Below are 56,691 nucleotides of genomic sequence, written 5' to 3' on the forward strand. Positions count from 1 at the left end.
CGCGGCGACCTCGGCGAGACGCTTGCGCCCGTGGCCGGCGTTGACCACGAACAGGCCGGAGAGGCCGTCGATGTACCGCTTGCCCTTCGAGTCCCAGATGTGGTGCCCCTCGCCGCGCACGATGATCGGCGCGCCGTGCTCCTCGAGCACCGACTGACGCGAGAAGTGCATCCAGAGGTGGTCCTTCGCCTTCTGCTGGAGGGCGGAGTCGTCGGTGACTCCGATCGGCTGCTCGGTGATCGTCATGCGACCACGATATCAATCGTCGGAGCACGCAGGTAGGGCGGAATCCGTTGATTCACCGCCTGATCGCGGCGGTGATCGGCTGTGGCGCCGATGGCCCTCCTTCGAGGGGCAGGCCGCGCCTACACCTGATCGGGCGTCGCGCGCAAGACCCCCCGTGCCGCGGATTCGCCGACCTAGCGTCGAGGACATGAACCTGGTGGTGAGCATGACCACGGCGGTCGTCGCCGCGGTGGCGGCGGTGGCGGCGGCGGTCGTCCTGCTCTCAGGGGTGCTGCTGTGAGTCTCGCGACCCAGCCGCCCCGGCTTCATGGCGCCCGCGCAGCCCGTCGCACGGCTCCGGAGCTGCTCTCGTTGACCACCCTGCGTCCCGATCTCGTCGAGGTGAGCAGCGCCCAGCGCGTTCTCGGCTTCGTCGAGGTCGTCGACCACGTCTTCGTGTCCCTCGCCGGGTCGCGCTACGACATCGCGGTCGAGGTCACCCAGCAGATCGACTTCACCCGCGCCCTGACCGCCCTCCAGGAAGGAAACTCCGATGACGATCGCTAAGACCCACGCTCCGACGCTGCTGTCCCGTATCAGCACGCCCTATCTCCGGGCGCTCGGAGAGCTGCAGGTGTGCGAGCTCCGGCTCCGTCACGTCGCGCGCGCCGGGGGCATGGGGCCGGCCTGGCAGGAGGCGACCGACTTCCTCCTGCAGCAGTCCGAGGCGTTGCAGGAGCGGCTCGCCGAGGGCCCGCTCGTCGAGCACGCGCTGCACGTGCAGGCGCCGGACGGCTCCCTCGTGCCCGCGGACATCGTGTTCGTCCAGCGCCTCGTGCGCCGCATGAGCTACCAGCTGGGTCTCGCGACCGCCGATGCCTCGCTGGCGACCGGCTCGATGCCCACCGCCCCCGTGTCGACCATCCGCCAGACGGCGGACGCGCTCGCCTCCTAGGACGGCGGGGACGGCTCCGGCAGCAACTGGAGACCACCCGGTGAGTTCGCCGACTTCGTCAGGACCTCGATCCATGCCGGATTCAGCGCAGGAGTCTTGGATCCGAAGAAGTCGAAGGCGAGGGAGACGTGCGGAGTGACCCAGATGGAGGTGCGGCCGAAACCGTTGCGCTCGGGATCGTTCCAAGTGAACGCGAACGTCTCGCCCCGGCGCAGCTTCGCCCAGATCACGACCTGCAGGTGCGCGAGCGCGCGATCGTCGATGGTCGCCACGACCTTCGAGTCGTACGTCATCGTCCCCACGGTCGAAGGATAACCGGCCCCGAGATGTCAGTATGTGGATTGCCATGAGGTCGGATGCGATGAGCGAGAACGACCTGCGGACCGCGGTGGGCGCCGACGAGATCTTCGCCCTGTACCAGCCTCAGGTCGACGTCGTCTCGCGTCGCGTGGTCGCCGGCGAGGTGCTGGCGCGCTGGAGGCATCCCGAGCGCGGCGTCGTGTCGCCGCTCGACTTCATCCCGCTCGCCGAACGCACGGCGCTCATCGACGAGATCGGCCTCCGGATGCTGCAGCTCGGCTGGCAGGCGGCGCAGCGCTGGAACACCGCCGACTTCCACGTCGGTGTCGCGGTGAACGTCTCGCCAGTGCAGCTTACGAGTGAGCGGCTCGACGCGGCCGTCGGGTTCCTCGTCGAGCACAGCGACCTGCCCCCGGAGACGCTGACCCTCGAGATCACCGAGTCGCACCGGATCCTCGACGTCCCCGGCGTCGCGGCGCGGCTCGCCCGCCTGCGCGACCTCGGCGTCGGCGTCTCGATCGACGACTTCGGCGTCGGCTACTCCTCCATGGAGCGCGTCGAGGAGCTGCCGATCTCGGAGATCAAGATCGACATCTCGATGGTGCAGGACGCGACCGACGGCGGCTATGCCGCGTTCATGGAGATCGCGGAGTACGCCCACGCGCACTCGTTGCGGCTGGTGGCCGAAGGGGTCGAGACCGAGGATCAGCTCGAGCGGGTCGAGAACCTCCGCTGCGACCGGGCCCAGGGGTGGCTGTTCGGTCAGCCGCTGGACGACGCCGCGTTCGAGCGCGCGGTCCGCCCGGGCCCGCGGCGCGGACTCCCGGCGGAGCACTGAGTCAGAGGTCGGCGTAGCCCGACTCGGACTGCTCGGGCGACGTGTCCGCGACATCGATCTGCGACCAGGTCACCGGCATCCCCGGCGAGAACAGGATCTCGATGCCCGGTCCGCCGCGCAGCGGCGGGATGGTGACGTACCCGCCGCCGGCCCGGATCGCCTCGAGGATCTGCTGCTTGAGCTCGTCGACCGGATCCGGGAGGAAGTAGTCCCGGCCATCGACGGTCACGCGGTGGATGAGGGCCATCGCCCTAGTATGACAACCACGATGGGCCATCTCCGCTACGGGTCGCCGGCGCAGACCTTCGATGTCGACGACCGCACGCTCGCGCACGTCGAGATCGTCACGCTCGCGAAGCTGCGTCGCGGCGAGCCCTTCGCCCTGACCATCCCGAGCCCGGCGGGAGGTCGCAGCACCCTCTGGATCAACGCCGCGAGCATGCTGGTCTTCGACCTCAACGGCGATCCCGGTCCGATCGACCGCGCGTGGCTCGAGACGCTGATCGACGCGGCGAACACGGGCCCGGGGCTTCGGCTGCCGAGCGCCTGACCGCGGTGCCGCGCCCGCGCGGACCGTTAGCATTCTGGCCATGCCTCCCGCGACCGAGCACGGGGCTCGCGGATTCTGGTACGCGGCACGGCCGTCGACGCCGCCCACGCCCGTCGATGTGCTCGACGCGCTCCGCGGGTATCGCGCGGCGGAACGGGCGATGCGCCGTCGCGCCCGCGGATCGATGGGCGTCGGCGAGACCGATCTGCTCGCCATCCGCCAGCTCCTCGAGGCGCAGCAGCTGGGCCGCACCGTCACGGCCAAGGACCTCGCGCGGCGCCTCGGGATCTCCTCGGCCTCGACGACGGTGCTCGTGGATCGGCTCGTGCGCTCGGGCCACGCCCGTCGTGAGACCCATCCGACGGACCGACGCGCCGTGGTCGTCGTGGCGACACCCCAGGCCGGTGCCGACGTGCGGAAGCACCTCGGCCGGATGCACGAGCAGATGCTCAAGGTGACCGAGTCGCTCGACCCGGAGGCGCGGCGCTCCGTGCACGCCTACCTCGAGGCGATGCGGGCGGTCATGGAGGACGCCGAGCCGGGATGAGGCGCGGGGATCAGGCGCTCAGCCAGCTGCGCCAGTCGTCCGGAAGGTTCGCGATCGTCTCGCCCGGCTGGTCGGAGCCGGCGGCGTAGAGCTGCACGAGCGGCCAGCGCTGCCCGTGCTCGTCGTGATAGTCCAGGCGCGACAGCAGATCCGCGCCGGCCGCGAGCTGGCGCTCGAGCCGATGCAGCAGGCGGCCCAGGTACTCCTCATCGGCCGGGAACACGGTCCCGTCGGCGGATTCGGTCGCGATCGTGTCGCCGCGCGAGCCGGAGAAGTGGGCGGTGCCGCTCGCGTCGAACATGCGGTCCCGGGTGTCGAGGAGGCGGGCGACGCTGCCGGCCCACCCGGCCACGTCCTTGGCCGAGGAGCCGCTCCACGGGGGCAGATGCAGCTTCTCGTGCTGCAGGCGGTGAAGTGTGCGATCCGTCGGGTTGCGCAGCTTGACCCTGTGCGCCACCTCCGTCGCCAGATGCTGCAGGCGGGAGGTGTCGACGGCTACCTGGCCGAGGTGCTTGAGAACCACCTCGTTGGCATGTCCGCTTCCGGTCAGCGGCCCGATCGTGTCGATGGTCATGCGTCTCAGCCTGGCACCGCCTGTGGGCCGGCGACAGTCCGTTGCCCCCCGTTCGGGGGCCGCGTACCATACGCTCGCGCAGTCGTAGCCGGTGGACGAATCCACCGGCCACGACCGTTCCCAGAGCCGGTTACACCCGGCTTCCGCGTCCGCTGATGAAACGGACCAGCCACACGATGATGGCGATGACCGCCAGCACGATGCCGATCCACAGCAGGAACTGCAGCGAGGACACGAAGCCACCCGTGAACAGCAGGATGACCGCGATGATCGCGATGATGAGCGCGAGGATGTTCATCTTCTTCACTCTCCCTCTCACGTCCGGGGGCCAGACCGTATCGGGCCGCCTCGCGTGGTCGGATTCCATCGTCCCGAAGCGCCCGCCGCGGTCGATGCTCTCCCAGTCAACGACCAGGGCGCTCCCGCACGCCGCCGCCGGCCGCGCGTAGGCTCGCAGCGCGGAGGTGCTCATGGCCGAGGACGACCAGAAACGCGTCGACCCCCGATACGACCCGGCGTTCCAGCGCGGGTATGCGGGCGAGGTCCGGATGGGACAGCGCGGCGAGAGCGCCCTGCGCCGCGCCGCCGTCGTGTCGGCGGGGCCTGCCCGGGTGGTCGCGACCCCGTCGACCGCGGCCGCCGAGCCCGCATCGCCCGTGGCCGGGTCCCCCGCCGCGGAGGTCATCCCGACCGGGCCGTCGGACTCCCGAGCGGACGCCTCGAATGAGTCGATCCTCATCTCCGAGCCGGTCTCGGCCCGGGACGTCACCCGCAATCCGTTCTATCTCGCGGCGGCCGCGCTCGCGGTGGTGCTCATCGTGGGCGGGGCGGTGTGGCTGAACCAGGGGTTCGCCGCGATCGCCGACGACCGCACCTCGACCACGGTCGGCTATTACGCGGCGATGGCGATGAGTTTCGGCGCACCGCTCACCATCGGCATCGGCGTCGCGATCATCGCCGGGCTGCTGTTCGTGCTCGCTCGCGGCTGGCGAGCGCGCGACGAGGAGGGCTGAGCCGGTTCAGCCGTTCGGGTCGTCGTCGTCCTGCATCAGGCGGCGCGGGGCCGGCGGCACCGGCGGGACGCCGGGATCCCCCGGCTGATGAGGAGCCGACGGGGCCGCGACCTGCCCGGAGGCCGCCCCGGGACGGGTCACGCGGAACGCGGAGCGCAGCAGTGTGAAGCAGCCGAGTGCGCCGAACGCAGCCGCGAGCAGCAGCGAGATCAGCGCCGGGCCGGTGGTCATGGCCTGCACGACGATGCCCCAGAACCGCCCGTCGACGAGCGACTCCGGGATGCTCGTGCCCGCCGCCTTCGAGAACGGTGCAACCAGCGCGACCGCGTAGCCGGAGACGAACGCGAGCACGAGGGTGGCGATGGTCACGACGGCGACCGCGATCGCCCCGCTGCGTCCGAAGACGCCGTTGGAGCCGATCCGGTACAGGCGCAGCGCACCCCAGGCGACGCCGAAGGCGACGATCGATGCGACGAAGCCGATGTTCCAGAGCAGATCCCACGCGACGATGCCGAGCGGCACCACGATGAGTGCGAACGCGACGCCGCGCTGGACGTTCTCGGGCGGCGCGTCGAGGCCGGTGAGCGGGCCCGGCTGCGCCGGTTGGGCGGGGGGCACGGGCTCGGTCATGGCATCCACCCTAACCAGCACTGTGCCGTCGGACTCAGCGTTGGCAGACCGGGCACCACGTGACGACGCGCTCCTCGCCCTCGCGGCGCCCGAGCTCGCCGCCGAGCAGCGTGCTGCCGCAGCGCCGGCACGGCTCACCCGTGCGTCCGTAGACCCAGGTGCGGCGGCCGGGGCGCAGGTCGCCCGTCGTCGATCGGGCGCCGCGATCGCGGTTGGCCCACAGCATCCGGCGCGCGAGGTCGACGAGCGCCGGGATGTCGCCGACCTCGCCGATCCGACGCGTCGGCAGCAGCCCGCGCACGAAGCACAGCTCGTTGGCGTAGACGTTGCCGATCCCGGCGAGGTTGCGCTGATCCAGGAGCGCGCCGAACACGGTCTGCAGAGGATCGGCCGACAGGCGGCGCACGGCCTCGGCCGCGTCCCAGGCGTGCGGTGCGGGATGCCGTGCCGCGTCCGGCGCCAGCAGATCGGGACCGAGGTGCCCGACCACCGACTCCTCATCGACGGACGGCAGGAGCTCGGTGGTGCCGAGCTCGAACCCGATGGAGACGACCTCGGCCGTGGTGAGCACGGCGCGCGCCTGGAACGCGGGGCGCGGCCAGCGCTGTGCCGGAGCCACCGTGCGCCACGACCCCTCCATCTTGAGATGGGTGTGCAGGCTCAGCTCATCGAACCGGTGGAAGAGGTGCTTGCCGACACTCGCCACCTCGCGCACGGTCTGACCCGACAGGTCGACGGTCGCGAATTCCGGCACCCGGATGTCGAAACCGGTGAGCACCCGGCCCGAGAGCGCCGCGTGCTGTCGCCGTGCCGTCATCCGGATCGTGTCGCCCTCGGGCATGCCGCGCCTCAGCCGCGCAGCCGCAGGCCCTGCGGCGTGGTCGCGAAGCCGGCGGCGACGAGCGCGTCGCCGAGCGGGGTGCCGACGGCGAACGCCCCGTCGACCTTCTCGACGCGCAGCCGGCCTCCCGTGGCCCGCACGGTGGCGGCGAGCGAGGCGGCGGCGGCGGCGCGCGCGGCCACGGTGCGGTCGGCGTCGTCGTGGGGCAGCAGGTCGAGCACGGTCTTGCCGCCGCGCTCGACGTAGAGGGCGAGGCCGCCGTCGACGAGCACCACGAGGGCGCCGGCCTTGCGTCCCGGGCGGTGGCCCGACCCCGCGTCGGCCGGCGGAGCGGGCCAGCCGATCGCCGCACCGTACGGGTTGGCGGGATCGGTTGCGGCGAGCGTCAGGGCGACGAGATCATCGTGCTCCTCGGGCTCCGGCGCGAACGCGCGCACCCGGTCGACCGTCGCCGGCGTCGCGAACTGCGCGGCCCCGAGCCCCTCGACGAAGTAGCCGCGTCGCGTGCGGCCGGTCTCCTCGAGCCCGGCGAGCACCTTGTAGGCGAGGGCGAAGCCGCCGGCCACACCCTCGCTCTGCACCGCGCCGCGGGTGACGATGCCGTGCCGGTCGAGCAGCTGCTCGGCCAGAGCCGCGGCACGCACCGTGGTCGCCGTCTCGGGCTGGGGCAGCAGGCTCCACCTCCCGGCGACGGTCGGGGGCGCGCTGGAGCGGGAGGCGGAGGTCATGTCCGGCCTCCGTAGCGACGCCGGCGCCGATGGCCGTCCCGGCCGTCGCGTCGGCTTGCGCGGGCGGTACGTCGTGGCGCCGAGGCGCGCGCGGAGCGGGGCGAGCGTGTCGTTCGTGACGAGGCCGGCCCACACGAGATCCCACAGCGCACGGGCGAGGTCGGTGTCGTCGGCCGGCCCGGTCGCGGCGAGCGTCTGCTGCAGCTGCCGGAAGAAGAAGGCGCCGCCACCCGTGAGCGCGAGCAGGATGCGATCGTGCAGCTCGGTCGCGTCGGCGAGCGCGGGCTCGTCGAGCGCCGGCGCGGGCAGCGTGAGCGGTGCGGATTCGGCGAGGTGCAGCGCGAGCCAGCCGTCGCCGCCGGGCAGCTCCCCGCGACCCGACCACAGGACCTCGCCCGTCGTCGTGAGCTCGTCGAGCATCATCGGCAGGAAGTCGCGCACCCGGCTCGGCAGGATCAGGGCCTCCCATGCGGACGCCGGCAGCGCGACGCCGCCGAGCTGCTCGATCGCGGCGACGACGCCGTCGACCCCGCGCAGAGCAGGTCGGGGAGCCGTGACCCGAGGCCCGAGACGGGCCTCGGCGCTGGCGTCGCGGGAGAGGCCAGAAATGGCCTCTCCTTTCAGCTCCAGCGCGCCGACGTGGTGCCAATCCGGGAGGAAGCGTCCGAGTGCGCGCTGCGGCACCGGCTCGACCTCGGAGCGCAACGCCGCGAGCGACCGGGCGCGCAGGCGCCGCAGGACCTCGGCATCCACCCATTCGCTGCCGGTCGCTCCCGGCCGGAACTCGCCCTCGACCGCGCGCCGGTCGGCCGCGAGCCGGCGCAGGGCGTCGAGGACGACGGCGACTCCGAGCCCGAGCCGTGCGGCCGCGTCGGCGGCGGTGAACGGGCCGTGGGTGCGCACGTAGCGGCTGACGAGATCGCCCACCGGGTCGGCGACCGGGTCGAGGAACGCGCTCGGCACGCCGATGGGCAGCGGGACCCCGAGGGCGTCGCGCAGGCGGGAGGCGTCTTCGATGACGGCCCACCGCTCCTCGCCCGCGACGGTCGCCCGCAGCACCCGGTTCGCCCGCGCCAGCTCCCCCAGCGCCCTTGAAAGATCCCAATTGGGGTCACCAATTGGTTCGGTGACCCCAATTGGGCTCAATGAAGAGCGGGCGTGGATCTCGGCGAGGGTGAGGGGGCCGAGGACGCGGAGGAGGTCGACGACGCCCTCCGCGTCGCGCGCGCGGCGGTCGGGGGCGAGGCGCTGCAGCTCGAGCTCCGTCTGCTCGATGACCTCCGGGTCGAGCAGTTCGCGCAGCTCGGCTCGGCCGAGCAGTTCGGCGAGCAGCGTCGGGTCGAGCGAGAGCGCCGCGGCCCGGCGCTCGGCGAGCGGGGAGTCCCCTTCATAGAGGAACGCCGCGACGTAACCGAAGAGCAGGGAGCGCGCGAACGGCGACGGCACGTCGGTCTCGACCTCGACCATCCGGACCCGGTTCGCCTGCAGGTCGGTCGCGAGCGTGTGCAGCGACGGCAGGTCGTAGACGTCCTGCAGCACCTCGCGCACGGTCTCCAGGATGATCGGGAAGCTCGGATACTTGCGCGCCACCTCGAGCAGCTGGGCGCTGCGCTGCCGCTGCTGCCAGAGCGGGGATCGCCGGGTCGGGTTCATGCGCGGCAGCAGCAGCGCACGCGCGGCCGACTCCCGGAACCGGGAGGCGAACAGCGCCGAACCGCCGACCTCGAGCGTCACGAGCTCGTCGAGCTCCTGCGGCTCGAAGCGGAACAGGTCGGCCCCCGGGGCCTCGGCATCGGTCTCGGGCAGCCGCACGACGATCCCGTCGTCGCCCGCCATCGCCGAGCCCTCGACCCCGAGCCGCTCCCGGATGCGCGCGGCGACCGCGAGCGCCCACGGCGAGTGCACGGGCATGCCGTAGGGGGAGTGCAGCACGAGGCGCCAGTCGCCGAGCTCGTCGCGGAACCGCTCGACCACGAGGGTCGTGTCGGTCGGCACCGCGCCGGTCGCCTCCTTCTGCTCGTGCACGAAGCGCTGCAGGTTGCCGACGGCGTACTCGTCGAGTCCGGCGGCGCGCAGGCGCTCCGCAACCGCCTCGCCCTTCCGGCCTCCGGCCAGGAGCTCGGCCGTGAACCCGCCGATCGCCTTGCCGAGCTCGGCAGGACGGCCGAGGCCGTCTCCCTTCCAGAACGGCACCCGACCCGGCTGGCCGAACGCGGGAGAGACGAGCACGCGGTCGGAGGTGATCTCCTCGATGCGCCAGCTCGTCGCGCCGAGGGCGAAGACGTCGCCCACCCGCGATTCGTACACCATCTCCTCGTCGAGCTCGCCAACGCGGCGCGCACCGTCCTCGGTGCCGACGATGAAGACGCCGAACATGCCGCGGTCGGGGATCGTCCCGCCGGATGTCACGGCCAGGCGCTGCGATCCGGGGCGACCGGCGATCGTGCCGGCCACGCGATCCCACACGATCCGCGGACGCAATTCGGCGAACTCGTCGCTGGGGTAGCGTCCGGCGAGCAGGTCGAGCGTCGCGTCGAACGCCGACCGGGGCAGGGTGGCGAACGGCGCCGAGCGGCGCACCGTGTCGAACCACTCCTCCACGTCGAGGCTGTCGAGCGCCGTCGCCGCGACGGTCTGCTGGGCCAGGATGTCGAGCGGGTTCTGCGGGATCGCGATCGCCTCGATCAGCCCGGCCGTCATCCGCTCGCTCACGACCGTCGTGTGCAGCAGGTCGGCGCGGTGCTTCGGGAACAGCACGCCCTTCGAGATCTCGCCGACCTGGTGGCCCGCGCGACCGACGCGCTGCAGGCCGGACGCCACCGACGGCGGTGACTCGACCTGGATGACGAGGTCGACCGCCCCCATGTCGATGCCCAGCTCGAGAGAGCTCGTGGCGACGACGCAGCGCAGCCGGCCGGACTTCAGGTCGTCCTCGATGAGCGCCCGCTGCTCCTTCGAGACGGAGCCGTGGTGCGCGCGCGCCAATACGGGACCCCCGGTGACCGCGGTCGCGAGCTTCGCGGCCCCCGTGATGCCGGAGCCGCCGACCGCCTGCGCCGGGAAGCGTTCCGGCGCCGAGCCGGTGACCTGCTCCTCGTACAGCTCGTTCAACGAGGCCGTGAGCCGCTCGGCGAGCCGGCGGGAGTTCGCGAAGACGATCGTCGAACGGTGCCGCAGGATCTCGTCGAGGATCGCCCGGTCGACGTGCGGCCAGATCGACCCGGCACTCTGCAGCGCCGTCTCGTCGTCCTCGAGCGTCTCGGCGGTCTGGCGCGCCCCGAGCTCCGTCATGTCCTCGACGGGCACGACCACGCGCAGGTCGAACGTCTTCTGGATCGGCGGCTTGACGATCTCGACGCTCGCGCGCCCGCCGAGGAACCGCGCGACCTCCTCGACCGGCCGCACGGTCGCCGAGAGGCCGATCCGCTGGGCGGGCGTCTCGAGCATCGCGTCGAGTCGCTCGAGCGACACCGCGAGGTGCGCCCCGCGCTTCGTCGCGGCGACCGCGTGGATCTCGTCGACGATGACGGTCTCCACGCCGGTGAGCGTCTCGCGCGCCGCCGAGGTCAGCATCAGGTAGAGCGACTCGGGCGTCGTGATCAGGATGTCCGGCGGCTCCCGCAGCAGCATCCGGCGGTCGGCGGCGGGTGTGTCGCCCGACCGCACCCCCACCGAGATCGGCGGCACGTCGAGCCCCAGCCGCCGCGCGGTCTGGGTGATGCCCACCAGCGGGGCGCGCAGGTTGCGCTCCACGTCGACGCCGAGCGCCTTGAGCGGCGAGATGTAGAGGACCCGGGTGCGCTGCTTCGGATTGGCGGGGCGCACCTCGGCGGCGAGCCGGTCGAGCGACCAGAGGAACGCCGACAGCGTCTTGCCGGAGCCGGTGGGCGCGACGACGAGCGCGTGCCGCCCGGAGGAGATCGCCTCCCACGCGCCGGCCTGGGCGGGGGTGGGGCCGGCGAACGCGCCCTCGAACCACGCCCGCGTGGCGGGGGAGAACGGCTCGAGGGCGGATGCCATCCCCTCATCCTCCACGCGACCGCCGTCAGATGCCCTGTGTACGCTGTCCACATTCGCGACCGACTCCGACCGACGAGGACGTCATGACCGACATCGCCGCCCCCGTTGCGGTGCCCGAGCGCTGGCGCTCGAACGCGGCGATCTTCCTCAGCGGGCAGACCGTCTCGCTGTTCGGCTCGATGATCGTGCAGTACGCGGTCATGTGGTATGTCACGCTCGAGACCAAGTCGGGCTGGGCGGTGGCGCTCTACGCGCTCGCCGCTTTCGCTCCGCAGGGTCTCGTCTCGATCTTCGGCGGCACGCTCGCCGACCGGGTGAACCGGCGCATCCTGGCGATGACCTCCGACGGCGTCATCGCGCTGACGACGCTGGCCCTCGCACTCGTCATGATGTCGGGGATCACCGACCTGTGGATCATCCTGCTCGCCGTGGGCGTGCGCTCGATCGGGGCCGGAGTCCAGCAGCCCGCCGTCCAGGCGCTCATCCCCCAGATCACACCGCCCGATCAGCTGATGCGCGTCAACGGCCTCTACGGCACGGTGCAGTCCGCGATGTCGCTCGTCGCCCCCGCGGCGGCCGGGCTCGTCTTCGGGCTGGTCGGCATCGTGCCGACCTTCTTCATCGACGTCGTCACCGCCGTCATCGGCATCGGCCTGATGGCGCTCGTGCGGGTGCCCTCGCTGCAGCGCATGACCCAGGCCACCACCGGCTACTTCGCCGACCTCGCCGACGGGTTGCGCTACATCGCGGGACACGGTGTCGTGCGCTGGCTCCTGCTCGTCTTCACGATCATCTTCGTGCTGACGGTCGCGCCGTCGTTCCTCACCCCGCTCATGGTGGCGCGCTCGTTCGGCGACGAGCCGTGGATGCTGGCGGGCCTCGAGGTCGCATTCGGCATCGGCATGACGCTCGGCGGCGTCGCCGTCTCGACCGTGCTCGCCAAGCGGAGCCGGCTGGGGCTCATCCTGTTCTCGACGTTCGGCTTCGCACTGCTGAACGTCGCCCTCGGGTTCAGCCCGAACCTGTGGGTCTTCTACGGCGTCATGTTCGTGTTCGGGCTCATCGTGCCCGCCTTCTCGGCGCCGTTCATGACGCTCATCCAGGAGACCGTCGAGCCGGAGAAGCACGGTCGCGTGTTCAGCTACGTCGGCATCGTGATGGCGCTGGCGACTCCGATCGGCATGGTCGCGTTCGGCCCGCTCGCCGACGTCTGGACGGTACAGGTGCTCCTCGTGCTCGGCGGTGCGGCGACCGCGCTCGTCATGCTCGTCGCCATCGTGGTGCCGTCGGGGCGGTCGGCGATCCGCGCGGCGCGCGGCCCGGCGCCCGAGCGGCGCGAGGCGACCGCGGAGGCCTAGCGCCCGAGCCGTTCCTGCAGGAACGCGCCGGCATCCGCCGCCTCGCGCCTGCTCACGGTGTGGCGCAGCCGCGGGTAGAAGTGCGCCGTGACGGTCGCGTGCCGATCGAGCCACGCGGTCGTGCGGTCGATCGCGACCGGCCCGATCACGTGATCGAGCCCTCCCCGGCCCCAGAAGACCGGGGGTCTGCGCTCACGCAGTTCGGCATCCCGTGCCCGCTCGCCGCGCACCGCGTACCCGCCCAGGTTGACGGCGAAGCGCACGCGGTCCGGATCGTGGCGCAGCAGCTCCAGCGCCATCGCGCCGCCCTGCGAGAATCCGAGCGCCCCGACGAGCGGCGCCGGAGGGAGCGTCTCGAGCCACGACAGCACCGCCGCCGCGGAGGCCGACGCATCCTCCGGTCGCGGATCGCCGCGCTCGTTGTCGGGGGCGAACCACGACCATGTGCCCTCCTCGGCCCGCGTCCCGCGCAGGTGCGCGATCACGAAGTCCTCGGGGAACGAGGCCGACGCCGTCACGAGCCGCTGCTCGCCGCTGACCCGCCCGTGCATCGCGAGGAGCAGGGGGCGCCCGGGTCGCGCCTCGGGCGACGCGCTCCAGAGGATCGCGTCGGAGTCGAGAGCGGGCGCCGTCACGGCAGGTGCGCGCGGATGAAGGCGGACGCGTCCGCGATCTCCTCCTCGGAGACCGCGTGCGTCAACCCCGGGTAGAAGTGCGTCGCGACCTCGGTGAGCGGCGTCGCCCAGTCGACGAGCATGTCGGTCCAGGCCCGCGGCACGACGTCGTCGGCGAGCCCGTAGCCGATGAACAGCGGCGTGCGGCGCTCGCCGAGGGCGGTGTCGTCGGCGACGCCGGGCAGGAACCCGGCGAGGCTGACGGCGTAGTCGGCCAGCTCCGGTGCGCGGCGCAACGTGTGCACCGCGATCGCGCCGCCCTGTGAGAAGCCCAGGATGCCGACCGACGGGTGACCGGACTGCGTCGCGACCCAGCGCACCAGGGCATCCGTCGACTCGTCCATCTCGCGGGCGAGCGCGTCGGACTGCTGCGGCTGGAACCAGGCGGCGCCGGGCGCGAAGTCGATCGGCGCGCGCACCGAGGCGATCGCCAGGTCGTCCGGCAGCATCGGGAAGATCGGCACGAAGTCGCGCTCGCTCGCCCCGAGGCCGTGCAGGATCACGAGCAGCGGACGGCCCGCACGGTCGTCGCGGTTCCAGATGACGGCCGACGGGTCGAGCTCCATGTTCCCGAGGCTAGCCCGCGTGACGAAATGCAGGACCGGACGTGAGGGATGCCGCGTCGGGATCATCACCCGCCAGGCCGGCATCGTCCGTTCCTGCATTTCGCGACGAGTCGGCGCGGCGAGCGACGACAATGAGGGCATGAGCCCCGTCGGCACCCCAGATCCGCCCCCGGAGGAACCGAACTCCGCCTGGCTCACCGACGAGGAGCTCGCCGACGTGCGCCGTCGCATCCCGCTCCTCTACGTCGAGGCCGTGCCCGTACGGGTCGACGGGCTCGGCGTCGTCACGAGCGTCGGCCTGCTGCTGCGCGCCAACGCGCAGGGCGACATCACGCGCACGCTCGTGAGTGGCCGCGTGATGTTCGGCGAGACGCTGCGCGACGCGCTGTTCCGGCACCTCGAGAAGGATCTCGGGCCGATGGCGTTCCCGCAGCTGCCGGCGAGCCCGGTGCCCTTCCACGTCGCCGAGTACTTCCCGATCCCGGGTCTCAGCGCCTACCTCGACGAGCGCCAGCACGCGGTCGCGCTCGCCTACGTCGTGCCGGTCACCGGCACGATCGAGCCGCGACAGGATGCGCTGGAGGTCACCTGGATGACGCCGGCGGAGGCATCCAGTGCCTCGATCCACGCCGAGCTCGAAGGCGGTCGGGGGACACTTCTGCGTGCCGCGCTCGCTTCCGTGGGGGTTCTCGGCTGACGCCTGCCGCGAACCGGGGGACACGCCTCGTCACCCCTTCGGGGAGCCCCTTCGTTGGGGTCTTCCGGCTCCCGGCGTCCCCCGCTTAGCCTGCCCGAGGCGGACCGACCGTGAGGGGATCTCGCGGACCGCCTTCGGGGGGCTTCACGATCATGCGTCATCTCGCGCGCTCGGGACGGCGTACGGCCGTCTTCACCGCGGCGGTCGCCGCGCTGCTGGCACTGCTCGCAACGGTGGCGCTCGCTGCTCCGGCGCAGGCAGCCGACACGGCCGTGCTCGACATCGCCGTGTCGGTCGACAAGAGCGCCGTCGCGCCCGGCCAGACCTTCACCTACACGATCAGCCCGAGCTGTTCGAGCGCCGGATGCCGCAACGCCGTCGTCACCGACGTGCTGCCTCCGGAGTTCGACGCCCTCACCCTCAACCCCAACGTCGTCGTCACCGGGGCCACCGCCACCACGAGCTGGGGCGGCGCCGGTGGCCGCACCCTGACGGTGCAGTTCACGGCTGCGCTCGAGGAGGGCGGCATCGGTCTGCCGGACGGCAGCGCCCCCTCCATCCAGGTCTCCCTCAGTGCGCCCGCGACGCTCAGCCCCGACTGGGCCTCGAACGGCACGCCGATCACCGACACCGCGACGGCCACGGCCGACAACGCGGCCACACGCACCTCGTCGGCGACCACCACCGTGACGATCCCGTACACGCCCGCCACCGCCGCCACCGCGGCGTGGGCGCCGACCGCGACGCAGTACAAGGTGGGCGAGGCCTCGAACCTGACCGTCGGCATCCGCAACACGTCCAACGGCGGCGCACAGAGCCTGGTGCTCGCGGTGCCGGCCGACCCCGCGGCCCCGGGCGACCTGTTCGACACGGTCGACCTGAGCGGTCTGGGAGCGGTGACCTTCCCGGCCGGCGCCGACCGGATCCAGGTGGACGCCGACACCGACCACTGGGTGACCGGCGTCCCGCTGGCGACGGCGGCTCTGCCCGACGGCGTCGTCGCCGCGGACGTCGCGGGCCTGCGCATCACCTTCACCTCGACCTCGGGTGCGACCGGCATCACCGCCAAGGGGGCGGCGGGCTCGGTCGTGCTCCAGCTCGCGCAGCGCACGCAGACCCGATCGGCACACACCCCGCTCGTCACCGGCGGCGCGGCGACGGCGACCGTGCTCGGCACCGTCTCGCTCGGCAACCACGGCGCGGCGTCGAGCAGCGCGACCGCGAGCTACACGATCGGCGGCCTGACCGCGACCGTGTCGGGCTCGACCGCGTTCGCCGGCCCCCGGATCCCGGCGGGCACGACCACGACCGTGACCCTCACGGGCGTCAACACCTCCAACGGCCCGCTGTCGACGTTCACGCTGACCCAGCCGGTCGGCGGAACACTGCTCGGGCCGAAGGTGACCTTCGCGGGTTTCGCCTCCGGTGCCGCCTGGCCGACCGGGGCGACCTCGGCGACGTTGAGCTGGAGCGTCAGCGGCGGCGCCGTCCCGGATGACGTGGTGCTGCACCAGGGCGACGCCCTTCCCGGCTCCCCGGCCCTCGATGCGGGGCAGACGGTCACGGGCTTCACGGTCGTGTACCGCGGCGCGATCGCGCCGAGCGCCACCGCGTCGCTGCCGGTGCGCATCCAGGTCGCGAAGGACATCGCCGCCTCGAGCGCCGCGCCGGCGACGGTGGTCGAGACGGGGTGGGTCGACGGGCACAACGACGCGGGCGACGCCGCGCGCGCCGTGCCGACCGCGTCGCTCGGCGTGCTCTATCCGCAGGTGAAGGTCGCGCTGACGAAGACCATCACGCCGTCCGCGGCCAAGCCGATCCCGGCCGGCGGCCGCTCGATCGCGCAGCTGAAGGCGACGACCGACTCCGACTCGGGCTTCGTGCATCCGACGACGGTCATCATCCAGGACCTCGCCACGGGCGCGGCCGGCGACTACTGGGGCGCGTTCGACATCGTCGCCGTCGCGCCGACGCAGGTACCGGCGGGGGCCGCGCTGACCGTCGCCACCACGACCGACCGCACGACGTGGGACGTCGTGGCCTCGGTGCCCGCGTCGGCCGGCGCCGCCTACTACCAGGCCGCGCTCCCCGGCGCGTCGAACCTCCAGGGCGTGCGACTGACGTTCACCAACGTCGACGGCTTCGCCCAGGCCTCGACCCTGCAGGCGAATCTCGCCTTCGTGGCGCGCGCGACCGTGCGCGATTCGGGGGAGAGCACGGCCGGCTCCGGGTCGAACGTGACCTACACGAACGCGGCCACCGCGACCGCGATCGGCGACGTCGTGATCGACGGCGAGGGGCCGGTGACCGCCACGACCGGCTCCAGCAGCACCGCCGTCATCAAGCAGCTCGCGGGCGGGTCCGGCGGGATGATCGCCCCGAGCAAGAGCTGGAACGTCGCCACCGTCAACGCCCAGTCCGGCGACGCCGCCAACGCCACCGTCCGGTGGGGCACCGAGATCTCGGGCTACACGACCGCGACGGTGACCGAGCCCGCCGATCCGTCGGCAGCCGTCTCGAGCACCGTGTTCCAGGCGTTCAACCTCACCAGGATCAACGCGATCACGACCGCCACCGACCCGCTCATCGCCTACGACCGCGTCACCAAGGTGGAGCTGTTCGCCTCCGGCGCCGCGCAGCCAACCGACATCACGAGCAAGGTCTGCACTTCGGCGGCGGTCTGTCAGGGCAAGATGCCCGCGTACTCGCTGAGCACTGCGGAGCAGGCATCCACCGTGGGGGTGCGGATCACGTTCGCCGAGTGGGCCGGCGGCCGCACGACCGACCCGCTTGCCCCGCCGGTCGGGTCGGGCGTCGCCAGCGGGCCGGACAGTCGAGCCGTCACCTTCGTCTTCCAGCTGCGCAACACGCTGCGGGATGCCTCGGGCGACCCGGCCCACCCGTGGGTCACCGGGTCGCGCACCTACAACGACGCCGACGCCGGCGTCGTCACCAACACCGCGGGCGTGGCGCTCGATGCGCAGACCGGCACGGCGAGCGCCGACCTCCTCGTGCTCGACACCACCCCGGGCGTCGCCCTCACCAAGACCGTCGCCCCGACCGCGGTCGCCATCCCGGTCGCGGGCGACATCCCGGATGCCGCGTATCCGAGCACCGACTTCACCCTCACCGCCAACAACACGGCGCCGGCGAAGGCGTGGGCTCTGCGGGTCACCGACCAGGCGCCCTGCGCTGCCTTGACGCCGTCGGACTGCGCGCACCCCAGCGCCGACGGCGTCTCCGGCTGGACCGTCGACCCGTACGCCGGCGCGACGTGGAATCCGGCCACCAGTCCGTTCGACGCCTTCACCATCACGAAGATCGTGCCGAGCGGCTACACGGGCAGCACCGGCATCGACGCCACGGCATCCGGCATCGAGCTCTGGTACGCCGACGGGCACACCGCCACGGTGGGGCTCACGAGCTCGACGCTCACGAGCGCGAGCGCGCTGCGCGACGTCGTCGGCGTGAGCGTGCTGTGGATCGGCTCGAGCCAGGCCGACGGCGGCACGATCGTCTCCACCGCGAAGCCCAGGCTGACCATCACGGCGCAGCTGCGCCCCACCCTGCGCAGCTCCCCCGCGACGCCCGTCACCCCGCGGACGATCACGAACACCGCGTTCGCCGAGTCATGGGACGGCGTGCTCGACGCCTCCGCCGCGTACATCACGCGATCGGTCGACCTCACCCTCAGCGACGCGGCTCTCGCGGTGACCACCGCGAAGTCCTTCAGCCCGAGTGCGCTCCTCGAGAAGGACCGCGCGAATCCCGTGACGGTCACCCTCACCGCCGGCTCCAACGGCGCGACCGCATCGCCGGATCGGCTGGTCGTGCAGGACACCCGCCCGGAGTTCTGGAACGCCGTCCGGCTCGGCGCGCTCGGCGCCGTCGCGCTCCCGACCGGCGCGAACCGCGTCGAGGTCGACGTGCAGCTGAACGGGTCGAGCACCTGGACCACGGGCACCGCGGCCGCGAGCGCCGCCCTGCCCGACGGTGTCGATACGAACGCCGTCACCGGCATCCGGTTCGTCTTCACCAACGACACCACCGACCCCAGCAACCCGAACGACCTGTTCTCGATCACGGGCCCGGCCGCCGCGTGGACCGCGAGCGCGGCGTTCACCGTCACGCTGCGACCGGCGACCCGCGACACCGGCGCCGTGCTGGCGTTCCCGTCGACCCTGCCGGACGACGTCACCGCGACCGTCGGCAACCCGCACCTCGCGGACCGCTCGGCGACGAACACGGCGACGCTGAGCCTGAACCCGGGCACGTTCACGGTCGACATCTCCACGACCCCGGATGTCGCCACCTCGCCGGCGGGCCAGACCATCAACTGGACCCTGGTGATGACCAACACCGGCACGGGCTACCTCACCAACCCGGTCGTCACCGATCAGCTGCCCGCCGACGGCGCCCTCGTCTTCGACCCCACGAGCGAGATCACCTCCGCGACGTCGACCGGCGGCCTGCTGCCGACCTCCGGGCAGAGCGTCGCGTTCGACGCGACGAGCAAGCGCATCACCGTGACCTGGCCGGCCGGATCGCGCATGGCGCCGGGCGAGAAGGTCACGCTCGTGATCCCGATCGCCATCCAGCCGGGGCTGCAGGCCAGCCACGGCGCGATCCCGAACCAGTTCCGGTTCTCGAGCGATCGCGCGCTGAGCGCCTGCACGAACAGCGCATCTGGCAACGGCCAGCCCGTGACCTTCACCGCCGGCGGCACGAGCTGCCTCACGCAGAACTCCGTCAGCACGATCTCGGCCTCGGCGATCAGCTCGTTCAAGGGCGTCAAGGGCGATGTCGACGGTGCGGGCGAGTCGACCCGCGGCGCGGTCAACGTGAACAACGCGGCCACGCCCTGCGTCGCCGACCCCCAGGGCTACTACCGCCAGCCGTGCGCGGCGAACACCGTCGTCGGCGCCACCGATCAGTGGAAGCTGCAGATCGTCAACGGCGGCAACGTGCCGGCGACGGCGGCGACCGTCGTCGACGTGCTGCCGAAGCCGGGCGACAGCTACCTCCGCTCGGGCGCGAGCCGCGGCACGACCTTCCGCCCGGTCTTCGCCGGCGGCGTCACGCTCGCCACCGACGACCTGTCGGCCGGTGCGGCCATGAGCTGGCAGGGCACGACGTCCGCCGACCCGTGCCCCTCCTACGACACCGACTCCAGCTGCTCGACCGCGACGTGGGTCGATGGCGCGACGATGTCGGCGACCCAGCTCGCCCGGGTGACGGCGATCCGCATCGTCTTCGACTTCACCTCGGTGGTCGGCGCCTCCCCGTCCGGCACCCTGCCCCCGGCTGCCACCGTCGCGGTCACCTACCGCACGGTGAACCAGCCGTCGACGACCGCGTCCGACAAGCTCGCCCCCACGACCGTGCCGCTCGGCACCGCGCAGGCGTGGAACAGCTTCGGGGTGTGGGCGAAGTTCGGCGCCGGCTACGCGGACCGCCGCGTCGAGCCGGCCCGCGCGGGCGTGCAGCTGCTCACCGGACCGCTGCAGGTGACCAAGGCGATCATCGGCGCCGGCGCGGCCTACGCCCCGGTCTCGTACGCCGCGACCGCCACCTGCACCGTGGCGGGTGCCCCCGTGACGCTGCCCTCCGGCGGCGCCCTGACGCTCGCGTCGGCGACCGGCTACACCGCACGGATCGACGGGATCCCGGTGGGCGCCGACTGCGGGATCGTGGAGAGCCCCAGCGGAGCGAGCTCGACCTCGTACAGCCCGGCGGCGGCATCCGGAACCGGAGCCGGGATCGCCGTGACGACCGCCGCGGGCTCCGCGGATGCCGTTCCCCCCACCCAGCGCGCGACGATCACCAACGCCTACGGCACCACCTCGCTCGTGGTGACCAAGCACGTGTCGACGACCGCGACGGTGGGCGAGGTCGGGCCGTTCTCGTTCGCGCTGTCGTGCACCGCCGCGACCGGGGCCGGCACGCTCGCGGTGCCGCTCGCCGCCGCCGACGTCGCCTTCACGCTCGCTGACGGTGCCAGCCGCACGATCGCGGATCTCCCCGTGACCGCCGTCTGCGCGCTCACCGAGACCGACAGCGATCACGCCGACCGCATCCAGGTGAACGTCGACGGCGGCTCGGCCGTGCCCGCGACCGAGGGCGGCCCAACCGCCATCGTGCTCGGCACCCACGCCGGGTACGACGCCGTCGTGACCAACGTCTACGACGGCGGACGCCTCGCGATCAGCAAGCTCGTGACGGGCGCGGGCGCCACCGACTACGGCACCGGCTCGTACACCGTCGGCGTCGACTGCAGCTACCGGGGCCAGCACGTCCAGACCACGACCGTGATCCTGCAGGCGGGCGAGACCCGCACGCTCGACCCGGTCATGCCCGCGGGCACGCAGTGCGCCCTGAGCGAGACGGACGCCGGCGGCGCGACGACGAACGCCGCGGACGCCTCGGTCGCGATCGCGGGCCCGAGCGGCCCGCAGACCGTGGGGCTGACGACCGCGGTGCTGACCAACCGCTTCGACACGGGCTCCGTCGAGCTCGACAAGACGATCACCGGCGCGGGCGCGTCCGCCTGGGGCACCGGGCCGTTCGAGGCGCAGCTGAGCTGCACCTGGCAGCGCAACGGCGAGCTCCTCACCATCCCGCTGCCGGACGCGGGCATCGTGACCCTCGACGCCGCGCACGACTACCGCGCGACGGTCTCCGGTCTCATCGGCGGCGCGAGCTGCCAGGCGCTCGAGACCGCGACCGGCGGATCGACGAGCTCGAGCGTCGGCGCGATGTCGCCGTCGACGGTGCCCGCGAACGGCACCGCGACGATCGGCATCACCAACACCTTCGACGTGCAGGACCTCGTGGTCACCAAGCAGCAGGAGGGCGACGGCGTCGACACCTACGGCAACGGCACCTACATGGCCTCGCTGCTCTGCACCCTCGACCACGACGGTGCGAGCGTTGCGCTCGACCTCGGCGATCGCGCCACCCTCACGCTGTCGCCCGGCCACTACACCCGCACGGTGAGCGGCCTCCCGGTCGGGGCGATCTGCACCGTCGACGAGACCGACCAGGGCGACGCCGTCACCCACGCGCTGTCGCCCGCGGACGGCACCGTGACTCTGGCCGCCGGATCGCCGTCCGAGGTCACGATCGTCAACACCTTCCTGCTCGGATCGCTCTCGATCGACAAGGAGGCGACCGCGACGATCGTGCAGGGCGCCACCGACTTCGACTACACGATGGATGTCGCCAACACCGGCGAGGTCGCCGCGGCCGGCGTGCACGTCGCCGACCCGCTCGACGACGACCTCCGGGTGACCGGCATCGACGCGGCCGGTTGGAGCTGCGCGGTGACCGGCGCGGACGGCGACGGCTACGGCGGCACCCTCGCCTGCGACCTCGGCGCCGAGCCCGGCATCCTGCTCGGGGTGGGTGCCACCGCGCCGCGCATCACGGCGCACGTGAGCGTGCGCCCGCAGATCGCGCAGGACGACCTCGACAACACGGCCGCCGTCACGTCGACGACGCGCGTGGTGACCGGTGACGACGACACCGTCTCGCTCCCGGTCAAGTGGCTTGATGCGACGGTCACGCCGCAGTGCGTGAAGGACGCGCCGTGGCTGCAGTACTCCGTCGATGCGCGCAACGTCGACCTGTCGGGCAAGACCATGACCGTCGAGTGGCTCGACGGCGCCGGCACCGTCGTGCACACCGACACCGTTCCGCTCGAGGGCGGCGACCCGGATGCCGGTCCGATCACGGGCACGCTGCTCTGGCCGGGTGCCGCGGTCGACCCGTCGACGCAGCAGGGCATCCTGTGGCCGGGGTGGCGCGCCGCCGAGCCGGGGGAGACGCCGCAGTGGGAGAACCTCGTGCAGGACAGCACCCTGCCGGAGTACGGGCTGCGCGCGGACGGGTCGGTGCGGATCAGCATCAACCCGACCACGACGCTCGCGCTGACCTACCCGGCGGCGACCGCGAGCTGCGCCGACGCGCACGGCGACCCGGCGGCCTCGCTGTGGTTCACCAAGGACGTCTCCTCGACCAACGTGCCGGTCGGCACCACCGTCGACTACGTCATGAGGAGCGGCAACAGCGGCCTCGGCGCGGCCGACCAGGTCCAACTGGTCGACCCCATCCCGGCGACCCTCAAGGTGCTGTCGGTCGACCCGGCGCCGGCCGACGCGGGTCAGCCGTCCTGGCAGAGCTGCGAGGTGACGGGGCGAAACGGTTCCGGCTACGGCGGCACGCTGGTCTGCACGCTCGATCGTCCGCTCGGGGCGCTGCAGTCCGCACCCGCGGTCACGCTGACGACCCTGCTGAGCCCCCACGCCGGCTTCGGGCCGATCACCAACACCGCGCACGTGACGGGCACCGACATCAGCGTCGACCTGCCGACGCTCGCCGACCCGGAGGACTCCGCGACGATCTGGACCGCGGGTGCGGCGCTCGCGTCGACGGGCGTCGACCCGCGGGCGCTCATCGCAGCCGCCGCGCTGCTCATGATGATGGGCTTCGGCGCGCTGATCGCCGTGCGCCTGCGTCGCCGGACGCGGCGCGAGGCCCGCTAGCCGTCCGGATGCCGCACGAGACTCCGCAGCGCCGCGACGAGGTCGCGTGCCGCGGATTCGTCGAGCCGTGACAGGAAGGCGGATTCGGCCGCAGCACGGGTTCGCTCGGCCCGCATGACGCGCGCGCGACCGGATCCCGTGAGGACCAGGGCGTTGCGCCGTCGATCGCGCGGGTCCCGGCGGCGTTCCACGAGGCCGCTGCCCTCCAGCTCGTCGAGCATCGCGACGATCGTCGTGCGATCGACGCCGAGCCGCTCGCCGAGGGCGATCTGCGAGAGCGCGTCGTCCGCCGCGATCACGGAGAGCACGGCGAGCTGCCGGGCGGTGAGCCCGAGCGGGGCGAGGGCGGCATCCACCCGCTGGGCCAGCTGGGCGTATGCGGTCTTCAGCAGGAAGCCGAGCCGGTCGTCAAGCGGTGTCACGTCGGTCGCCACACGGTGAATCCTATCGGCTCACTGATCATCAGTGGTACTGACGGTATCCTCGCTCCATGACGACCTTCGGAATCAAGACCGCACCCATGCACGTGAGCTACGACGACATCGTGCGCGTCTGGCGGGAGGCGGATGAGCTCCCGGAGATCGCGGACGCGTGGCTGTGGGACCACCTGCTCCCGCTGGCCCCGCCCGCGGATGGTCCGATCTTCGAGGGCTGGACGCTGCTGAGCGCGCTGGCGGCGCAGACCGAACGACTCGGGCTCGGGCTGCTCGTCACGAGCAACCGACTGCGCTCGCCCGCGCACCTCGGCAAGATCGCCAGCACGGTCGACGCGATCTCGCACGGCCGTCTCACGATGGGCCTCGGCGTCGGCGGGACCGTCCAGCCCGCGGGGGTGGCGGGCTTCGCGACGAACCCCGCGGCCGCCGAGTACGCCGCCTACGGCGTCGACCTCGTGCCCGCCGCCGAGGGCGTGCGCCGGCTCATCGAGACGCTCGACGTGCTCGACCGGATGTGGACGGGCGGCCCGTTCGACTTCGACGGACCGTTCAGCACGCTGCGCGGCACGGTCAACCGGCCCGCTCCGTCGCACCGTCCCCCGCTGCTCATCGGCGCGTGGGGCGACCGGATGCTGCGGCTCGTGGCCGAGCGCGCGGACGTGTGGAACATCCCCGGCCCGCCGCACACCACGGTCGATGCGTTCGCCGAGCGCTCGCGGCGTCTCGACGCGCTGTGCGCCGAGCTCGGCCGCGATCCGTCCGGGCTCGGGCGCTCGGTTCAGCTCACCGTCGCCTACGACGACCTGCCGGCGACCCGCTCGGTCGCGCGGCAGCTCATCGAGTCGGGGGCGAGCCACGTCGTCCTCAACCTCCCCCGCGGGTATCCGCAGGGAATCGTGCGTCGGATCGTGGGGGAGGTCGTCGGACCGCTCAGCTGATCGTGCGGCTAGCTGCCGGCGGGACGGCCGGAGCGCCGACCCGAGCGGCGCGGGTTGCCGGTCGGCGCCGCGGGACGCTGAGCACCGCCGCCCGAGGACCACACGGTCGTGCTGCCGCTGCGGGTGCTCGCGGCACCCGAGCGCTGGGGCGCGCCCGCCGCGGGGCGGCCGGAACGGTCGCGGCGGCTGCGGCCGCCGCCGTTCGGCGTCGCACCGGTGCCTGGCTGGGAGGAGCGCAGCGCGCGTTTGCGCTGCGCGTTCGCGCCGGTCGACCGACCGCCACCGCCGCCCTGCTGCTTCGGCGCCTGCGGAGCCGGCTTCACGTACGCGGCGACCTCGCCGACGAGCGCGGTCACGGCATCCGAGGTCGCGGTCACGCGCTGGGTCGGCACCTTGATGCCGGCCTTGCGCAGCAGCTGCCCCAGGTCGCCCTCCTGCACGGGCAGGACGACCGTCACGACATCGCCGGCGGACCCGGCGCGCGCCGTGCGACCGCTGCGGTGCAGGTAGGCCTTGTGCTCGGTCGGCGGGTCGACGTGCACGACGAGCTCGATGTCATCCACGTGCACACCGCGGGCGGCGACGTCGGTCGCCACGAGCACGCGGATCTCGCCCGCGCCGAACGCCGCGAGGTTGCGCTCGCGGTTCGCCTGCGACAGGTTGCCCTGCAGGTCGGCCGCCGGGATGCCGGACTCGGTCAGCGAACGCGCCAGCTTCTTGGCCTGGTGCTTGGTGCGCATGAACAGGATGCGCCGTCCGGTGCCCGAGGCGAGCGCGCGCACGAGCTCGTTCTTGGCGGTGAGGTCGGCGACCCCGAACACGTGGTGCGTCATGTCGACGACGGGCGAGTTCTCCTCGTCGACCTCGTGCAGCATCGGGGAGTGCAGGAACCGGTTCACGAGCTTGTCGACGCCGCGGTCGAGCGTGGCGCTGAACAGCATCCGCTGCCCCTCGGCGGGGGTCGCGGCCATGATCCGGGTCACGCCGGGCAGGAAGCCGAGGTCGGCCATGTGGTCGGCCTCGTCGAGCACCGTGATCTCGATCGCGTCGAGGTGGGCCTGCTTCTGCTGCATCAGGTCCTCGAGCCGGCCGGGGCAGGCAACGACGATGTCGACGCCGGCCTTCAGGGCCGCGATCTGGCGGTTCGGCGAGACGCCGCCGAAGATCGTCGTCGTCGTGAGCCCGTAGGCCGCCGCGAGCGGGGCGATGACCGCCTCGATCTGCGTGGCGAGCTCACGGGTCGGGGCGAGCACGAGGCCGAGCGGGTGGCCGCCGCGGCGTGATCCGCCGGCGAGGCGGGTGCCGAGGCGGGCGACCATGGGGAGGGCGAACGCGAGCGTCTTGCCGGAGCCGGTGCGCCCGCGACCGAGCACGTCGCGTCCCGCGAGGGAGTCGGGCAGCGTGTCGGCCTGGATCGGGAAGGGGGTGGTCTTGCCGTCGGCGCTGAGCACCTCGAGCAGGGGATACGGCACGCCGAGCGCGCCGAACGAGTTGTCGGACATAGAGGTCTTTCGGGTGATGATGGGCGACCGTGCCGATGGGCACAGAAGTTCGCCGCAGAGAAGATGTCAGCCGGGCCCGGCTCTCAACGAGACCGCCGGGCGGCGAGGGAAGCGTTCCACGACGCGGGCCGCACGATCGCGCGGCCGAACGCAACCGTATCAGTACTTCCCGTCGTACGTCTCCCCGACGGGGATGTCGACCGTCACCGTGTCGCCGGCCGGCGCGAGCGGGCACGCCCATGCGGGGTCGTACGCGCACGACGGGTTGTAGGCGAAGTTGAAGTCGAGCACGAGGGTGTTCGCGGCGGGGTCGGAGCCGAGGTCGGCGCCCTTGATCGTGTCGATGAGATAGCGGCCGCCGCCGTAGGTGCCGCCGGGCTTGCCGTGCAGGCCGTCCTTGACGGGGATGAACAGGCCGCCCCCGTAGCTGGTGAGGCGCCAGACGTCGAAGGAGCCGACATCCGGGATCCGCACCACGCCCGCGCGGTCGAAGACGACCGTGCCGTCGGTGCCGGTCTCGTACTCGAACGCGCCCGGCTCGGCGGGCTCCAGCTCGACCTGGAACCGCCAGGCCGGGTCGTAGTCCGCGACCGGGAGGCCCGTGAAGCCCGCGCGGTCCTCCGGCAGCAGCGCGGTCGCCGGGTGATGGGCGAACAGCTCGTCGCGGCCGTCGCGCCAGATGCGGTGCGCGGTCGCCGGGTCGTCCTCGTCGCGCACGGCCTGGTAGAGCGCGAACACGGAACGCCGCCAGTCGACGACATCGAGCGGGGTCATCGTCCGAACCTCCTTGCGAACGTCGGGGCGAGCTTCTTCAGCCGGCCGCCCCGGTACTGCCACAGTTCCCACAGCACCGGCCAGAGCGGCACGGATGTCGGCCCCCGGACGTCGAGGCGGTCGCGGTACAGCGTCGCGGTGCGCTGTCCCGGGCCCGTCGAAGGAGCGTCGATCGCCGACACCGCCATCCGGTGCCGCCAGAGCGTGAGTGCTGCGAGCGGACCGGTCACCGCGTGGCCGCGATCCTCGAGGATCCGCACGCCGTCGCGCTCGGCGCGCGCGAGGTCCATGACCTGCTCGCCCAAGGGCACGAGCCCGGAGATCGACGTGACCCGCAGCAGCGTGGGGCCGTCGGGCCACCGCTCGGGGAAGGTCGGCGGATCGATCGGCTCGACGTTGGCGAGCGGGTGGTAGACCTCGCGGAACACGTCCGGCGAGCGGATCGCCTCCCAGGCCGCGTCCGGCGGGCAGTCGAGCACGAGCTTGAGCTGGACGCGCATGTCCCCAGACTCGCACGTGTCGGGGGTCGGGGCCATGCTCCGGGCATGCGGTATTGGCTCGGGGTCGTGCAGCGGGCGCACGTGCTCGTCGGCGTCGAGCTCGGCATCGCGCAGACGAACCACGGCGCCAAGGCCGGGATCGCGCGCATGGGGCCGGGCGACGGATTCGTCTTCTACTCGCCGAAGACCTCCTACCCCGACGGAGACCCGCTCCAGGAGTTCACCGCGATCGGCCGGGTCGCGCCGGGGGAGCCCTGGCAGGCCGAGGATGGCGAGTGGCGCCCGTGGCGGCGCAAGGTCGACTACGACGGCGCCGCGCATCCGGTGCCGATCGCCCCCCTGCTCGACGTGCTCGACCTCACCCGCGGCAACCGCAACTGGGGCTTCGCGATGCGTCGCGGTCACCTCGAGATGACGGAGCATGACTTCGCGGTCATCGTCCGCGAGATGGGCGCGGTTAGCCTGCTGGCGTGAATGCGGCCTCCCAGTCCTCGTATCAGGTGCGGTTCGACTGGGGCGCGGCCGGTCGCGACGCGATCGCGGTGGATGCCGAGGCCGTCGTGTGGGTCGACCAGCTCGGCGGCGACCCGGGCGCGCGCACCCTCGAGCAGGCCGACGAGGTCGCCGCGTGGGCGCTCGCCGAGCAGGAGCGGCTCGGCGGGCGGTTCCGGATCGCCGTGGTCGCGGCCGGCGCGGCGCGCGACGACGGCACCCTCCGCTTCGCGGTCGAGGACCTGCTCGCGGCCGGTGCGATCATCGACGCGATCGCGGGCGTGGGCATCGACCACCAGTCGCCGGAGGCCGCGGCGGCGGCCGCCGCGCACCGGGGGCTGAGGAACGCGACGCGGCACCTCGTGAATGCGTCGGTCAGCGCCCGGGAGTCCCGCGAGCTCGCCTGATCCGTCGCGCTGCTCGAGCGCCGACGTCGGAACGCGAACGGGGGCCGGCGCCGCGTCGAACGCGCCGCCGGCCCCCGAGATCCCGATCAGCGCACGACGATGCCCTCGGCCCCCACGCCGTTCGGCACGGTCACGGAGCCGACCTCGGTCAGCGATCCATCGCCGGCGACGGAGAACTCGTCGACGATCCCGGCCGCACCGGTCTGGACGTAGAGGAAGGAGCCGTCGGGCGACACGGCCGCGTCGACCGTGCCCGCATCCGTCGGCGTCGTGGCCCCGCCGGCGATCCGGCCGTCACTCGAGTCGGTGTAGCGCGAGAGCGTGCCGCTGCCCGCGTTGCTGGTCCAGAACCGGTCGCCCGAGCCGACGATCCAGCAGGTTCCCTTCTGGCCGGTGGCCGACTCCGCGAGACGCGTGACCGTGCCGCTCGGCTGGATGGCGAACGTCGCGATCGTGTTCGTCCCGCTCTCGGTGGCGACGAGGTGGCCGCCGCGATCGAAGACGAAGCCGAACGGCGCCGCGCCCGCGAAGGTGCTGACCACGGGCCGCGCGCTCAGGCCGAGCAGCCCGTACGAGCGGAAGACGTCGAAGCCGCTGCCGCTGCCCTTGGTCGAGACGACCAGCTTCGACCCGTCCGGCGTGAAGGCGACCTCCGCGGCGGTGCTGACGAACTCGGGTGTGCTGTCCGGGAGCCCGAGCCGACGGTTCCCGCCGGGCAGCGGCGCGAGGTAGCCGCCCAGGTCGACGTACCCCTGCACGGACGCGCCGTGACGGGCGTTGAGCACGTACACCTCGTTGCCGTGCGACGTGACGCTCACCGGGAACTCGCCGCCCGAGGAGATCGTCTGCCGGCGAACGAGACGGTCCCCGACGATCCGGAAGGTCGTGATCGTGTTGCTGCCCGCGTTGACGGTGATCAGGGTGTCGCCGACGATGGCGACGGCGCCCTGGCTGGCCGTGTGGTCGACGACCGAGCCGTCCAGCGCGCCGCCGGGGCCGCCGGTGGCGTAGACGCCGGCCTGGCTCAGCGTGCCGTTCGCCGCGCGGTCGTAGGCGACGATCTGGTTGCCGGATGCGTCATCCGTCTGGACGAAGACCGTGCCGGCGGTCGGCGCCGGCCGCCCGTGCGTCGGGGCGGCGTCGGCGGCTCCGGCCGTGCCGGCCACCAGCGCGGCGGTGGCCGCTGCCAGGAGGCCCCAGCGGGTTGCGGTTCTCATGATTCTTCCTTCCGTCGTGCTCCGAGAGGCTCGGAGGGCCCGTGCCGTCGAGCGGCCGGGCACACCCCCACGCTCGCTCATCCGGGCGCCGCCCGGACCGCGAAACCATTACGGTCACGTGACATGTCCGTGGCGGGGCGTCGGGAATCGAACGAGCCCTCCGCGGGTTCATACCGACATGGCTACTGCAACGCTGAACGGAACCGTCATCGCCGAGGCTCCGGCCGAGGACATCATCCACATCGAGGGCAACGCCTACTTCCCGCCGTCGAGCGTGAAGGCGGAGTTCCTCGAGAACAGCCCCACCCCCTACACCTGCCCGTGGAAGGGCGAGTGCCAGTACTTCTCGGTGAAGGACCCGGCCTCGGGCGAGCTGCTGCAGGATCGCGCCTGGAGCTATCCGACGCCGTACCCGACCGCGTTCGACCGCGTCGGCAAGGACTTCTCGAACTACGTCGCGTTCTGGAAGGACGTGCAGGTCACCGAGTGAGGTGACCCTCGCTAGGTGCTCTGAGCGGAGCGCGTGCGGGCACGGAAGGCCGCGACCTTCGCGCGGTTGCCGCAGGTGAGCATCGAGCACCAGCGCCGGTTGCCGGTGCGCGAGTCGTCGTGGAAGACGCGTCCGCATCCCGCGCAGCGCCGGATCCGGCCGTCGGCCGCGGCGAGGATCGCGACCGCATCCCGGGCGATCGAGGACAGTGCCTGCGACACGCGCACCGTGGCGGCGCCGGCGCGGCGATGTCCGCCCTCGAGTGCCGGCGGAACGTCGGGCGTCGCGGCGAACAGATTGACGGTGTCGACATCGTCGGCGTGCCGGGTCGTCTCGTCGGCCGTGGCGACCACGAGACGCTCGATCGCGGCGGACAGCGCCTCGGCATCCGCGGCGTCGCGCCCGGTCGCCGGTGCGAGACGGTCGAAGCGCCCGGCCAGCCACACGCCGACCCCGGATGCCCGGTCGATGAAGTCGATCGACAACGTCACGTAACCGATGCTAGGGGTTACGCCGCTCCCACTCGATGCGGAACGCCGGGTCGAAGCGGCGCGAGCACCGGCCGCAGCTGAGCGGACGGGTCGGCCGGCGGTACCGGAAGTGCTGGTGGCCGGCGGGACACCGCCCGACCCAGGGCGCGAGCTCGGTCGCGACCGCGCCGTCGTGCAGCCGCTTGCCCTCGTAGCCGAGGTCGGCGGCGATGCGCTTCCACCCCGGACCATGCCCCGCGCGGGGGCCGGCCATCGCGTGCGCCACCTCATGCAGCAGCACCTGGTGGATCTCGTCGTCCTCGTAGCGGGCCGCCAGCAGCCGCGAGACCGAGATGCGCTTGCGGTCGTAGTTGCAGAGCCCCGCCCGGGTGCGGGCGTTGTCGAAGCCGAAGGTCCACGCATCATCGAGGTGCAGCCGGATGAGCGCCTCGGCCCAGTGCCGCACCCGTTCGAGCTCGGCCATCAGCCCGACACCCCCGGCGGCACGTGCAGCAGCCGGTCGTCGCCGTCGCGCGGTGAGCCGCGGCCGTCGGTGTTGTCGGTGAGCACGAGCAGGCCGCCGTCGGGTGCGGGGGCGACGTCGCGCAGGCGACCGTAGCCGGCATCCCCGGTGAAGAACGCGTCGGTGCTCGCGCGGCCGTCGGCGGAGACCGTGATGCGCCAGAGGCGCTGCCCGCCGAGCCCCGCCATCCAGAACGCGCCGTCGACGTAGGCGAGGCCGCTTGGGCTCGCGTCGTCGGTGGACCACTGCGCCACCGGATCGACGAAGCGCGGGTCGTGCGCGACGCCCTCGACGATCGGCCAGCCGTAGTCCTTGCCCGGCTCGATGCGGTTGAGCTCGTCCCAGGTGTCCTGTCCGAACTCGGATGCCCAGAGCTGTCCGTGGTCGTCCCAGGCCAGACCCTGCGGATTGCGGTGGCCGTAGCTGTAGACGTACGAGCCGGCGAAGGGGTTGTCGTCGGGGACCGCGCCATCCGGCGTCATCCGCAGGATCTTGCCGTTCAGCTTCTTCAGGTTCTGCGCGTTCCCGGTGTCGGACGCGTCGCCGACGGTGACGTAGAGCATCCCGTCGGGACCGAACGCCAGCCGCCCGCCGTCGTGGTTGGGCGCCTTCTCCAGACCGTCGAGCAGCACCTGCGGGGAGCCGAGCGAGAGATCATCGCCCAGCCGCATCCGGATCACGCGGTTGTCGGTCGCGGTCGTCGTGTAGGCGTAGAGCCAGCCGTCTCGGTACGCGAGGCCGAGCAGCCCGCCCTCGCCCTCGTGCACGACGCCCGGCACCGTGCCGATCGGCTGCGCCTCGCCGCGGTCGACGCGCACGATGTGCCCCGAGTCGCGCTCGCTCACGAGGATGCGCCCGTCGCCGACCTGCAGGATCGACCACGGACTCGCGAGCCCGGTCACGACGTCGACCGGTGCGCCGTCGGACGACGACGGCAGCGGCCTCGGCGGCGCCGTCGCCGCGGGGTCGCGCACCGTCTGCGTGCAGCCGGTCAGCAGCGTGCCGGCGAGCGCGGCCGCGGCGAGCGCCGCCGTCGCCGTGCGCGCGCCGCGGGGGATCATCCGCCCAGCCGCCTCTGGAAGATGCTGCGGTTGGGATCGGGCGAGCCTTGCGCGTTCGCGTCGGTCGTGACGGGCGCGCCGGCGGTCCAGTCGCGCAGGTCGTCGCCGGTGAGCAGCCCGGCCGGATGCGGACCTCCCGCGAGCAGCCGTGGCATCCACTCGAGGGGCAGCGGAGCCGCCGAACCGACGAGCACGAAGTTGCCGAACCGGCGGCTGCGCACCACCTGCGGCTCCGCGAGGATCGCGACCCGGTCGGGCGAGCCGAACACGTCGACGAGCGTGGCGCCCTGCGAGCGGGCGAAGGCGGCGCCGGGGGAGCCGGAGAGCCCGCCGTCGGCGATGTTGACGAGCATGACGCCGTCGGGCGCGAGGAACGCCGCGCCGGCGGCGTAGAACTCGCGACTCGTGACCTGCGGCGGCGTCGTCGCGCCGCCGAACACGTCGACCACGAGCAGGTCGACCGCGCCGCGCAGCCCGTCCGGCAGCTTGTCGAGGGTCGAGCGCGCGTCGCCGTAGCGCACGCGGATGGATGCCCCGCGCGCCAGCGGCAGCGCCGACCGCACGAGCTCGACGAGCTTCGGCTCGAGCTCGATGACCTGCTGCCGCGACCCCGGCCGCGTCGCGTGGATGTACCGCGGCAGCGTCAGCCCGCCGGCGCCGAGATGCAGCGCGGTGATCGGCTCGCCCGGCTGCTTCAGCTGGTCGATGACGTGACCCATCCGCACGATGTACTCGAAGAACAGCTCGGACGGGTCGTCGAGGTTGACGTGCGACTGCGGCGTGCCGTCGACCACGAGCTCGAACGCGCCAGGCATCCAGCGATCGGGGCGGATGAGCGCCCGGAGCCCGCTGTCCAGCGTGACGGAGGGCTCGGCATCCACCCGTCCATCCTCGCGCACCCCACCGCATTCCACCCGGACTCCACCCCCGGGTGGTGGGAAGGGCGGCCACCGCCGCGCACAGTGGAGGACATGAGCATCGTGAACATCGGAGAGGCGCTTCTCGGCGTCGCGCTCCTCGTGTGGATCGTCTACCGCCAGATGACGTGGACCGCGGTCGACGTCGGCCGCATGTGGCGCATGCCGGCGATCCTCGGCCTCGTCGGTGTCGTCACGCTCGTCAGCTCGGGCAGCACGAAGGCGCTGACCGCCGTCGATCTCGGACTCCTCGCGCTCGAGCTCGCCGTCGCGGTGGTGACGGGGGCGCTCATGGGGTTCGTCGCGACCTTCCGTCCGATCACCGAGAAGGGGCTCGCCGCGTGGCGTGCCCGTCGCCGGCCCGGCGACGCCGCCGAGCCGACCACGGAGTCGCGCACCGGCTGGATCGGCCTCGTGCTCTGGATCGTCATGGTCGCCGTTCGCGTGGGGCTCGGCTTCTGGGGCCACTCGCTCGGCTCGGCTCTCGCGGAGTCGTCCGGCGTGATCCTGCTGGTGCTGGCGGTGAACCGCGGGCTCCGCACGCTGGTCTTCAGCCTCCGTCACGATCGTCACCTGAGCCTCGCGGCGCGATGATGGTCGCGTGAGCTCGGCGACGGACGACCCCCGGCCCGACTCCGCCCCCCGGCCCGAGCCCGCCCGCGTCCGGGATCTCGGCGGGGATCGGCGGCCGTTCGCGCGGGTGTTCACCGGCCTCGCCGCCGCCGGCGTGACGGTCTTCATCGTCCAGGAGCTGATCACCGGCAGCACCCCGACCTGGGTCGCGGTCGTGACCCTCGGGGGCACGGCCGCCTGGGTCGCCGGAGTCCTCCTCCCCTCGCGCTGGGACCGCGCGCGGGCCGTCCTCTTCGTCACGGCCGCCGTCTGCGGATCGCTCGTCGCCTGCGGCACGCAGGTGCTCGGCTTCATCCCCGCCATCGGCGCCATCGGCGGCCTCGTCCGGCGGCCGCACCGCCGCGTCATCATGGGGCTCGCGACGGCGGCGCTCTCGCTCGTGCTGTTGGGCCTGAGCGCGCTCCTGTTCCCCTATCCCGTGCAGCTCATCAGCTCGGTCGCGGCACTGATCATCGTGGTGCTGATCTCGCTCAGCCGGCGGCAGTACCTCGCGGCGGAGCGTCAGGAGCGGCTGCTCCTCGAGGAGCGGCTCGCGGTGGAGCAGGAGCGCGCCGAGGTCGCGGCGCTCGCCGAGCGCTCGCGGATCGCGCGCGACATCCACGACGTCCTCGCCCACAGTCTCGGCGGCCTGGTGCTGCAACTCGACGCGGTCGAGGCCCTGCTCGAGTCCGGACGCCACGACGAGGCCCATCGGCGCGTGACGGCGGCGCGGGGACTGGCGGCGGAGGGTCTCGAGGAGGCGCGCCGGGCCGTCGACGCGCTGCGCGATCCGGAGACCGCGGCCGACCCCGCCGCGGCGATCCAGCAGCTCATCGACACCCACCGCTCGCTCGGCGCGCGGGCCGAGCTGCACCAGTCGGGGCAGCCCGGCCCGCTCGATCCCGCCGCCGCCGGGGCGCTGCGCCGCGCCGCGCAGGAGGTGCTGAGCAACGCCCGCCGGCACGCGCCCGGGATGCCGACCGAGCTGTCGCTCGACTGGACCCCGAGCGACGTCGCCTTCCGCGCCTCGACGGGGCTCGCGTCGAGTGCGACGGCCGGCCTCGGGGGCATGGGCGGGGGTCGCGGCCTGGTCGGCTTGAGCGAGCGGATGGCGGCGCTCGGCGGCACCGCGACCGCGGGCGTGCAGGACCACGCCTTCGTGGTCGAGGCGCACCTCCCGCGCGCACGAACGGGATGATCGCGATCGTGCTCCCGAGCCTCCTGCCCCCAGCGACGGGGCCGCAAGAATGTCCCGCGTTGTCATGAAGCCGGTATGGAGCGCGGAACGGCGCGGCGTCCGCGCTACTGTGAGCCCATGTCGACCGATGACCCGCCGGCGGCGCGACGCTCCACCGCGCCGTCGCGGGCGACGACGGCCGACGTCGCACGCCTCGCCGGCGTGAGCCTGAAGACCGCATCCCGGGCGCTCACCGGGCACCCCAGCGTGCGCGACGAGACGCGATCGCGGGTGCTGCAGGCATCCGTCGCCCTCCGCTTTCGGCCCAACGGGATGGCGCGGGATCTGCGGCGCGGCGGAGTCGCGACGAGCATCGCCTTCGTCTTCGGCGACATGATGAACGCCTTCTACGCCGAGGTCGCCATGGGCGCCACGGAGGTCATCAACGCCCGCGACCTCACCCTCGTGATGGCCTCATCCGGCGATCAGCCCGCCCGGGAGCGCCCGACCGTCGACAGCATGCTCGAACGTCGTGTGCAGGCGCTGCTGCTCGTGCCCATCGCCGACGATCACTCCTATCTCGAGGGGGAGCGGCAGCTCGGGACCCCGATCGTCGCGGTCGACCGGCCGCTGGCGAACTCGGCCAGCGACTCGGTGATCTTCGACAACCGCTCCGGAGCGCGGAACGGCGTGCTGGCCCTGGCCGACGCGGGGCATCGCCGGATCGGCTTCGTCGGCTCCAACAGCCGCCTGTACACCGACATCGAGCGCCTCTCCGGATATCACGATGCTGTCGAGGCGCGGGGACTCGACACGGATCCCCGGCTGGTGCGTGAGGACGCGCAAACTCTGGAGAGCGCAGCGGCCACCACGCTGGCGCTCCTCGACCAGGCCGATCCCCCCACCGCCCTGTTCGCCGCCAACAACCGAGCCGCGTTCGGCGCCTATGACGCCCTGCGGCGCTCCGGCCGGCCCGTGGCACTCGTCGGCTTCGACGACTTCCCGCTGGCCGACACCCTCGGCATCACCGTCGTGGCGCACTCGCCGAAGGAGATGGGGCGGCGTGCGGCCGACCTCGCGCTCCGCCGGATCGACGACCTCGACGGTCCGCTGGAGCACGTGCTACTCCCCACCCGGCTGGTGCTGCGCGAGTCGCATCGCAGCCACTGACGGCGAGGGGCTGACGGCGGCGGTCGGCCCGAGCGCCCCCGTCAGCGGCGCGACGCGTAGTAGTCGGCGACGACCTGCTGCCCCGGCTTCGCGTACATGCAGTAGTCGGTGTTGGTCGCCGCGTCCGCCGGGTCGTAGAGCCGCACGGGCCAGTCCCAGAGCGCGAAGCCGCCGACCCAGTCCCGCCCGCGGCACGCCTCGAACATCTCGTCGAGGTAGCCGGCCTGCGCGGCGCCGGAGGGCGCGCCCTGCAGGGTCCAGTCGTTCGGGCGAGCGGGCGAGGCGTCGCGGCTGGGGCAGCCGGCCTCGATGAAGAGGAACGGCTTGCCGTGCGCGCGCACGACCGGCTCGATCCGGTCGAGCTGCGCCTCCCACTGCCCGGTCGGGTAGTAGCCGCTCGCCGAGATGACGTCGACGGCGTCCCACCACGAGACGTGGTCCTCCTGATACTTGTCGCAGTTGTAGGTGACGATGCCGGAGTAGACCTCGCGGACGGCGTCGATGAGCGCGCGCCACTCGGCCTCCCGCGGGTCGGAGCGCACCATCTCGCACCCGACGCAGAGCATCTCCGCACCCTCCTCCTCGGCGATCCGGGCGAAGTGGACGATGTACTCCTGGTACGCGGCGAACCAGTCGCCCCAGTGCGCCTCGCCCGGCACGTCCCAGTCGAAGAAGCCGATGTAGCCGCGCCAGATCCCGTCGCGGCAGTTCACGGTCGGCTTGAGGCACGCGCGCCAGCCGCGCTCGTGCACCGCGCGGATCGCCCAGCGCACCTCGTCGTCGGTGGGCGTGGGGGCCTCGCGCCAGGGGATCTCGGTCGAGACCACCGTGGCCTGCAGGGTGGCGAAGGCGATCGTGATCCAGTTCAGGTTCAGCGGGAGCATCGCGTCCATCGAGCGCTCCGCCTCGGGCGTCGCCCAGGTGCCGCGCACGCCGGTCCATCCCCACGTCATGCCCGACACGTGGTCGTCGAGCACCGAGAGGTCGGGGGCGGTGGTCGTCGTGGTGTCGGTCATGCGGCGGTTCGTGCCTTTCGGGGGGAGAGCAGGGCGTTGGCGTTGCGGAGGACGTCGGGCTCGAGGAACCGCGCCGGGTCGACCCCGGATGCCGTGCGCACCGTGATGACGGCGCGCTCGCCGGGCAGCAGCGTGAGCAGCATGTCGTCGGCCTCGGCATCCGGGGCGGCGACGTCGGCCAGCACCGCGAGCTCGCGGACGAGGTCGACGGCGGTCACCGTGATCTCGACGCCGCCGTCGACGGCGCGCGCCTCGGTCTCGAGCCGGGCCTCGCTCAGTGCGGAGTCGCGCGGCTCGGTGAAGAACCACAGGCCGCGCTCGCCGGCCGACTCCGCGACGAGGAGCTCGTCCGCCGGGTCGCCGACGGCCGCCACCTCGGCGGGGATCGGGATGCGCGCGGCGCCGCGCGCCGGCACGTCGAGATCGATGCCCACCTCGGCGAGCGCGGTGCCGTCGTAGCGGAGTCGCGAGATCCGCAGCGGCCCCGACCAGGCCGCGTCCGTGTCGTTCACGATCGCGACCTCGAGGCCGTCGCCCTCGGGCTGGACGGTCACGAGCCGGTCGCGGTAGGCGCCGCGCAAGGCGTACCAGAGCGGCTTGCGCCGGCCGTAGCCGTCGATCGCCGCCCAGGAGACCACGGGCCAGCAGTCGTTCAGCTGCCAGACGATCGCGCCCATGTTATGCGGCTGCAGGGAGCGGAACCACTCGATCGCGGTGCGGACCGCGACCGCCTGGTTGAGGACCATCGCCCAGTGCCACTCCGGCATCGTGTTCGGCAGCGGCAGGTGCGCGACGAGGCCGTCGGTGAGCTTGACGTTGCCCTCGATCGCCTTCTGGTGCACGAGCATCGACGGCGACTCGGGGGTGAGGGGCTCGTCGGGGAGCGCCTCGGTGAGGGTCGCCCAGGTCGGCGGCCCCTGCCATCCGAACTCCGAGACGAAGCGCGGGCGGTAGTCGCGGTAGTGCGGGTAGTCGCGCCGATTCCAGAGCTCCCAGATGTGCATCGTGCCGTTGAGCTCATCGTTGGGATGCATCGACGGGTCGGGCGAGAACGGGCTCGCGGGCGTGTACACGACGTGCGGCGCGAGCTCGGCGACGAGGCCGGGGAAGAGGTCCTCGTAGTACGTCGCCCCCCAGGTGCGGCCCTCGAGGCGCTGCTCCCAGCCCCAGTCGACGTGCCCCCAGACGTTCTCGTTGTTGCCGTTGAGGATCACGAGGCTGGCGTGCCGGCCGAGCCGGACGATCGCCTCCCTGGCCTCGGCGGCGATCTCGGAGGCGAGCGGCTCCTCCTCGGCGTATGCGGCGCAGGCCAGCAGGAAGTCCTGCCAGACCAGCAGGCCGAGGTCGTCGGCCGCGTCGTAGAAGTCCTCGCTCTCGTAGATCCCGCCGCCCCACACGCGCACGAGGTTGACGTTCGCATCGGCGGCCTGGGTCAGCCGCTCGCGGTATCGCGCCGCATCCACCCGGGAGGGGAACGCGTCGTCCGGGATCCAGTTGACGCCTTTGACGTACACCGGACGGTCGTTGACCACGATCGTGAAGGGCGTGCCGGCCTCGTCAGGCGTCGTGTCGGCCCGGACGGTGCGGAATCCGATCCGGTGATCGCGCTCGTCGAGGACCCGGTCGCCGGCGAAGAGCTCCACGTGCAGCTCGTACCGGGTCTGCTCGCCGTAGCCGCGCGGCCACCAGCGGTCGGCATCCGGCACGACGAGGCGCAGCGTCGCCTCACCGTCGACGACATCGGCCCGCGCCTCGATGAGGCCGACGGACGCCACCACGCGGAGCGCGTCGCTCCCCACGGCCTCGACGGGCACGCGCAGCTCGATGACGCCGTCGTCGCCGTCGATCCCCGCGGAGACGATCGCCTGCGCGATGCGGGCCGTCGACCACGACTCGAGACGCACCGGGCGCCAGATCCCGCTCGTCGCGGTGTCGAGACCCCAGTCCCAGCCGAAGCTGCACGCCATCTTGCGGATCGCGTTGTACGGGTGGTGGTTGACGTGCGGCCGGTACTCGAGCTCGAGCGAGGCGCGGTCGGCCTCCGGCACCGGAGCCGCGAAGTCGACCTCCAGCCGGTTGGCGCCCTGCCGCAGCCGCGATCCCACCGGCACCCGGTAGCTGCGGTGCTGGTTGCGGCTCTCGAGCACGACCTCGCCGTTCAGCCGGACCGTCGCGATCGTGTCGAGCCCCTCGAACACCAGGTCGATCCGCTCGGCGTCCCCCGCGGGCGCATCGAACGAGGTGGTGTAGCGCCACGAGGTGCTGCCGATCCACTCCTGCAGCTTCTCGTTCGTGCCGAGGTACGGGTCGGCGATCAGCCCCGCGGCCAGCAGATCGGTGTGCACCGTGCCGGGCACGGTCGCCGGGATCGGTCCGTGCTCGCGGACGGCGGCCGGGATCTGCGCGCCGACGACCGGCTCGGCCGTCCATCCGTGATGCAGCTCGGTCGAGATGCGGGTGTTCGTCACTTAGTTGCTCCCTGGGTGATGCCGTTGTAGATGAAGCGCTGGAGAAGAAGGAAGATCACGAGCGTCGGCGCGATCACGATGATGATCCCGGCCGCGATGATCTGCTGCGACGCGGCGAACGGCCCGGTGAAGTGGAAGAGCGAGGTCGAGATCACCTGCAGATCCGGCGACGGCAGATACAGGAACGGGATGTAGAACTCGTTGTAGATCGCGATGCCCTTGATGATGATCACGGTCGCGATCGCGGGCTGCAGGAGCGGCAGGATGATGCGCCGGTAGATCATGAAGCGGCTCGCGCCCTCGAGCATCGCGGCCTCGTCGAGGCTCTTCGGGATGCTCTGCATGAACTGGATGAAGATGTACACCGACACGATGTCGGTGCCCGAGAACAGGATGATCGCCGCCCAGTAGGTGTTGATCAGGTGCAGCCCGTTGACGACCTGGTAGGTGGCGACCTGCGTGGTGACGCCCGGCACGAGGGTCGCGATGAGGAAGAGTGCGAAGATCACCCGCTTGAAGCGGAAGGTGAAGCGGTCGAGCGCGTACGCGGTCATGGTGCCGATGAGGATCGTCGCGACGATCGAGGCGACCAGGATGATCGTCGTGTTCCCGAACCCCTGGAGCATGTCGCCGTCGAAGAACGCGGTGCCGAAGTTCGAGAAGTTGAGCCAGTCCTGCGGCGGCGTGATCGGCGAGGTGGTCAGGTACTCCTTCGCCGACTTGAAACTCGCGAACAGGATCACGACGAGCGGCAGCATCAGGATCACGCAGAACGCGACGAGCGAGGCGTACTTGCCGAGCCCCGCGAACAGCCACGTCACCCGGATCGCAGCCTGCGACCGCTGACGTCGCCGTGAGATCGGCTCCGAGCTCATCTCCTGCTCCTCCTGCATCGCCCCGCTCATGACAGCGCCACGTCGTCGTCGGGCACGAGTTTGCGTTGGATCCAGGTGATCAGCAGCACGACGATCGTGAGCATGACCGCCATCGCCGAGGCGAAGCCCACTCGCTGGAAGACGAACGCCTGCTGCACGGTCGTGGTCACGAACGTGCCGCTGCCGTTGGCGCCGCCGGTGATGATGTACGGCAGCTCGAACACCGAGAGCGATCCGGCGATCGCGAGGATCATCGACAGGCTGATGATGCGCCGGATGCCGGGCACGATCAGGTAGCGGAACTTCTGCCACGAGTTGGCTCCGTCGATGTCGGCCGCTTCGTATGCCTCGCTCGGGATCGACTGGATCGCCCCGAGGAACAGCACGAAGTTCAGGCCCGTGTAGCGCCAGACCGAGGCGCCGGCGAGCGAGATGTTGACCCAGCCCGGGTTGCCGAGCCAGAGCGGGAAGTGCCCCATCTTGCCCAGGCCCAGCGCGACGAGGGTGGCGTCGAGGGTCCCTCCCGGCCGGAAGAAGAACAGGAAGATGAGGCCGATCGCGACGCCGTTGATGAGGTAGGGGAAGAAGATGATCCCCTTGAAGAAGTTCTTGAACCGCGTCCTGAAGCTGAGCAGGGTCGCGAAGTAGAGAGCGATCGCCATCTGCACGAACGACGCCGCGAAGTAGTACAGGCTGACCGTGAAGACCTGGAAGTACTGCGGCCGGGTGAAGAGCTGGATGTAGTTGTTCAGGCCGACGAAGTTCTTGGTCTGATCGATGCCGTCCCAGTCGGTGAACGAGTACCAGATCATGTTGCCGACCGGGTAGTACGTGAACGTGATGAGCAGCACGAGCGGCACGGCGAGGAACAGGAGAGGGGTGAAGCGGAACCCGCCCTGCGGGCCGCGGAGTCCCCGCCGCCGCCGGGGAGCGGCGGCGGGGCTCAATGCCTTCTCGAATCGAACGCCCTGGCTGGCGTCTCCGCTGATCTCGGTCATCCTTCGACCTCTCCTCGGGTTGCGCCCTGACCGCGGTCAGGTTCGATTCGTTCGGGCTCTGGTGTCTCAGCCGGCGTTGTCCGCGACCGCCTGTCCCCACGCCTGGTTCAGCGAGGCGAAGTAGGAGGCCTTGGTGCCGGAGGCGGCGCCCCGTGCGACGTCGACGAGCTTCTGCCGGTAGATGCCGCCCGACAGATCGATCTGCGACTCCTTCATGATCTGGTTCTGCAGGTTCTCCTTGCCCTTCGGCGCCGGCGCCTGCTCGACGTATTTGACTCCCAGCTTGGCGAAGTTGTTGAGCGTCGCGGGGTTCTTGCTGCCCACCGTCGCGCCCACGCCGCCGTTGAGGTCGGCATAGCCCGACTTCTTCGCGAACCAGTTCGCCCACGCGTAGGCGGTCGGCTTGTTCTTCGACGCCTTGGTGACCCCCTGCAGATAGTCGGGGGCGAGGGCCGCGTAGTACGTGCCCTTCACCTGGTAGGGGAACGGCATGTAGCCGATGCTGTCGGCCGACTTGCCGGCCTTCGTGGCTGCGTCCTGCATCTGGGTGATGGCCCACGAGCCGAGGTACATCGTCGCGATCTGCCCCTGGGCGAGGTAGCCCTTCGAGCTCTCCCACGCGGTGGTGGTCGGGTCGACCTCCGAGAGGCCGTCGTGCACGATGTCGAACAGCAGGCTGTCCGAGATGTTGACGTACGTCTTGCCGGACCACGGCGCCTTGTTCGTGTTGAGGTCGTTGACCGCGTCGACGTTGTTGGTCAGACCCGAGTCGCCGTTCCACTGCGACAGCGGCCACTGGTCGTGATAGTTCGTGTAGTACGGCGTGGCCGACGTCTTCGACTTGATCTGCTTCAGGTCGTCGAGGAACTCCGACGGGGTCTTCGGTAGCGCGGTGATGCCCGCCTGCTTCCAGACGTCCTTGTTGTACACGAAGCCCATCGTCGAGCCGTAGGTCGGGATCCCGTACGCCTTGCCGTTGTACGACTGGTTCGCCACGAAGCGGTAGGTCTTCGAGACCGACGCCTCGGAGCCGAGCGGCTCGAAGAACTGGGGCAGCTGCGCACGGCCGACCGCGGTCGGGATCAGCGCGACGTCGCCGGCGTTGCCCGACCCGAGGCGCGTGGTGACGTCCTGCTCGTAGTTGGTGATGGCCTCGAACTTGACGTTCGTGCCCGGATACGCCTTCTCGAACTCCTTCGCGTACTTCTTGAAGGTCGTGTTCACGATGTCGGTGCGATTGGTGAGGACCGTGATGGTGCCCGTGATCTTGCCCGCGAAGGCGTCGCCGCCCGAACTGTCGCCGCTGCCTCCGGAGCAGGCGGCCAGTCCGGCAGCGAGGACCAGGACGCCGAAGCCGGCCAGTACGTGCCGCATCTTCATGACTATCTCCTTGATCGTCGTTGACCCACAGGGTTGCCGCGGACGCGGCTGCTGTGTCTCGCCGGACGCTACACGCGGTCCGGCGACGACGCAAGCCCATTTGACCATCGTTGTCATCGCTTGCACGCCGATCAGCGGGCGCGACCACGCCCCGAACAACGGGAATTTGAGGCGTGAAGCCTCCATTGCCTCGCCTAGAGTGACATCGTGGGTCACAGTCAGGTCACGACGAGCGGCGTCGGGTCGTCCATCTCGGTGGAGCGCCCGTTCTCGGGGCTCGCGCGCGCCCTGCGCCCCGCGTGGGGCCGTCTGGCGATCGCCGCCCTCGCCTATGTGGTCAAGGACAGCCCGATCTGGGTGCTGCCCGTCATCACCTCCGCGGTGATCGACACGGTGGTCGCGCACGGACCGGCCCTCCGGCTGATCGCCTTCGGCGGGGCCGCCCTCGTGCTCGTCGGGTTGAACTATCCGGTGAGTCAGGTCTACGTGCGCTTCTTCAACTCGTCGGTGCGGGATCTCGGCGTCGCCCTGCGCAATCGGCTGGCGCATCGCCTGCAGGAGTTGTCCATCGGATTCCACACCCGCACGAGCTCCTCCGTCATGCAGACCAAGGTGGTCCGCGACGTCGAGAACGTGGAGTTGATGCTCCAGCAGGCGGCGAACCCGACCCTGTCGGCGCTCGGTGTCATCGCCGGGGCGATCGTGGTGCTGGCGATACAGGTGCCCGCGTTCCTGATCCTGTTCGCGCTCGTCATCCCGCTCTCGGTGACGTTCGTGCGCGGGGTGCGCAAGCGCTCCGAGCGCCGCAACGAGGGATTCCGCCGTGACGTCGAGCGCTTCTCGTCGCAGGTCGGCGAGATGGCGTCGCTGCTGCCGATCACCCGCGCCCATGGTCTCGAGCACGTCGCGACGGAGCGCGTGACGACCACGGCGCGCACGGTACGCGACTCGGGCCTGGTGCTCGACGTGCTCAACGGCCGCTTCACCTCACTCGCCTGGGTCGCCTTCCAGTTCCTGTCGATCGGATGCCTGATCGGCGCCGCGCTGGTGTCGGTGAGCGGGTTGCTGCCCATCACCCCCGGGCAGGTCGTGCTGCTGAGCACCTACTTCGTCATGCTCACCAACTCGATCGTCAACCTGCTGAACCTGGCCCCGCTGCTCACCAAGGGCCGCGAGTCGCTGCGGTCGATCGGCGAGGTGCTCGAGGAGCCGGACGTCGAGCGCAACGAGGGCAAGGTGCGCGTGGACGGGGTGACGGGCCGCCTGCGATTCGAGTACGTCGACTTCCGCTACGACGCCGGCGACTCTCTCGCCATCGACGGATTCGACCTCGACATCCAGCCGGGCGAGACGGTCGCGTTCGTCGGCAGGTCGGGATCCGGCAAGTCGACCGTGCTGAACCTCGCGCTCGGGTTCCTGCGCCCGACGGCCGGCCGCATCCTGCTCGACGGCGTCGACATGGACGGTCTCGACCTGCGCACGGTGCGGCAGAGCGTCTCCGTCGTGCCGCAGGAGTCGGTGCTGTTCACCGGCTCGATCCGCGACAACGTCACCTACGGGCTCGACCACGTCGACGATGACCGGGTGCGGGAGGCGCTGCGCGAGGCGAACGCGCTTGACCTGGTGCACGACCTGCCGCAGGGGCTCGACACCCTGCTCGGGGAGCGCGGGGCGCGGCTCTCCGGCGGGCAGCGCCAGCGGATCTCCATCGCGCGGGCGCTGATCAGGAACCCGCGGATCCTGCTGCTCGACGAGGCCACCTCGGCGCTCGACAGCGAATCGGAGCGCCTCGTGCAGCAGGCGCTCGCGACCCTGCGCCGCGGGCGCACGACCCTCGTGGTCGCGCACCGACTCTCGACGATCCGCTCGGCCGACCGCATCGTCGTGCTCGACGCCGGCCGTATCGTGGAGCAGGGCACGCACGCGCAGCTGCTGGCGGCCGACGGCGTCTATGCGACGCTGCACTCCATCCAGGCCGGATGACTGAGGAGACCATGCCGCACTTCGACCTGCCGCTCGAGGTGCTCGAGCAGTACCTGCCCGAGCGGGACGAGCCCGCCGACTTCGACGACTTCTGGCGCGCCACGCTCGACGAGGCGCGGCGGCACGACGTCGGGCTGGACCGTCGCGAGGTCGACGCGGGGTACCGCGAGCTCATCACCGAGGACATCCGGTTCGCCGGGTTCGACGGACAGCCGATCGCCGGCTGGTTCGTGGCCCCGCGGCACGCCGAGGGCCCCCTCCCGGTCGTCGTGTCGTACATCGGGTACGGCGGGGGCCGTGGCCTGGTCGGGTCGTGGTCGCAGCTGCCGAGCGCCGGCATCGCGCAGCTCGTGATGGACACCCGGGGGCAGGGCAGCCGGTATCGCCCGGGCGACACCCCCGACGGGGGTTTCACCGGCCCGTCTTCCGGCGGCGTCATGACGCTCGGCATCGACGATCCCGCGACGTACTACTACCGGCGCGTCTTCACGGATGCGGTCCGCGCCGTCGACGCGGCGGCGGCGCACCCGCTCGTCGACCCCGCCCGCATCGCGGTGCAGGGCGGCAGCCAGGGCGGCGGGATCGCGCTCGCGGCGGCCGCGCTCGCGTCCCCGGTCACGGCGGCGGTGATCGACGTGCCCTTCCTCACGGGATTCCGCCGGGCGATCACGCTCGTCGACACCCACCCGTACGCCGAGATCGTGCAGTACCTGCACGTGCATCGGCATGCCGAGGAGCGCGTGCTACGCACCCTCTCGTACTTCGACGGCGTCAACATGGCCGCCAGGGCGCGCCCCGCCGCGCTGTTCTCGGCCGGGCTCATGGACGAGGTCTGCCCGCCGTCGACGGTGTTCGCCGCCTTCAACCACTACGCCGGCGGCGACAAGCGCATCGTCGTCTACCCGTACAACGGGCACGAGAACGGCGAGGAGTTCCAGGCCCAGGAGACCGTCGACTTCTTCCGCTCCCGACTGGGCTGAGCGCCGCGCGCGCCGCCCGCCGGTCAGGGGTGGGCGAAGGCGCGGTGCGATGCGCGGAGCGCGAGCGAGGTCGGCAGCGCGATCTGCTCGAGGGTGCCATCCAGTTCGTCGAGCCGGCGCAGCGCGAGCGCGGCCGCGACCCTGCCCATCTCGGTCGGGGAGTGCGCGACGACCGAGATGCCGAGCGACTCCGCGAGGTCGAAGTCGTCGAAGCCGAGCAGCGCGGTGTCGGCCCGGGCCGCCCTGATCGCCCGGAACGCCCCGAACGCGGCGCGGTTGTTGCCCGCGAAGACGGCGTCGGGCGGCTCGGCGAGGGCGAGCAGCTGGGTGACGGCGTTCTCCGCCGCCTCGATCGAGTCGGCGTCCTCCCGCACCAGATCGGGGTCGGCATCGAGCCCGCGGATCATGACGGCGTCGTGGTAGCCGAGCTGCCGCTCGCCGTGCGTGTAGAGGCCGCTCGAGCTGCCGACGAATCCGATGCGCCGGTGCCCGGCATCCGCGAGCGCCATGACACCGGAGCGCGCGCCGCCGCGGTTGTCGAAGATCACCGAGTCGCTCGCCGCGTTCGAAAGGGGCCGGTCGACGGCGACGATGGGGGTGCCGAGCTGTCGCTCGCCCTCGAGATAGGAGTGGTCGCTCGCGATGGGCACGAGCAGGAGCGCGAGCACGCGGCGCTCGAGCATGCTGTCGACCGTCGGGCGTTCCCTGGCCGCCTGGTCGCCTGAGGCGGCCATGACGAGCGTGAGTCCCAGCTCGGCGGTCGCGTCGCTGACGCCCACCGCGACCTGCGAGTAGAAGGGGTTGGTGAGGTCGCCGATCACGAAGGCGATCGTGGAGGGGCGGCCTCCGCGCCGCAGGTCGCGCGCCATCGCGTTGGGGCGGAACCGTAGCGCGAGCGAGGCCTGGACCACCTTCGCGCGGGTCGACTCCTTGACGCTCGAGTGGCCGTTGAGCGCGCGCGACGCCGTCTTGACGCTCACGCCGGCGAGACGGGCGACATCCGCGACCGTGGCCCGTACGCCGCCCCGCGCGGGAGGCGTCGAGGCGGCGCGATCGACCATAGGAGCAGAGTAGGGCCAAATCCCGTGATCGGCGGGACGCCGTCGCGCTTGACAACGTGGGACAAGCGCCGGAAAGATGGGCGGACCGGCTGGGCGGTCGGCACCCTCGTCTACGAGGGACGAACCGGACGAACTCCGGATTGACGGAGGGAGCTCTCGGCGTGATCGTGGGCATCGAGACGGGCGGCACGAAGGTCGTCTGCGGAGCCTTCTCTCCGGAGGAGCCCGCGGTGCCGCTCGATGTCCGACGATTTCCCACCACATCGCCGAGCGAGACCATCGGACGGATCAACGAGTATCTGAGCGAGGTCGGCGACCGGCAGCCCATCGAGGCGCTCGGGATCGCCTCGTTCGGTCCCCTCAACGTGTCGCGCGACGAGCCGCGCTACGGCTGGATCACCGGCACGGTCAAGCCCGGCTGGGCCAACACCAAGCTGCTCGAGCGCATCCCCGTCGCCGAGGCCGTGCCGACCGCGCTGCTGAGCGACGTCAGCGGCGCGGCGACCGCCGAGCACCGGTGGGGCGCGGGGGCCGGCGTCGCGTCGATCGGCTACGCCACCGTCGGCACCGGCGTCGGGGTCGGGCTCGTGCTGAACGGCCGGCTCTTCCACGGCAACGGGTTTCCGGAACTCGGCCACCTGATGATCCGCCGCCATCCGCTGGACGACTTCGTCGGCAGCTGCCCGTTCCACGGCGACTGCCTGGAGGGCCTCGTGTCGGGGCCGGCGGTGCTCGCGCGCTGGGGCGTCGACTCGTCGTCGTTGCCGGATCGGATCCGGTCGCGGGCGCACGAGATCCTCGGCTTCTACATCGCTCAGCTCGCCGCGACCGTGGCCTACACCTCGGGCGTCGACCGCATCGTGATCGGCGGCGGGGTCCTGAAGGCGCCGGGGCTGCTCGACGAGACGCGTCAGCAGTTCCCCCTCGTCACCGGCGGGCCGCACGCGGGGCACGCGATCACGGCGGACGCCTTCGACTTCCTGGTGCCGCCGCTGCTCGGCGACGCCTCGGGAATGCTCGGCGCGAGCGCCGCCGCCCTCGATCTGCTGCTGGCCCGGCGCGGCGCCTCCGCTCTCTGACGCCGGAGGCGGGTGCCGGGCGCCGAGCCCGACGCCGGAGCGCGCCCTCCGAGTGCCCGGCCCGAGCGGGTCCGCGGCGCTCTGCCCAAACACCCGCGCCGCGCGCCGACCTACTTACATTCTATTTGTAAATTAGATCGGCGAAGATTACTGTGGTCCGGTCGGGCACCACCGACGCACACTCCAACACCTGAGGAGAAACAGTGTCGTTTCGTGCAATCTCGAAGAGGACGGTTCGGACCGCTGCGGCGCTCGCGGTCGCCGGCCTCCTGGCGGCGGGTCTCGCCGCCTGCTCCGGCTCGTCCGGGAGCCAGGGCTCCGCGCAGAAGGGCGACCTCACGTGGTGGGGGTGGACGCCCGATCAGGCGGTCGCCGAGAATGCCATCACCGAGTTCAACAAGAAGTACCCGGACATCCACATCACCTTCAAGAAGATCCAGGACGCGACGTACGCCGCCGCCCTGCGCCCGGCCCTCGCGTCGTCGCACGGGCCGGACGTCTTCAACCTGCTCGTCGGGGGCACCGGCGCGACGGTCAAGACCTACGGTGTCGACGCCGTCGACCTGACGCCGTCGATGAAGAAGCTGCGCGGCGCCGACTGGAAGAACGGCCTCTTCGCCACCGGCGTGAAGGACTTCACGGTCGGCGGCCAGCTGAAGGCGGCGCCGATCGGCAAGGTCGCGGCGGGCATGATGTGGATCAACCTCGACCTGTTCAACCAGTTCGGCCTCAAGCCGCCGAAGACGCTGGACGAGTGGAAGAGCGTCTGCAAGACCTTCCGCGAGCACAACGTGGGCTGCTTCCGTGAGGGCGTCGACCCCGCCGGCTTCGAGCAGGACACCCTGCATACCATCGCCAACAGCGTGCAGCCCGGCTTCTACGAGAAGGCCATCGCCGGCAAGGCGAAGTGGAGCGACCCGGCCATGGTGCAGACGCTGACGATCTGGAAGAACCTGCAGAGCGACGGGATCCTCGATCCGGGCGCGCTGGGGATCCAGCAGTACCCGGACGTCAACAACGCGTTCCTCTCCGGGCAGGTCGCGATGGTGCAGATGGGCACCTGGTACCGCCAGTACACGCGCACCGACACGCTCAAGGCGGCGCTCCAGGGCGCGGGCGTCTCCGACACCAGCAAGATGATCACGATGGTGCCGATCCCGTTCCCGGATGTCGCCGGCAAGGGCCACACGATCGCCGCGTTCAGCGATCCCGACTACGCCCTCGCGGTGAACAAGAAGTCCAAGCACATCGCCGCGGCCGAGACCTTCGCCACCTGGCTGGGCGCGACCAAGGCGGGCCAGCAGGTGATCGCCAACAACCTCGATGAGGACCCGGTGCTGGCCGGCATCACGCCCGACTACGGCAAGGTGCCGCTCGTGAACACGAAGGAGCAGACGCCGTACCTCGACTGGCTGTCGAAGTACACCTCCAACGTGACCGAGGCGCGACTGGCGAACATCTCGGGGACGCTGGACCAGGCGCTGCTCGACTCGGCGAGCACGACGCTCGGCGCGAAGGCGACCCCGGAGCAGGCGGCCCAGACCCTGCAGTCGCAGTCCGGCCAGTGATCGACGAGCGGGCGCGGGCCCCACGCGGGTCCGCGCCCGCTCCGATCGCATCCACGAGGATGGAGCACAGTCGATGACGACCGCGATACCCGCCCGGCGCACACGCCCGGGCCGCAGCGCGGACGGCGCGAGGGCGGTGAACTACGTCTGGCTGCTGCCGGCGTTCGTGGTCTCGGTCGCCGTCATCTACTTCTGCGTCGGCTATACGGCGTGGATCTCGCTGCAGGACTGGGACGGCATCAGCCCCGACCCGATGTTCATCGCGTTCAAGAACTACGCGCGGATGTTCGCCGACCCGGTGTTCTGGGACAGCCTGCAGCACACCGTCATCTTCTTCGTCGTCGCGTTCGTGGCGCAGGCGGTGCTCGGCTTCGTGTTCGCGGTGCTGCTGCACTCGAAGGTGCGGCTCGCGGTGGTCTACAAGGTCATCGTCTTCGTTCCGGTGGTAATCGCCCCGGCGACGATGGCTCCCATCTTCCGGGTCATGTACACGCCGACCGGGCAGTTCAACGACCTGCTCGGCGCCGTCGGCCTCGGCTTCCTCAAGCAGGCGTGGCTCGGGCAGGGGAACACGGCCCTGGCCGTCATCCTGTCGATCGCCGTGTGGAGCGGGACGGGGATCTCCTTCATCCTCTATTACGCGGCGATCGGGCAGCTCGACCCCGAGATGATCGAGGCCGCGCGCCTCGACGGCGCCGGCAACGTGCGCATCCTGTGGAGCGTGATCTGGCCGAACCTGCGGGGCACGACCGTGGCGATCGCGATGCTCACGGCGATCGGCTCGCTCAAGCTGTTCGACATCCCGCAGCTGGTCACGGCCGGCGGACCCAACTACGCGACCGAGTTCCTCGGCACGCTCATCTACCGCCAGAGCGTGCCGCTCAACGCCGTCGGATACGCCTCGGCGCTGTCGATGATGCTGCTGGTGCTCGCCGTGGCGGCCGCGATCATCCTGCGCGCGACCGGCCGCGAGAGGGGAGCACGACGTGCTTGAGGCCCGGAGCCTGCCCGCGAAGGTCGTGCTGCAGCTGGTCGCCACGATCCTGGTGCTGCCGTTCCTGTACCCGCTCGTGGCGATGGTGCAGGAGTCGCTGGCGGGCACCGGCTGGAACAACTACGCGACCGTGCTGGCGATCCCCGAGCTGCCGGTCTTCTTCCGCAACAGCGCGATCATCGCCGTCTGCGTGATCGTCATCGTCTACGTCTGCACGATGCTCGCGTCGTTCGCCTTCTCGAAGCTCCGGTTCCGCGGCAAGGAGGTGCTGTTCTGGCTCATGCTGGCGGCGCTCACGCTGCCGGAGGTCGTGATCCTCGCCCCGCTGTTCGCGACCGCGAGCGCGCTCGGGATCTACGACACCTTCATCGCCGTGATCCTCCCGCTGGCGGCGCTGCAGATCCCCTTCACGGTGCTGCTGACGCGCAACTTCGTCGACGGCATCCCGAACGACCTGCTCGACGCCGCCCGCGTCGACGGCGCGACGACCTGGAAGACGTTCCGCTACGTGGTGTGGCCGTTGACGGCGCCCATCGGCGCTGCCATTGTCGTGCTCACCCTCATCGGCACCTGGAACGACTACCTGCTCCCCCTGGTGTTCCTCCAGGATCCGGGGCTGCAGACGGTGACGCTCGTGCCGACCTTCTTCGTGGGGGAGTTCAACAACGACCAGACGAAGGTCGTCGCGGCCGCGGTGGTCACCGCGATCCCGGAGATCGTCGCCTACCTCCTGCTGCAGCGCCTGTTCGAGCGCGGCCTCTCGGCGGGTGCGCTCAAGTAGCGCCGGCGGCCCGGGTCAGTGGTACTCGTAGCTCACGAACGCCAGGCGGCGGCTGTCGGGCGACCACGACGGGACGTTGATGGTGCCCTGGCCGCCGAAGAGCTCGGCGAGCACGCGCGACGAGCCGTCCGTCAGGTCGACCAGCTGCAGCGTCACCTCGTGATCGCGCGGGTGGCCGACGACGTCGGCCGCGTAGGCCAGGTGCACCAGCCAGCGACCGTCGGGGGAGATGTGCGGGAACCAGTCGGCGGTCGCGGTCTCGAGCACGCGCTCCACGTCGCCGCCCTCCGCGGGGATCCGGTGGATCTGCATGCGACCGGTGCGATCGGAGTTGAAGTAGATCCAGCGGCCGTCGGGCGAGTAGTCGGGGCCGTCGTCCAGCCCGGTCGCGGTCGTCAGCCGGCGCTCCTCGCCGCCGTCGGCCGGGATCGTGAACACGCCCCAGACCCCGTCGCGTCGCGCCGTGTAGGCCAGGATGGCGCCGTCGGGCGACCAGCCGTGCCAGAACGACGGCGCCTGGGTCGTGACGCGCTGCGGCACACCGCCCGCCAGCGGGAGGATCGAGATGGCCGACTCGCCCTCGCTCTGATCGCTGATGGCCAGCTGTGTGCCGTCCGGCGAGAGTCCGTGGTCGTTGTTGCACTGCACGGCGGTCCCGGTGTCGATGCGCTCCTCGTCGCCGCCGGCCGCGGCGACCGCGAAGATCCGGCCCTCCCCGTTGAAGACCAGGCGGTCGTCGGCGGTCCAGTTCGGCGCCTCGATCCAGCGGTCGACGACGTGGACGGCGCGCCGGTCGGTCGACGCGATGTCGACGGTCTCGAGGCTGCTCCAGAGCGTGCCGGTCGAGGGGGTCGGGGCCCCGAGCTCGACATCCGAGAACACCGCGGCCTCGGCGACGCCCGGGTCGTGCGAGCACACGGCGAGCCCGACGTAGTACGCGCCGTCCAGCCGCAGCCGGACGGAGCCGCCGGAGGGTCGCCCGTCGACGAGCGCCGTGACGACGTCGCCGCGGCGCGTGATCCCGATGCGGCGCGGCGCGACGGCCGAGGACTGCACCTCGCGGGTCACGGCGCCGGTCGTGGGGCGGTACTGCAGGCTCGTGAGGCCGTCGCCGTGCAGGGCGATGTCCGCGTAGGCGGCCCCCGGCTCCAGGCTCGCGCGGATCACGAGGCACGCCTTGCGGTGCGGATCGGCGCCCGCCTCGGGGAACGCGATGGTCGCGGCGAGCGCGATGTCGCCCTCGACCCGCTTCCACACGAAGTGGAACTCGTCGCGCTCGAACCACATGTTGGTGCCGCTCCCGGTCACCCGGTAGCCGCCGTCCTGCTCCTGCACGGAGCCGGGGATCGCCACCGGTCCCACGTCGGTCGCGTCGTCGAAGATGCCGGGGGAGATCGTACTGGTCACAAGGACAGACTAGGACATACTTACTTTTCGGCTGTAATGAGGGCACGGTCCGTCTCGCGCGGGGTGCCTCACTATGGTGAGCAGATGAACGGTGTCGGGCTCGTGCTCGTCGGCGACGTCCTGGCCGCCGATCCGGTGATCTCGGCGCTCGTGCACTCCCTCGGCGAGGCGGTGAGCGAGGCCGGCCTGCCGTTCCTCGCGAGGGTCGTGGATGACGCCGACTCCGAACTGGACGTCTACCACGCCTGGCACGCCTCGGGTGCTCCGGATGCCGTGGTCGTGATCCCGGCGGAAGCCGACGACGCGCGCGTCGCACTGCTGACGCGGCTGCGGATCCCCGTCGTCGCGCTCACCCACGAGGAGCACCTGCCGGGCGTCTCGGCCGTCGTGCTGGACGACGACGCCGCGGCCGACGAACTGGCGGCCTTCCTCGACCGGCGCGGCTATCGCGACGTGCTGTACGCCCCCGACGGAGCGGGCGCCTCCGACGCCTCCGACCTGCGCGACTCCGCCTTCGCCCGGCTCGGCGGCCGGGTCAGGGCGCTCGACGATGCGACACCGCAGGCGGTCGCCCGCGCCGTCGCGGAGGCCGTGGCGCCGGCGGCCGTGGTCGCCGCGGACGCGACCGCGGCGGTCGCGATCATCGCCGCCATCCGCGAGACGGGGCGATCCGTCCCGGGGGACGCCGGCGTGCTGTCCTGGAACGACTCCCTGCTCTGCCGCACGAGCGACCCGACCATCACCGCGCTCGATCGCCGCGCGACCGAGATCGGCCGCCTGCTCGGCGAGTGCGTGCTGCGCGTCACGGCCGGCGGCGAGCTCGGGCGTCTCCCGGCGCCCCGCGCCGGCGTCGCGGCCAGGGAGAGTGCGTGAGGTGGCCCAGGTGAGCGTGGTGAAGCAGATCGGCCCGTCGTCCGAGAAGACGCGGGGAGCCATCCTCGACCTCATCCGCTCGAGCGGCACGGTGAGCCGCAACGAGCTCGTGGAGCTGTCGGGGCTCACCGGCGCCTCGATCACGCGGATCGTCAAGGCGCTCATCGAGGCGGGGCTCGTGATCGAGACGGGCTACGGCGACTCGACGGGCGGCAAGCGACCGACCCTGCTCGAGCTCAACCCGCGTTCCCGGTACGCCGTGGGCCTATCGCTCGACGACGCCCACCTCACCTACGCCGTCACCGACCTCGGCGGCCGGCTCGTCGGCCGCCTCGTCACGCGCGGGACCGGCCAGGAGGCGCCCGGCGCCGTCATCGAACGGGTCGCCGGCGAGCTCGAGCTGCTGCTCGCGGGGCTCCAGATCGACCGCGCGAGCGTCGTGGGGATCGGCGTGGCGGGGGCGGGGCTCGACATCCGCAGCCGTGCGGAGCGGGCGTCGTTGAACGCCGAGGAGTGGGAGAACTTCGCGGTGCGCGACGCGCTCGCCGCCTCGTCGGGTCTGCCCGTGGTCCGCGAGAACGACGCGGCGTGCGCGGCGATCGGGCAGTTCTGGGTCGGGCGCCTGTCGGCGAGCCAGGACTTCGCGACCCTCTACATGGCGACCGGATTCGGCTGCGGCATCGTCGAGCACGGCTCGCTCGCGCGCGGTGCCTCCTCGAACGTCGGCGAGATCGGCCACATGGTGCTCGAGGTCGACGGGCCGCCGTGCTGGTGCGGGTCGCGCGGCTGCCTCGAGATGCTCGCCGCGCCGCGTCGCGTGATCTCCGACGCCATGGCGGTGGAGGGTCTGGCCGCCGAGCTGGGCCTGTCGGGGGCCGAGGCCGACGTGCGGCACGACTTCTCCGCCGTCGGCCGCGCGGCGGCGCAGGGTCACACCGCCTGCGTCGCGCTCATCGAGGGCTCGGCCCGCTACGTCGCCCAGGCGACGCTCTCGGTCGTCAACCTCCTCGACCTCGATCGGGTGTACCTGGCGGGGCCGGGATTCGCCGAGGCCGGCCCCATCTACCTGCGCGTCATCCGCGACGCGGTGGGCGGGCTGGCGCGCGTCCGCGACATCCACCGGGTCGAGGTCGTGCTCTCGGATCCGGCGCGCGACGCGGCGGCGGTCGGGGCCGCGTCCCTCGCCCTGCAGCAGTCGCTCACGCCGCACGCGCGGGTCGGCCGGAGTTAGCCGTCGATCATGCCACGTGATTTGCCGCGGCGGCCACTAACTATCATAATGTAAGAAAGAGCGCCCCATCGCGGCACTCCTCCGACGGCGAAGGGCGAGCCCGTGTCCATCCGATCCGTCCTGCTGAACGTCGCCGACGTCCCGCGCGCGGTCGACTTCTACACCCGCTTCCTCGCCGCGGTCCCGGTCGGGGAGGTCTCCGAGCACGGTGCCGACCTCGACCTCGTGACGGCGACGATCCGCCTCCGGCGCGTGGATCGGGCGGCCCCGTCGTCGTGGATCGCCGACGATCTGCACGCCGGGTTCCGTCACGTCGGGTTCAAGGTCGCCGCTCTCGACCCGATCGTCGCCGCGCTTCACGAGGCGGGGGTGCGGTTCCATCTCGAGCCCCTCGAGGCCGAGGGCGGGGTGCGTCTGACCTTCTTCTACGACCCCGACGGCACCCTGCTCGAGCTGGTCGAGGGGCCGCTGCAGTACCACGAGGTGCTCGATCGGGAGGCCGTCGAGAGCGACTGGGCGCTCGGCACCCCCGAGCGCCCGCGCCTCGACCACGTCGCGGAGACCGTCGCGGATCTCGATCGCACGGTCGCCTACTACGCCCCGCTCGGCTGGCGGCACATGTCGGGCATCCACCAGCCGTCGGACGCGCGCGGATTCGAGATCGCCTTCCTGCGCTCCGGCGACACCTCCCTCGAGATCTTCACCTTCGACCGCGCCGAGCTGGTGCCGGCGACGCCGCGCGTCGACGTGTCCGGGTCCGATGGGCCCGGGTTCGACGCGCCCGGGTTCGTCGCCGTCGAGCTCGATCCGGCGCCGCCCGCCGGAGCCGGCGACGTCACCCTCGATCGCTGGCGGGTCGGCACCGACCCGGACGGGCTGGCGCACGCGACGGCGCTTCCGTGAGGGGGCGCCTCGACGATCGCCCGCTGGGCTCGACCGGCCTCACCCTCTCCTCGGTGACGCTCGGAGGGGGACCGCTCGGCAGCATGCCGGAGGTCTTCGGCTACGAGGTCGACGAGGAGCAGGCCGTCGAGCTGGTCGGCGCCGTGCTGCGCAGCGACATCCGGGCGATCGACACCGCCAACGGATACTCGGCGGGGCGCAGCGAGCAGCGCATCGGCGCCGCCCTCTCCCGCTTCGGCCTGCCAGACGACACGGTCGTCATCACCAAGGTCGACGCCGACGGCCGCGACTACTCGGGCGACCGCGTGCGGGCGTCGCTGCGGGAGAGCATCGAGCGGCTCGGCATCGGGGCTCCGCTCCCCCTCGTGCACCTGCACGATCCCGAGTTCCACGACTTCGCCGAGCTCACGGCACCGGGCGGCGCTGTCGACGCGCTCGTCGAGGCGCGCGAGCGCGGGCTGGTGTCGCATCTCGGCCTCGCCGGAGGGCGGGTGCAGGAGATGCGTCGTTACCTCGAGCTCGGCGTGTTCGAGGTGCTGCTCGTGCACAACCGCTGGACGCTCGTCGACCGCAGCGCCGGCGACCTCATCGACGAGGCCCTCGCCCGCGGGATGGGGGTGGTCAACGCGGCGGTCTACGGCGGCGGCATCCTCGCCGCCCCGCCCGGCGCCGTGACCGACTACGGCTACCGGCCGGCCCCGGAGGCGGTGCTCGCCGCGATCGACGAGATGCGGCGGGCGTGCGCCCGCTGGGCGACCGACCTGCGCACCGCCGCGCTGCGCTTCTCCACTCGCGACCCGCGGCTGGCCTCCACCGTGGTCGGCCTCAGCAAGCCGGAGCGCGTGGAACCCGCGATCGCCGCCGCGAGCGCCGACCTGCCCGACGAGCTGTGGCGCGAGCTCGAGGAGCTCGTGCCGCCGCGCTCGAGCTGGCTCGACTTCCGCGACGACCCGCTCGCACCCTCGAAGGAGACATGATGCGCCGCGACGACCTTCCCGCCGACTTCGTGTGGGGGACGGCCACGGCCGCCTACCAGGTGGAGGGCGCCGTCCACGAGGGCGGACGCGGCGTGAGCATCTGGGACACGTTCGCGCGCCGTCCGGGGGCGATCGCCGACGGCACGACGGGCGACGTGGCCGACGATCACTTCCACCGGTACCGCGACGACGTGGCGCTCATGCGCGACCTGGGTGTGAACGCGTACCGGTTCTCGATCGCCTGGCCGCGCATCCAGCCCGACGGCACGGGGCGCGCCCTGACCGCCGGCCTCGACTTCTACCGGCACCTCGCCGAGACCCTGCACGAGGCGGGCGTCACGCCGTGGGCGACCCTCTACCACTGGGACCTG

53 protein-coding genes (2 of these 53 cut by a window edge) are annotated in these 56,691 nt (G+C 71.8%); 27 read left to right on the plus strand and 26 right to left on the minus strand.

The features are described from left to right. Positions 1-246: the beginning of an aspartate aminotransferase family protein gene (locus ABD285_RS05795; RefSeq protein ID WP_284254324.1), read on the minus strand. The gene continues 1,155 nt to the left of window position 1, outside the view; only the first 246 of its 1,401 coding nucleotides appear in the window; it begins with the start codon at positions 244-246; the stop codon falls past the left edge of the window. A 276-nt stretch (positions 247-522) separates the two neighbouring features. Between ABD285_RS05795 and ABD285_RS05800 the strand changes: the two genes are divergently transcribed. Next, the gene (locus ABD285_RS05800) at positions 523-792 is read left to right on the plus strand and encodes a hypothetical protein (protein ID WP_284254325.1); all 270 of its coding nucleotides are present in this window, start codon (positions 523-525) and stop codon (positions 790-792) included. Further along, a complete protein-coding gene (locus ABD285_RS05805) occupies positions 779-1,180 on the plus strand; it encodes a hypothetical protein (protein WP_284254326.1) in 402 nt (133 codons plus the stop codon). The genes ABD285_RS05800 and ABD285_RS05805 overlap by 14 nt, the downstream gene beginning before the upstream one ends. Here ABD285_RS05805 and ABD285_RS05810 read toward each other — a convergent pair. Continuing rightward, positions 1,177-1,473 (minus strand): DUF7882 family protein, encoded by a 297-nt coding sequence (locus tag ABD285_RS05810; protein WP_425564963.1) that lies wholly within the window; start codon positions 1,471-1,473, stop codon positions 1,177-1,179. The two genes, ABD285_RS05805 and ABD285_RS05810, sit on opposite strands and share 4 nt — an antisense overlap. Before the next feature lie 68 nt (positions 1,474-1,541). Between ABD285_RS05810 and ABD285_RS05815 the strand changes: the two genes are divergently transcribed. After that, on the plus strand, positions 1,542-2,318 hold the full coding sequence (locus tag ABD285_RS05815) for an EAL domain-containing protein (RefSeq protein ID WP_344201015.1): 777 nt from the start codon (positions 1,542-1,544) through the stop codon (positions 2,316-2,318). A gap of 1 nt (position 2,319) precedes the next feature. Here the strand turns inward: ABD285_RS05815 and ABD285_RS05820 are convergent, their stop codons facing one another. Continuing rightward, positions 2,320-2,565: a hypothetical protein gene (locus ABD285_RS05820; protein WP_344201018.1), complete on the minus strand. Its 246-nt coding sequence runs from the start codon at positions 2,563-2,565 to the stop codon at positions 2,320-2,322. 21 nt (positions 2,566-2,586) lie between these two features. Here ABD285_RS05820 and ABD285_RS05825 point away from each other — a divergent pair, with 21 nt between their 5' ends. Both ABD285_RS05825 and ABD285_RS05830 read left to right on the plus strand, forming a co-directional pair. Beyond that, positions 2,587-2,868 carry a DUF7882 family protein gene (locus ABD285_RS05825; RefSeq protein WP_344201020.1) on the plus strand — a complete coding sequence of 94 codons (282 nt, stop codon included), beginning with the start codon at positions 2,587-2,589 and terminating at the stop codon, positions 2,866-2,868. Positions 2,869-2,908: 40 nt separating this feature from the next. Then, on the plus strand, positions 2,909-3,415 hold the full coding sequence (locus ABD285_RS05830) for a MarR family winged helix-turn-helix transcriptional regulator (protein ID WP_284254329.1): 507 nt from the start codon (positions 2,909-2,911) through the stop codon (positions 3,413-3,415). Positions 3,416-3,425: 10 nt separating this feature from the next. Here ABD285_RS05830 and ABD285_RS05835 read toward each other — a convergent pair whose 3' ends face one another. Beyond that, the gene (locus tag ABD285_RS05835; RefSeq protein ID WP_284254330.1) at positions 3,426-3,989 is read right to left on the minus strand and encodes a hypothetical protein; all 564 of its coding nucleotides are present in this window, start codon (positions 3,987-3,989) and stop codon (positions 3,426-3,428) included. A gap of 130 nt (positions 3,990-4,119) precedes the next feature. Beyond that, entirely contained in the window at positions 4,120-4,461 is a 342-nt protein-coding gene (locus tag ABD285_RS05840; protein ID WP_284255786.1) for a hypothetical protein, read from the minus strand. On the opposite strand from ABD285_RS05840, the gene ABD285_RS05845 reads away from it, so the two are divergent. Further along, positions 4,460-5,002 carry a hypothetical protein gene (locus ABD285_RS05845; RefSeq protein WP_284254331.1) on the plus strand — a complete coding sequence of 181 codons (543 nt, stop codon included), beginning with the start codon at positions 4,460-4,462 and terminating at the stop codon, positions 5,000-5,002. The genes ABD285_RS05840 and ABD285_RS05845 overlap by 2 nt on opposite strands. A 6-nt stretch (positions 5,003-5,008) precedes the next feature. Here ABD285_RS05845 and ABD285_RS05850 read toward each other — a convergent pair whose 3' ends face one another. The 3 genes from ABD285_RS05850 to ABD285_RS05860 are packed head-to-tail and all read right to left on the minus strand — an operon-like array spanning position 5,009 to position 11,221. After that, positions 5,009-5,632, minus strand: a complete 624-nt coding sequence (locus ABD285_RS05850) for a hypothetical protein (protein ID WP_344201025.1) — start codon at positions 5,630-5,632, stop codon at positions 5,009-5,011. A 34-nt stretch (positions 5,633-5,666) separates the two neighbouring features. Continuing rightward, positions 5,667-6,473, minus strand: coding sequence for a DNA-formamidopyrimidine glycosylase family protein (locus tag ABD285_RS05855; protein WP_284254333.1), 807 nt, complete (start codon positions 6,471-6,473; stop codon positions 5,667-5,669). Positions 6,474-6,481: 8 nt separating this feature from the next. Further along, the gene (locus ABD285_RS05860) at positions 6,482-11,221 is read right to left on the minus strand and encodes an ATP-dependent helicase (RefSeq protein WP_344201027.1); all 4,740 of its coding nucleotides are present in this window, start codon (positions 11,219-11,221) and stop codon (positions 6,482-6,484) included. A gap of 83 nt (positions 11,222-11,304) precedes the next feature. Here ABD285_RS05860 and ABD285_RS05865 point away from each other — a divergent pair, with 83 nt between their 5' ends. Then, positions 11,305-12,579: an MFS transporter gene (locus ABD285_RS05865; protein WP_284254335.1), complete on the plus strand. Its 1,275-nt coding sequence runs from the start codon at positions 11,305-11,307 to the stop codon at positions 12,577-12,579. Here ABD285_RS05865 and ABD285_RS05870 read toward each other — a convergent pair. Next, positions 12,576-13,214, minus strand: a complete 639-nt coding sequence (locus tag ABD285_RS05870) for an alpha/beta hydrolase (protein ID WP_344201029.1) — start codon at positions 13,212-13,214, stop codon at positions 12,576-12,578. The genes ABD285_RS05865 and ABD285_RS05870 overlap by 4 nt on opposite strands. Then, the gene (locus ABD285_RS05875; RefSeq protein ID WP_284254337.1) at positions 13,211-13,819 is read right to left on the minus strand and encodes an alpha/beta hydrolase; all 609 of its coding nucleotides are present in this window, start codon (positions 13,817-13,819) and stop codon (positions 13,211-13,213) included. Before ABD285_RS05875 ends, ABD285_RS05870 begins: the two co-directional genes overlap by 4 nt. Before the next feature lie 139 nt (positions 13,820-13,958). On the opposite strand from ABD285_RS05875, the gene ABD285_RS05880 reads away from it, so the two are divergent. Then, entirely contained in the window at positions 13,959-14,516 is a 558-nt protein-coding gene (locus ABD285_RS05880) for an NUDIX hydrolase family protein (protein ID WP_284254339.1), read from the plus strand. A gap of 152 nt (positions 14,517-14,668) precedes the next feature. Further along, positions 14,669-23,059: a DUF5979 domain-containing protein gene (locus tag ABD285_RS05885; protein WP_344201033.1), complete on the plus strand. Its 8,391-nt coding sequence runs from the start codon at positions 14,669-14,671 to the stop codon at positions 23,057-23,059. Here the strand turns inward: ABD285_RS05885 and ABD285_RS05890 are convergent. Next, on the minus strand, positions 23,056-23,493 hold the full coding sequence (locus tag ABD285_RS05890; protein ID WP_284254344.1) for a MarR family winged helix-turn-helix transcriptional regulator: 438 nt from the start codon (positions 23,491-23,493) through the stop codon (positions 23,056-23,058). The two genes, ABD285_RS05885 and ABD285_RS05890, sit on opposite strands and share 4 nt — an antisense overlap. Before the next feature lie 56 nt (positions 23,494-23,549). Between ABD285_RS05890 and ABD285_RS05895 the strand changes: the two genes are divergently transcribed. Then, positions 23,550-24,434, plus strand: coding sequence for an LLM class flavin-dependent oxidoreductase (locus ABD285_RS05895; protein WP_344201037.1), 885 nt, complete (start codon positions 23,550-23,552; stop codon positions 24,432-24,434). Positions 24,435-24,442: 8 nt separating this feature from the next. Here the strand turns inward: ABD285_RS05895 and ABD285_RS05900 are convergent, their stop codons facing one another. The 3 genes from ABD285_RS05900 to ABD285_RS05910 form a co-directional block, all read right to left on the minus strand. Continuing rightward, positions 24,443-25,936 (minus strand): DEAD/DEAH box helicase, encoded by a 1,494-nt coding sequence (locus tag ABD285_RS05900; protein ID WP_344201040.1) that lies wholly within the window; start codon positions 25,934-25,936, stop codon positions 24,443-24,445. Positions 25,937-26,095: 159 nt separating this feature from the next. Continuing rightward, positions 26,096-26,710, minus strand: a complete 615-nt coding sequence (locus ABD285_RS05905) for a DUF1684 domain-containing protein (RefSeq protein WP_284254345.1) — start codon at positions 26,708-26,710, stop codon at positions 26,096-26,098. Continuing rightward, on the minus strand, positions 26,707-27,210 hold the full coding sequence (locus tag ABD285_RS05910) for a hypothetical protein (protein WP_284254346.1): 504 nt from the start codon (positions 27,208-27,210) through the stop codon (positions 26,707-26,709). Before ABD285_RS05910 ends, ABD285_RS05905 begins: the two co-directional genes overlap by 4 nt. Before the next feature lie 45 nt (positions 27,211-27,255). On the opposite strand from ABD285_RS05910, the gene ABD285_RS05915 reads away from it, so the two are divergent. Beyond that, positions 27,256-27,684, plus strand: coding sequence for an EVE domain-containing protein (locus tag ABD285_RS05915; RefSeq protein ID WP_344201043.1), 429 nt, complete (start codon positions 27,256-27,258; stop codon positions 27,682-27,684). Further along, a complete protein-coding gene (locus ABD285_RS05920; protein WP_284254348.1) occupies positions 27,681-28,109 on the plus strand; it encodes a hypothetical protein in 429 nt (142 codons plus the stop codon). The genes ABD285_RS05915 and ABD285_RS05920 overlap by 4 nt, the downstream gene beginning before the upstream one ends. A gap of 86 nt (positions 28,110-28,195) precedes the next feature. Here the strand turns inward: ABD285_RS05920 and ABD285_RS05925 are convergent, their stop codons facing one another. Continuing rightward, positions 28,196-29,326, minus strand: a complete 1,131-nt coding sequence (locus ABD285_RS05925; RefSeq protein WP_284254349.1) for a lactonase family protein — start codon at positions 29,324-29,326, stop codon at positions 28,196-28,198. 178 nt (positions 29,327-29,504) lie between these two features. On the opposite strand from ABD285_RS05925, the gene ABD285_RS05930 reads away from it, so the two are divergent. Beyond that, on the plus strand, positions 29,505-29,816 hold the full coding sequence (locus ABD285_RS05930) for a DUF427 domain-containing protein (RefSeq protein ID WP_344201047.1): 312 nt from the start codon (positions 29,505-29,507) through the stop codon (positions 29,814-29,816). Positions 29,817-29,827: 11 nt separating this feature from the next. Here ABD285_RS05930 and ABD285_RS05935 read toward each other — a convergent pair whose 3' ends face one another. From ABD285_RS05935 to ABD285_RS05950, 4 genes are read right to left on the minus strand one after another with little or no spacing between them, the layout of a single operon-like run. After that, a complete protein-coding gene (locus ABD285_RS05935) occupies positions 29,828-30,307 on the minus strand; it encodes a CGNR zinc finger domain-containing protein (RefSeq protein WP_284254351.1) in 480 nt (159 codons plus the stop codon). 10 nt (positions 30,308-30,317) lie between these two features. Further along, on the minus strand, positions 30,318-30,770 hold the full coding sequence (locus ABD285_RS05940; protein ID WP_284254352.1) for a SprT-like domain-containing protein: 453 nt from the start codon (positions 30,768-30,770) through the stop codon (positions 30,318-30,320). Then, positions 30,770-31,870, minus strand: a complete 1,101-nt coding sequence (locus ABD285_RS05945; protein WP_344201051.1) for a PQQ-dependent sugar dehydrogenase — start codon at positions 31,868-31,870, stop codon at positions 30,770-30,772. Before ABD285_RS05945 ends, ABD285_RS05940 begins: the two co-directional genes overlap by 1 nt. Then, entirely contained in the window at positions 31,867-32,751 is an 885-nt protein-coding gene (locus ABD285_RS05950; protein ID WP_284254354.1) for a spermidine synthase, read from the minus strand. Before ABD285_RS05950 ends, ABD285_RS05945 begins: the two co-directional genes overlap by 4 nt. A 90-nt stretch (positions 32,752-32,841) precedes the next feature. Here ABD285_RS05950 and ABD285_RS05955 point away from each other — a divergent pair, with 90 nt between their 5' ends. The 3 genes from ABD285_RS05955 (at position 32,842) to ABD285_RS05965 (ending at position 35,746) form a co-directional block, all read left to right on the plus strand. Further along, the gene (locus tag ABD285_RS05955; RefSeq protein WP_284254355.1) at positions 32,842-33,381 is read left to right on the plus strand and encodes a hypothetical protein; all 540 of its coding nucleotides are present in this window, start codon (positions 32,842-32,844) and stop codon (positions 33,379-33,381) included. 7 nt (positions 33,382-33,388) lie between these two features. After that, on the plus strand, positions 33,389-34,597 hold the full coding sequence (locus ABD285_RS05960) for a sensor histidine kinase (RefSeq protein WP_344201054.1): 1,209 nt from the start codon (positions 33,389-33,391) through the stop codon (positions 34,595-34,597). Positions 34,598-34,714: 117 nt separating this feature from the next. Beyond that, positions 34,715-35,746 (plus strand): LacI family DNA-binding transcriptional regulator, encoded by a 1,032-nt coding sequence (locus ABD285_RS05965; protein ID WP_344201057.1) that lies wholly within the window; start codon positions 34,715-34,717, stop codon positions 35,744-35,746. A 41-nt stretch (positions 35,747-35,787) separates the two neighbouring features. Here ABD285_RS05965 and ABD285_RS05970 read toward each other — a convergent pair whose 3' ends face one another. From ABD285_RS05970 to ABD285_RS05990, 5 genes are all read right to left on the minus strand, one after another. Further along, complete coding sequence (locus tag ABD285_RS05970) at positions 35,788-36,762, minus strand: glycoside hydrolase family 113 (RefSeq protein WP_344201060.1); 975 nt, start codon at positions 36,760-36,762, stop codon at positions 35,788-35,790. Then, positions 36,759-39,230: a glycoside hydrolase family 2 protein gene (locus ABD285_RS05975; protein ID WP_344201063.1), complete on the minus strand. Its 2,472-nt coding sequence runs from the start codon at positions 39,228-39,230 to the stop codon at positions 36,759-36,761. The genes ABD285_RS05970 and ABD285_RS05975 overlap by 4 nt, the downstream gene beginning before the upstream one ends. Then, on the minus strand, positions 39,227-40,105 hold the full coding sequence (locus ABD285_RS05980) for a carbohydrate ABC transporter permease (RefSeq protein WP_425564948.1): 879 nt from the start codon (positions 40,103-40,105) through the stop codon (positions 39,227-39,229). Before ABD285_RS05980 ends, ABD285_RS05975 begins: the two co-directional genes overlap by 4 nt. A 26-nt stretch (positions 40,106-40,131) precedes the next feature. After that, positions 40,132-41,103 carry a carbohydrate ABC transporter permease gene (locus ABD285_RS05985; RefSeq protein ID WP_344201066.1) on the minus strand — a complete coding sequence of 324 codons (972 nt, stop codon included), beginning with the start codon at positions 41,101-41,103 and terminating at the stop codon, positions 40,132-40,134. A 66-nt stretch (positions 41,104-41,169) separates the two neighbouring features. Beyond that, the gene (locus ABD285_RS05990) at positions 41,170-42,483 is read right to left on the minus strand and encodes an ABC transporter substrate-binding protein (RefSeq protein WP_284254360.1); all 1,314 of its coding nucleotides are present in this window, start codon (positions 42,481-42,483) and stop codon (positions 41,170-41,172) included. 207 nt (positions 42,484-42,690) lie between these two features. Between ABD285_RS05990 and ABD285_RS05995 the strand changes: the two genes are divergently transcribed. After that, positions 42,691-44,466 carry an ABC transporter ATP-binding protein gene (locus tag ABD285_RS05995; protein ID WP_284254361.1) on the plus strand — a complete coding sequence of 592 codons (1,776 nt, stop codon included), beginning with the start codon at positions 42,691-42,693 and terminating at the stop codon, positions 44,464-44,466. Beyond that, positions 44,463-45,446, plus strand: a complete 984-nt coding sequence (locus ABD285_RS06000; protein ID WP_344201070.1) for an acetylxylan esterase — start codon at positions 44,463-44,465, stop codon at positions 45,444-45,446. The genes ABD285_RS05995 and ABD285_RS06000 overlap by 4 nt, the downstream gene beginning before the upstream one ends. Before the next feature lie 23 nt (positions 45,447-45,469). Here ABD285_RS06000 and ABD285_RS06005 read toward each other — a convergent pair whose 3' ends face one another. Beyond that, positions 45,470-46,507: a LacI family DNA-binding transcriptional regulator gene (locus ABD285_RS06005; RefSeq protein WP_284254362.1), complete on the minus strand. Its 1,038-nt coding sequence runs from the start codon at positions 46,505-46,507 to the stop codon at positions 45,470-45,472. A 140-nt stretch (positions 46,508-46,647) separates the two neighbouring features. On the opposite strand from ABD285_RS06005, the gene ABD285_RS06010 reads away from it, so the two are divergent. The 4 genes from ABD285_RS06010 (at position 46,648) to ABD285_RS06025 (ending at position 50,929) form a co-directional block, all read left to right on the plus strand. Beyond that, positions 46,648-47,586 (plus strand): ROK family protein, encoded by a 939-nt coding sequence (locus ABD285_RS06010; protein WP_344201073.1) that lies wholly within the window; start codon positions 46,648-46,650, stop codon positions 47,584-47,586. Positions 47,587-47,789: 203 nt separating this feature from the next. Further along, on the plus strand, positions 47,790-49,154 hold the full coding sequence (locus ABD285_RS06015; RefSeq protein WP_284254364.1) for an ABC transporter substrate-binding protein: 1,365 nt from the start codon (positions 47,790-47,792) through the stop codon (positions 49,152-49,154). A gap of 73 nt (positions 49,155-49,227) precedes the next feature. After that, entirely contained in the window at positions 49,228-50,148 is a 921-nt protein-coding gene (locus ABD285_RS06020) for a carbohydrate ABC transporter permease (RefSeq protein WP_344201076.1), read from the plus strand. Further along, positions 50,141-50,929: a carbohydrate ABC transporter permease gene (locus tag ABD285_RS06025; RefSeq protein ID WP_344201079.1), complete on the plus strand. Its 789-nt coding sequence runs from the start codon at positions 50,141-50,143 to the stop codon at positions 50,927-50,929. The genes ABD285_RS06020 and ABD285_RS06025 overlap by 8 nt, the downstream gene beginning before the upstream one ends. Positions 50,930-50,944: 15 nt before the next feature. Here the strand turns inward: ABD285_RS06025 and ABD285_RS06030 are convergent, their stop codons facing one another. Next, positions 50,945-52,336, minus strand: a complete 1,392-nt coding sequence (locus tag ABD285_RS06030) for a TolB family protein (RefSeq protein WP_344201081.1) — start codon at positions 52,334-52,336, stop codon at positions 50,945-50,947. 84 nt (positions 52,337-52,420) lie between these two features. Between ABD285_RS06030 and ABD285_RS06035 the strand changes: the two genes are divergently transcribed. The 5 genes from ABD285_RS06035 to ABD285_RS06055 all read left to right on the plus strand — a co-directional run. Beyond that, positions 52,421-53,209, plus strand: a complete 789-nt coding sequence (locus ABD285_RS06035; protein WP_284254367.1) for a substrate-binding domain-containing protein — start codon at positions 52,421-52,423, stop codon at positions 53,207-53,209. A gap of 1 nt (position 53,210) precedes the next feature. Then, a complete protein-coding gene (locus ABD285_RS06040) occupies positions 53,211-54,440 on the plus strand; it encodes an ROK family transcriptional regulator (protein WP_284254368.1) in 1,230 nt (409 codons plus the stop codon). A 102-nt stretch (positions 54,441-54,542) separates the two neighbouring features. Beyond that, positions 54,543-55,343: a VOC family protein gene (locus tag ABD285_RS06045; RefSeq protein WP_344201086.1), complete on the plus strand. Its 801-nt coding sequence runs from the start codon at positions 54,543-54,545 to the stop codon at positions 55,341-55,343. Further along, positions 55,340-56,320, plus strand: coding sequence for an aldo/keto reductase (locus tag ABD285_RS06050; RefSeq protein WP_344201089.1), 981 nt, complete (start codon positions 55,340-55,342; stop codon positions 56,318-56,320). Before ABD285_RS06045 ends, ABD285_RS06050 begins: the two co-directional genes overlap by 4 nt. After that, positions 56,317-56,691 carry the beginning of a GH1 family beta-glucosidase gene (locus tag ABD285_RS06055; RefSeq protein WP_284254370.1) on the plus strand. It continues 1,011 nt past the right edge of the window, so the window shows 375 of its 1,386 coding nt (coding positions 1-375); it begins with the start codon at positions 56,317-56,319; its stop codon lies off the right edge, out of view. Before ABD285_RS06050 ends, ABD285_RS06055 begins: the two co-directional genes overlap by 4 nt.

Source organism: Pseudolysinimonas kribbensis, assembly GCF_039531715.1.
Classification (GTDB): domain Bacteria; phylum Actinomycetota; class Actinomycetes; order Actinomycetales; family Microbacteriaceae; genus Pseudolysinimonas; species Pseudolysinimonas kribbensis.

Coding starts and splice junctions, on each gene's coding strand:
- ABD285_RS05940 (WP_284254352.1), bottom strand. CDS start 30,770: ATGGCCGAGCTCGAACGGGTGCGGCACTGGGCCGAGGCGCTCATCCGG.
- ABD285_RS05885 (WP_344201033.1), top strand. CDS start 14,669: ATGCGTCATCTCGCGCGCTCGGGACGGCGTACGGCCGTCTTCACCGCG.
- ABD285_RS05845 (WP_284254331.1), top strand. CDS start 4,460: ATGGCCGAGGACGACCAGAAACGCGTCGACCCCCGATACGACCCGGCG.
- ABD285_RS05810 (WP_425564963.1), bottom strand. CDS start 1,473: ATGACGTACGACTCGAAGGTCGTGGCGACCATCGACGATCGCGCGCTC.
- ABD285_RS05815 (WP_344201015.1), top strand. CDS start 1,542: ATGAGCGAGAACGACCTGCGGACCGCGGTGGGCGCCGACGAGATCTTC.
- ABD285_RS05840 (WP_284255786.1), bottom strand. CDS start 4,461: ATGAGCACCTCCGCGCTGCGAGCCTACGCGCGGCCGGCGGCGGCGTGC.
- ABD285_RS05945 (WP_344201051.1), bottom strand. CDS start 31,870: ATGATCCCCCGCGGCGCGCGCACGGCGACGGCGGCGCTCGCCGCGGCC.
- ABD285_RS06000 (WP_344201070.1), top strand. CDS start 44,463: ATGACTGAGGAGACCATGCCGCACTTCGACCTGCCGCTCGAGGTGCTC.
- ABD285_RS05860 (WP_344201027.1), bottom strand. CDS start 11,221: ATGGCATCCGCCCTCGAGCCGTTCTCCCCCGCCACGCGGGCGTGGTTC.
- ABD285_RS05880 (WP_284254339.1), top strand. CDS start 13,959: ATGAGCCCCGTCGGCACCCCAGATCCGCCCCCGGAGGAACCGAACTCC.
- ABD285_RS05990 (WP_284254360.1), bottom strand. CDS start 42,483: ATGAAGATGCGGCACGTACTGGCCGGCTTCGGCGTCCTGGTCCTCGCT.
- ABD285_RS05830 (WP_284254329.1), top strand. CDS start 2,909: ATGCCTCCCGCGACCGAGCACGGGGCTCGCGGATTCTGGTACGCGGCA.
- ABD285_RS06020 (WP_344201076.1), top strand. CDS start 49,228: ATGACGACCGCGATACCCGCCCGGCGCACACGCCCGGGCCGCAGCGCG.
- ABD285_RS05910 (WP_284254346.1), bottom strand. CDS start 27,210: ATGCGCGTCCAGCTCAAGCTCGTGCTCGACTGCCCGCCGGACGCGGCC.
- ABD285_RS06035 (WP_284254367.1), top strand. CDS start 52,421: ATGAACGGTGTCGGGCTCGTGCTCGTCGGCGACGTCCTGGCCGCCGAT.
- ABD285_RS05930 (WP_344201047.1), top strand. CDS start 29,505: ATGGCTACTGCAACGCTGAACGGAACCGTCATCGCCGAGGCTCCGGCC.
- ABD285_RS05915 (WP_344201043.1), top strand. CDS start 27,256: ATGCGGTATTGGCTCGGGGTCGTGCAGCGGGCGCACGTGCTCGTCGGC.
- ABD285_RS05835 (WP_284254330.1), bottom strand. CDS start 3,989: ATGACCATCGACACGATCGGGCCGCTGACCGGAAGCGGACATGCCAAC.
- ABD285_RS05820 (WP_344201018.1), bottom strand. CDS start 2,565: ATGGCCCTCATCCACCGCGTGACCGTCGATGGCCGGGACTACTTCCTC.
- ABD285_RS05895 (WP_344201037.1), top strand. CDS start 23,550: ATGACGACCTTCGGAATCAAGACCGCACCCATGCACGTGAGCTACGAC.
- ABD285_RS05900 (WP_344201040.1), bottom strand. CDS start 25,936: ATGTCCGACAACTCGTTCGGCGCGCTCGGCGTGCCGTATCCCCTGCTC.
- ABD285_RS05825 (WP_344201020.1), top strand. CDS start 2,587: ATGGGCCATCTCCGCTACGGGTCGCCGGCGCAGACCTTCGATGTCGAC.
- ABD285_RS05965 (WP_344201057.1), top strand. CDS start 34,715: ATGTCGACCGATGACCCGCCGGCGGCGCGACGCTCCACCGCGCCGTCG.
- ABD285_RS05955 (WP_284254355.1), top strand. CDS start 32,842: ATGAGCATCGTGAACATCGGAGAGGCGCTTCTCGGCGTCGCGCTCCTC.
- ABD285_RS05850 (WP_344201025.1), bottom strand. CDS start 5,632: ATGACCGAGCCCGTGCCCCCCGCCCAACCGGCGCAGCCGGGCCCGCTC.
- ABD285_RS05805 (WP_284254326.1), top strand. CDS start 779: ATGACGATCGCTAAGACCCACGCTCCGACGCTGCTGTCCCGTATCAGC.
- ABD285_RS05925 (WP_284254349.1), bottom strand. CDS start 29,326: ATGAGAACCGCAACCCGCTGGGGCCTCCTGGCAGCGGCCACCGCCGCG.
- ABD285_RS05865 (WP_284254335.1), top strand. CDS start 11,305: ATGACCGACATCGCCGCCCCCGTTGCGGTGCCCGAGCGCTGGCGCTCG.
- ABD285_RS05875 (WP_284254337.1), bottom strand. CDS start 13,819: ATGGAGCTCGACCCGTCGGCCGTCATCTGGAACCGCGACGACCGTGCG.
- ABD285_RS05855 (WP_284254333.1), bottom strand. CDS start 6,473: ATGCCCGAGGGCGACACGATCCGGATGACGGCACGGCGACAGCACGCG.
- ABD285_RS05970 (WP_344201060.1), bottom strand. CDS start 36,762: ATGACCGACACCACGACGACCACCGCCCCCGACCTCTCGGTGCTCGAC.
- ABD285_RS06005 (WP_284254362.1), bottom strand. CDS start 46,507: ATGGTCGATCGCGCCGCCTCGACGCCTCCCGCGCGGGGCGGCGTACGG.
- ABD285_RS05985 (WP_344201066.1), bottom strand. CDS start 41,103: ATGACCGAGATCAGCGGAGACGCCAGCCAGGGCGTTCGATTCGAGAAG.
- ABD285_RS05905 (WP_284254345.1), bottom strand. CDS start 26,710: ATGACCCCGCTCGATGTCGTCGACTGGCGGCGTTCCGTGTTCGCGCTC.
- ABD285_RS05980 (WP_425564948.1), bottom strand. CDS start 40,105: ATGAGCTCGGAGCCGATCTCACGGCGACGTCAGCGGTCGCAGGCTGCG.